Source organism: Ruminococcus sp. HUN007 (assembly GCF_000712055.1).
GTDB lineage: Bacteria > Bacillota > Clostridia > Oscillospirales > Ruminococcaceae > HUN007.
Genome location: NZ_JOOA01000002.1, coordinates 1 through 57,671 on the forward strand (window position 1 = coordinate 1; position 57,671 = coordinate 57,671).

Genomic DNA, 57,671 nt, shown 5'->3' on the forward strand with positions numbered 1-57,671 from the left:
TTTGTCGATAGCAAGATGTATTCTGAAAGATTCACCTATAGTAATCCTTGATGAAGCAACTGCAAGTGTGGATGCCGACAATGAAAGCTACATCCAGCAGGCTATATCTGAACTTTGCAAGGGCAAGACGCTGTTAGTCATTGCTCATCGTCTGAATACTATAGCCGGTGCAGATAACATCATGGTCATTAAGGACGGTCAGATCGCTGAGTCAGGCAATCATGACAGCCTTATGAAAACCGACGGTATTTATCATTCTATGGTAACTAAACGTGCAGTAAGTACGGGATGGAAAAATTAAAATACTATATAATTCATACAGAAACTTTTAAAGTAAGCCGTTCATAATTGGACGGCTTTTTTTCTTTGTCATGTCTTTAAATTACAGTTAGCTTGTGCTATAATATAATTGTTGGTTTGCCTAAGCTAACCAAACAAATTTTTAAAAATATATCGATACCAGGAGGTAACCAGATGACTTCTAAAGAATATAAAGACCTTTCAGTGAAAGAGTTTACAAAAGCTGCCGAGGTCTATGAATCTGACAATGCCGGTGTCTATAAAATGTGCAAAGAAGATTATCCTGATGTGCTGGCAGAGCTTGAAAAAGAACCATTTACAGATCTTCTTGACTGTGGCTGCGGAACAGGGCCTATGCTTACGCTGCTTCATAAGAAATATCCTGATAAGCATTATACAGGAATTGACCTGACACCGAAAATGATCGAGGTCGCAAAAAGAAAGAATATGAGCGGTGTAAAACTGATCGTTGGTGACTGTGAGAATCTGCCGTTTGATGATAATTCTTTTGATGTGGTGATCTGCTGTGAGAGCTTTCACCACTATCCGAATCCGCAGAACTTCTTCAACAGCGTTTACCGCGTTCTTCGACCAAACGGAAGACTTATCCTCCGTGATATGACAATGAACTCTGCTGCTGTGCGATGGTTCTGTAATACTTTCGAAATGCCGATCGCACATATGATCGGTAAAGGAGATGTCCGTATTTATGGAAGTAAAGATATCAGAAAACTTTCTGAAAATGCTGGGCTTCATATGGAAGCCTTTGAAAAGAGAGGATTCTGTCGCCTCCACTGTGTTGTGAGAAAAGTAAAATAAAAAGGAAATAAGATGTTTGATAAAAGACTGACAGATCTGTGTCATGAAAGTATATCATAAAACAGAAAAGAGCGTTAATATGAAATTTGATAAGCAGGATAAAGTTGTTATAGCACCTGATGCGATGAACAATCCGCTTTATAAACTTACAAAGGCTATAGTGAAGGCTGCAAAGATAAAGGACAACCTTGTTGGCTCAAAAGAAGAAGTACTGGCAAAAGCTGCGAAAATGAATGCGAAGAACCGCAGCTTTTTCATGCCTGAAGACAGCAAAGCTCATTACACCGACCATTTGATTCAGGGAAGGTTTCATTGCCTTGAAGTTGATATTGATAAAGCGCGTAGAAAGAATGCTGTGCTTTTTGTATTCGGCGGAGGAATGATACTTGGTTCCGACAATGGTGATGTGGGACTTTCAAGGAAAATCGCAGAAACTGTTAATGCTGATGTGTGGTTTCCGTATTATCCTCTTTGTCATGAACACGATATGCTTGAGAATGTGCAGATGTTATATGAGTGCTATACTAAAATGCTGTCTTTCTACAAGCCTGAAAATATCGTATTTCTTGGATTTTCATCCGGCGGAGCACTTATGCTTGACCTTATCACATACATAAATGAACTGAACGACAACGGCAGCAGTGTTCCAATGCCGGGAATGCTGATACCGTTATCTCCGGGCAGCGTACCTGTTACTGATGCGGAAAAAGCAGCGATAAAGAAACTCGACAAAATAGATATCATGATCCCGGCCAGCTATATGTATACCGCACGTGAAATCATGTGTCATGGCAGAGATATTCCTGATAAATATCTTGCAACAGCTCATGGAGATTTTAGAAATGCTCCGTTTACGCATTTTTATTACGGCAGTTCCGAAACACTGTTTGCTTTTGCGCCGAGTTATGCGGAGAGCTACAGAAAAGCCGGTGCCAGGTGCATGATCCATGTAGGAAAAGGAATGCATCACTGCTATGCACTTCAGTATTTTATTCCTGGGTGTAAACCTGCGTTTAATGAGATTATGATGATCATAAAAAAATATTTCAGAAAAAGAGGAAAAGATAATGGATAATAAATGGAACAAAAAGAACGCTTTATGGATGGTGCTTTATGTTATCCTGTATGTTGTAATGACGGTTATAGTATGCGTACTTGGATCGGTCCATCCGTTTTTCTTTGTTTGCTATCAGATCACTGCGGGATTGCTTGTAACCGGTGTAGCAGCAAAAGCGTTTGATAAAGTCAGATCACCCGGAGCTGCATGCTGTCTGTCACTTGGAATGATCCTGACGTTCCTTGCAATGCAGGATGCGAATATGTGGCATTGTCTTCCTGTAGTTATCATTGCAGTACTTGCAGAAGTTGTACGTCTTCTGTTTCAGTATAATTCGATAAGTAATATGATCGCTGCGGTCATCATGTCTTTCTCTTCTTTCGGATACTACGGACAGATATGGTTTAACCGTGATTATACATATGAATGTGCAGTAGAGGAGATGCCGGCGGGATATGCAGAATCTCTTATGAATCTCAGCCCTGCATGGGCGTTTCCGGTAGTAATTATAATTGGAACAGTATTGGCATTTGTAAATTACAACATAACAAAAAAGCTTTTTAAATTTGATTTATACAGATAGTTGTTGGTTGGCTTGTTAGTATGATAAGGTGACAAGAAGACTGAAAGAGGAAAATTAAGATGGCTGTTACTCTATTATTGACATTATGTAATATTATTCTATTGTGCCTTATGATACTGGCAGCAACTGTATTTATGCCGTATCGTGGACTTGCGAAGAACTTTCCGGAAACCAAAGGGTGTGCCGGGTGGCAGCAATTCGGATATAACCGAAAGCAGCATCTTAAGCAAAGTATTATTATGCTTATATGCTGTGTAGTAATGGCATTTGTATTCGTAAAGATATAGGAGATTCTTATGGTATTTCTTCAATTATGCTTATACTGTCTGCTGTTCACGGCAATGGTCAGATATTCTGTTAAAGGCGGTGCGATAAATGGACTTTACTTCTATCCTAAAGCCGTACAGGAAAGGGCATTTGAGATTGGTCTGACTGACAGAGATACGGTAAAGAAGAAGCGTAAACGCTTTATGACTGCTTTCTATATAGTTATGCTGACAGCGCTGGTACTTATCATTGCAATATGGAATCGTGTCAGCAACTTTAAAGATGCTTATTTGCAGGCGCTACTCTTTCTCTAAGTCATGAACATCTATGACGGTATTATCATAGACAAGCTATGGGTAGGTCACAGTAAATTCTGGATTTTGAAAGGCACAGAGGATATTCCTTTCGTGCAGACATGGCTGCAGGTCCTGAAAAAGCGTTCATTTCTTGCTCTTATATGGGTGATTGGATCGCTGATCGTTGCGGGAATTGTGGTGTTGCTTGCGATGATTTGTGCGATTTCAGATACAGTTTGAAATGAGGAAAAATGAATGAAAACATTTAATGACATCGGAATCGAAAATAATCTTGACTGGAAGCGTATCCGCAAACTGTTTATTATTGGACTGATTGGCGGCTGTATGACCTTTGTTGGTGACTGGATTCTTGGCTATGGCATGTACGATGAAAGTCTGACTGGACTGGAAATGAAACTGTCACAGTATCTTGTTTTATCGGATACTCAGCTGTTCTGGTCGGCTTTTCTTGGACTGATTGGTATTTCGCTGGAGGGGCTCTGTTATTTCGGTATCTACAGGCTGATTGCTTCAGGCAGCGAAAAACATGCTCATGTATTCAGAAGCGGTGTATTCGGCTATATGCTGTTTGCAGCATGTGGTGTTCATGTTCCGTGCCTTTCGACAGTTTATTTCTATAACCACATGATGCAGGAAAGTCCGGATGCAGCATATGCTCTTACCGTAAAATTCGCATCGTTCTTTCTGCTGCCTGCTATGATATTGTTCCTGATATTCTTCTTTATCATGAGCGCTGCTCAGATCAGTGCATTTGCAAAAGGATTTACACCATATCCAAAATGGTGCTGGATATTCTCAATGGCAGTTGGTATGGCTGTGACAATGTTGTTGAAATTGGCGGGTAATCACGCCGTTGTAAACGGTCTGACCGCTGCGTGGATCAGTATCGGTAACATCTGGATGTTCGGTGGCTTGCTGCTGACTATGAAGTTTGCTCAGAGGGAAAAAGCTGAATTGTAAAACTGGAAAATACGCATATAAATTCACAAAAATGATGAACAAATCGGCAAAAGTGATCCTGCAGATAATCATATATTTCAGAAAAGGAGAAAGATAATGAGCTTTACAGATAATTTCGGAAATCCAAAAGGACTTCTCGGTCGAATGATGCTGGTCAGCATGGACAGGGAGCACTTGCCGATGGCACAGTGGGCGCTTGAACAGATAAAAATACCTGAAAACGGCAAGGTTGCAGATTTAGGCTGCGGCGGAGGCTACAACATCAAGCGAATGCTTGAAATGAGTCCCAAAGCAAAGTTTATCGGGCTTGATATCTCCGATGAAAGCGTAAAAAAAGCGCAGAAGGTCAATAATGGTTATCTTGGTAAGCGTGTGAAAATTGTCAAGGGCAGTGCAGAAAAACTGCCTTTCAAACATAACACTATAGACCTTATCACAGCTTTTGAGACGGTTTTCTTCTGGAAAAAGCCAGAAAAAGCATTTAAGGAGGTATACCGTTCGCTTGTTACAGACGGTTGCTTTGCAGTTATTAATAATTACGGTGATCCAAATGTTGACTGGGAAAAGAAAGTTCCATGCATGACCAGATACACCGCAGAGCAGATAGTAACTATGCTGAAAACAGCTGGATTTGCTGATATATCAGTAAATAAGAAAGATAATCTGTTTTTAGTTATGGGATATAAGAAATAATCATATCGCCATTTAAGGTTGCATAAAGCGGTAATATTGAGTAAGCATCAATGCTGCTTATCATAATGAGAGGTGATGAATTTATGATTAGAACCACTGTTAAGAATGAAGGCTTTGAAGGAATATTGTTCGACGGGAACGGTCAGAAGAATAAGATTGTTATTGTTATGTCAGGTTCAAACGGCGGAATGAGGCTGACAAGAACTGAAGCAGAGTTTTATCACAGGAACGGAATTCCTGCACTTGCACTTGCTCTTTTTAAGACTAAACAAACTCAGAAAAATCTTGACAGGGTACCTGTTGAGTATGTAGAAAGAGCAGTAAAGTGGCTGAAAAATCAGGGGTATCAGAAAATAGCCATTGACGGTACATCAAAAGGCAGTGAAATGGCTTTGATTGCAGCTTCTATGTTTTCAGATATTTCGTGTGTTATTGCCCGCGTACCATCCTATTTTGTCAGTGAAGGACTGATAGTCAATGGTGCTTCAAAGTCTCCGTCAGGAACATCGTGCTGGAGCTATCACGGCAAGGAACTGCCGTATGCACCGTACAGATCAAGAACATTTGATTTCAAAACTATGCTGAAAAAGGAAAAGGAGTTTCATATACTGACTTTTAACAAAAATAAAGTCGTTACTCCTGAAACAATCATTCCGATTGGAAAAATCAAGGGACCGGTTCTTTTTATTTCGTCCAGACATGATGTTGTCTGGGAGTCATATAAAAGCAGCGTAATAATGGATCATCACTTAACGGATATCTCATTTCCTTACAAACATAAGCATATCGCGTTTCCGTATTTGAGTCACGCAGTGATAACAAAAGGTTCGCTTTTCTTCAGGCTCGGTTTCAAAAGTGAAAAGGAGCATCCGAAACAGTGTGCGGAAGAGCGTGAAAAATTAAAGAAACTGCTGATTAACTGGGTACAAAATGAATGGTAAGCAGTATAAGATATTCGGAATACTTGATTACAAACTGATAAAAGGAGCATAAAACATGAGTGCAAATTATAAGAACTGGGTGCCAAACGGAATGATAAAGGGATTGACTGCAGGAACTGTAGTTTTAGGTGCAGGAACAGCTGCTTTGCTTTGTACCAAGATGAATCCTGCACTTAAAACTGTACTTGCTGGTACAGCCGGAGCAGGTACACTTGTATTTGGAGCTATGACGGCCTGGAGTGTTTATGCTCACGATAAATTCTCCTATGACGGCAAGCGTCAGCTTTCCAGAGAAATAGTCGAGGGAACTGCTAAATATTTTACACTTCCTGAAGGCGGTATCGGACTTGATGTTGGCTGCGGAAGCGGTGCTCTGACTATTGCCTGCGCTAAGAGAAATCCTCATGGCAGAATGATCGGAATCGATCGGTGGGGCAAGGAGTATGCTTCATTCAGCCAAAAACTTTGTGAGGAAAATTCCGATTCCGAGGGAGTTGCGAATACGGAATTTCATCAGGGAGATGCCTGCAAGCTTGATTTTCCTGATGAATATTTTGATGCAGTTACAAGCAATTATGTATATCATAACATTACAGGTGTAAACAAACAGTCGCTATTGCGTGAAACTCTGCGTGTTCTTAAAAAAGGCGGAACCTTTGCCATCCATGATATTATGTCAGAGTCCCGTTATGGAAATATGAGACAGTTTGTAGATGAACTGTATGACGAAGGATATGAAGCTGTCGAGCTGATAGATACAACAAACGGTATGTTTATGACAAAGGGAGAAGCTAAAATACTCGGATTAAGCGGTTCATCACTGCTTGTCGGAAAGAAGTGAGAATAAATGAAAAAGTTATGACCGCTATGTTCATCTTGGTATGAAGCTTGTACAGACACGTACTGCTGCAGACTGTAAGATATATGATCTTATGTATTACAGGGAAGAGGCGAAGTGAAGTTTAACGTAAGAAATTATATAAAAGTTTATTTGGCAATAAAAAGAAAATGGGAGGAAACAAAATGGCAGCAACAGTTGAATTTAAGGATGTAGTGAAAATCTACGGAAAGGGCGAAGGAAAGCAGGTCGCAGTAGACCATGTCAGCTTTACCATTGAAGAAGGTGAGTTCGTGGTCATACTCGGACAGTCAGGTGCAGGAAAGTCCACTGTTCTGAATATGCTTGGTGGTATGGACGTTCCTACAGAAGGAAAAGTCTTTGTTGACGGTAAGGAAATATCCTCATACAACGACAAAAAGCTTTCTGAGTACCGTGCAGATACTATCGGCTTTATTTTTCAGTTCTACAATCTGCTTCCTGGGCTTACGGCATATGAAAATGTCGCTCTTGTAAAGGATATAAAGAAATCTGCTCTTAGTCCGGATGATATGCTTGAACGCGTAGGCCTTGCAGACCAGAAGAATAAATTCCCGACTCAGATGTCAGGTGGTCAGCAGCAGAGAGTATCAATTGCACGAGCTCTTGCAAAGAACCCTAAGATAATCCTCGGTGATGAACCTACTGGTGCGCTTGATTCCGAAACAGGTAAACTGGTTATTGATTTGCTGCAAAAGCTGTCAACAGAGCACGGGAACACCGTTATTCTTGTTACGCATAATGCAGATATTGCGAAGTGTGCGAACCGTATCATTCACATGAGAAACGGAAAGATAAAGTCAATAAAGACAAATGAGAATCCGCTGTCCGTAAATGATATAGAATGGTGAGGTGACAGCAATGCTAAGAAGAAAAATGCTTCGTGACATAAAGGCGAACTTTGCACAGTTCTTTTCGATCATGCTGCTTTCACTGATAGCTATGTGGTGCTATACCGGATTTCAGGCAAATGTAATTGGCGGCAACAAAGCAAGAAGTGATTTCGAAAGCAGTTCGAATTTTGCTGACGGCTGGATATACGGATCTGATTTCAGCGAAGAACAGGAAGAGAAAATCGAAGAAATAAGCGGTATTAAGGACGTACAGCGACGCACTGAAGTGCTTGGAAAAGCAGATGAAAAGTACAACACTGCGGAAATGTACTGTTATTTTCAGAATGATAAAGTTGTGACGATCCCTCGCACTACAGAAGGTGCAGATTTCGATGCAAATGACGAAGACGGTTTATGGCTGTTCAGCAGATTTGCAGAAACATGGGGAATTAAAGTCGGCGATAAATTCACAGTTCATGTAATGGGCCTTGATATTGAAAAGAAAGTAAAGGGCCTTGTTGTTACACCTGAATATGAATTTGCGTGTGCTTCGACTGATACAGATTCGGACTTTCATAACATCGGTTTCGCCTATTTGTCTCAGAAAGTTTTGCCTGAAGAAATGCGCATAAACAACGAGATAATATTTACCTGTGACGAAAAAGCACTGAGCTATGAAGACGCAATTGCCAAAGCCCTTGATGATAATTACGCTTTTCTTGCTGACCGAAACAGTATCAGAGGCTGGTATCAGCTTTCAGATGAACTTGCACAGCACGACAGCTTTTCGTATATATTCTCATTTGTATTCGTTGCTATCGCACTTCTTGTTATCATTACGGCCATGAAACGAATGATAACACAGCAGAGAACGCAGATAGGTACACTTAACGCGCTCGGAATGAAAAAGCGTAAGATAATGTTCCATTATCTCAGTTACAGTTTTGTGCTTTCAGTAACAGGATGCGCACTTGGCATTATCCTTGGTATTTATACACTCGGCAGGCTTATGGTTAATATGTTCAGTCAGTTCTATACTCTTCCTGACTGGCAGTCGGGATTCAGCTACAAGAGCATAATTGTCGCAGCTGTTCTCGTTCTGATATGCACAGGAACATCATATTTCAGCTGCAGTCAGATACTTAAGATCCATCCGTCGGAAGCACTCAGACCTGCAGCGGCAAAATCTGCAAAACCATGTGTTTTTGAGAAACTTCCTTTCTGGGACAAACTGAATTTCAATGCAAGATACAATCTCAGAGATATTTCCCGTTCAAAAATGCGTGCTTTCATGGGTGTTTTCGGTACCTGCATGGGTATGATGATAATGGAACTCGGACTTGGTGCCTATGATACAGTTGATTATGTACGTGAATGGTATTTCCATGATATACAGAATTATGAGTATCAGGTGATCCTCAATGACAGCTGCACTATCGAACAGGCGGAAAAATTAAAAGAAGAAAATGACGGCGAACTTGTCGCTATGGAAGCTGTATCAATTGCAGCGAAAGACCATCCGACTTCCGATGGTATTATAAGCTGTAAACTAGCAGTCACTGAGGGAGAACAGCTGTACTGCGTGTCCGATACAGAACTTAATACAAAGCCTGTTCCAAGAGGTACTGTTGCGCTTACTATGAAACAGGCAAGAAAACTTGGGCTTTCTGAGGGAGATAACGTGTACTGGAAAACAGCGACTGGTGATAAGTGGAATGAAAGTAAGATTGGACTTATCTCTCGTCATCCGAATATAACAGGTATCACTATGATGCGTGAGGACTATGAAAAGGCAGGAATGACATTCAGACCGGTTATGATGGTATCTGAAGATAACTGCGAAAAAGCAGCTGATAATAAGTGCGTTTCCGCTGTACACAGTATGACAGACCTGATAGAAGCTTTTGACAAGATGATGGAGATAATGAATCTTCTTGTGTACTTCATGGTGTTATTCTCAGTTCTTCTGATAGTTATAGTTCTCTATAATTCTGGAAATCTTTCATTCAATGAACGCGAAAAGGAATTCGCAACTCTTAAAGTGCTTGGCTTCAAGAGCGGTGCGATCCGTAAACTGCTCTCTACACAGAACCTGTGGTTATCGATTATAGGCTGTATCTGCGGACTTCCTCTCGGACATGTACCGCTGCAGGCTATGATGGACTCTAACGGTGATGCAGTTGACTGGCCGTGTTATTTAGCCCCGTCTACATATATTATCTCAGCAGCGTTTGTTATGACTGTATCTGTTCTTGTAAGCTTCCTGTTCTCACGCAGAATTAAGAAGATAGATATGGTTGAAGTTCTTAAAGGTATGGAATAAGAGGTGAATGAATATGCTTCTTACGGTATTTCTTTCAATTGTATTCTGCGCAGCGATATCACTGATGCTGTTGTCAGCTGTAGCGTTTATACAGAATGAAAAATTCTTTTCATCTGCTCCTAAAGAGGCGCAGGCACTCCTGAAACCACGAACAAAAGAACTGTTTTACGGTGCCAGGAGGGTAGGATGGACACTTATGCTTTTCAGTTTCCTGATGATAGCAGGTGTAGGTGTTATTTCGATTTGGGACGGCTTCAGAAGCGATTTTACTTTCAGGCAGTTTTTTCTGAGGTTCGTTACCATATTTACTGTTTACAAGCTTTACGACATGATTTGTTTTGACTGGTTTCTGCTTTGCAGATTCAGGTTTTTCCAGTTCTATTTTCCTGAGGTCGAAAGTGTATACACCGGCAGAAAATACGGGTATAACATTAAAAGTCAGTTATTAAAGCTGTTTGTAATTTTTCCGGCTGCCTCTGCACTTGCTGCATGGATATGCAGTTTGTTTTGATCCGGAGTTTAATGATTTAATCATAAATACTGCGTTGCCTGGGGAGAAGCACCGAAATCATCATTCCGGAAATCCGACAAAGCCGGATTTCCGGTTTAATCTGTGTTTACCCAAATAATTATTTATATATGGAGGCTTGTTAATGAAAACCGAAAACAATCCGAAAATCATGAAAATACTGAACGAGTATGCAGGCGGACACCGGCATCTTATTACGATCGGACGTGTGCTTGCGGCGGTCAGTGCTTTTATGGGGCTTGTTCCTTTTTATGATTTGTGGAAGATAATCCGTGTTGCTGTAAAAGGTGAAGATCTTTCCGAGATATCAAAGATAGCCTGGCAGGCAGTTCTTATAACAGTCGGTGCTCTGCTTGTCTATATTGCCGCACTGTTCTGTACGCATATAGCTGCATTCCGTGTTCAGGCTAATATGAGAAGCAGACTTATGCGCCGCATAATTACACTGCCTCTTGGTGTGTTTGATGAGGACGGAACAGGAAAAATACGCAGAACGGTTAATGAATCAACTGCCGCTACGGAAACTTTTATAGCACACAATCTTCCGGATAAAGCTGTTGCTGCTGCAACTCCAGTAGGATTGCTTATTCTTCTTGCTGCATTCAACTGGAAACTCGGACTTATCTGTCTAATACCAGCTGTTATCGGATTTGCATTCATGATGAGCATGATGGGCAATGATATGAAGGAGAAGATGGCAGAATATCAGAATGCTCTTGATACTATGAGCAGCGAGGCCACCGAATATGTCCGCGGAATCCCTGTTGTAAAGGTGTTCAGTCAGTCGGTATTTTCGTTCCGCCGTTTCAAGGAAGCTATAGACGGTTTCGGTAAATGGGCGACTGATTATACACTTATGCTCCGTTTTCCAATGACGATGTTCATGACTTCGATTAATGCGGTTTTTGCGTTTCTCGTTGCCGGAGCGTATGCTCTTTCAAAGGGCAGTGTCACTCCGGAGCTTATTCTTGACGTGATGTACTACATAATTGTTACACCTTTGCTTACCGTAACTCTTACCAAGATTGCCTATTCCGGTGAGCAGGAAATGATCGTTGCTGATGCACTTAAGCGTATAGACAGTATTCTTGAGATCACACCACTGGAAGATACGTCATCATCAGAGCATCCGAAGGACAATTCCGTTGAACTTGTAAATGTAGGCTATAAGTACAAGGATGCGGCTGAGTACGCTGTCAAGGATCTTAACTTAAAGATAGGCAGCGGAGAGCATATCGCCCTTGTCGGACCTTCGGGCGGAGGTAAAACTACTACCGCTGAACTTATTGCAAGATTCTTTGACGTAACTGAAGGAAAAATAACGGTCGGAGGAGCCGATATACGAAACATTCCGCAGGATGAGCTTATGAGAAATGTATCATTTGTATTTCAGGACAGTCGTCTTTTAAAGACTTCTATTCTGGAAAATGTACGTTTGTCGAATCCTGATACAAGCGAGGAAGAGGTAATGAAGGCTCTTGAAACTGCTCAGTGCATGGATATTATTGAAAAAATGCCTGACGGAATACATACTGTCATCGGCGAAAAGGGAACATATCTTTCCGGCGGTGAGGGACAGCGTATCGCAATTGCCAGAGCGGTTCTTAAAAATGCTCCGATAATAATTCTCGATGAAGCGACAGCGTTTGCTGATCCTGACAATGAAACAAAGGTGCAGGCAGCATTTTCCGAACTTGCAAAGGGCAAGACAGTAATAATGATAGCTCACAGACTGAGCACAGTCGTAAATTCTGACTGCATTTACGTACTGAAAGAAGGCAGTATCTGCGAACATGGTACACATTCCGAACTTATGGAACAGAATGGCCTGTACAGACAGATGTTTGATGAATATAACCGCTCAGTAAACTGGAAGGTAGGTGCTTAAGATGAAGATTACAGAGAAACTGCAGCATACTTTTGCACTTTCCCGTGAGGGTGCAGCTGATATGGTAAAAGCGTGTGTCAGCGTTACTATAACCAATATTTCACTTATGATGCCTGCCGGAATACTTTACACACTCATAAAGGATCTGCTTGCAGGAGAACTTACAAAATCGAGGATCCCGTTTTATGTAATCGCATCACTTGTGATCATTGTGTTTATAGCGATTACGAATTTTATTCAGTACAACGCAACTTTTCTTTCCACTTACAGAGAGAGCGGAGTAAGAAGAACAGCTCTTGCAGAAAAGTTAAGAAAGTTACCGCTTTCATATTTCGGAAAGAAAAACATTGCTGATCTTACTACAACCATAATGTCAGACTGTGCCGTTATCGAAACTGCATCAAGTCACTGGATACCGGAATTTATCGGTGCCCTTATTTCAACGGCGCTTGTGGGTCTCAGCCTTTTCATATTCTTTGACTGGAGAATGGTTCTCGCAAGTTTTTGGGTAATACCTGTTGCTTTCTTTCTCGTATGGTTCTCAGCAGAGTACCAGAAGACCGCTGTCAGAAAGAATAACCGTGTGAAAATGGTAATGACAGAGGGAATACAGGAATGCCTCGAAACAGTCCGCGATCTTCGTGCAGCTAATGCACAGGAAAACTACATGGACGGTCTTGATGTAAAAATAAAGAACGTAGAAAAACAGGCTCTGTTTACTGAACTCAAGCTTGCCATATGCGTAAATTCAGCTGCAATAATCCTGAAACTTGGCATTGCAACGACTGCACTTACCGGAGGTGCATTGCTTGTAAAAGGCGAAACAGATCTTCTGACATTCTTCATGTTCCTTATGCTCGTGTCAAGGCTCTATGATCCTATGCAGATAACACTTACGAATTTTGCTGCGATTATTGCTACTGCAATACAGTGCGAGCGCCTGGATGAAGTGCTTTCACACGATATTCAGACCGGATCTGAAAAGATGACAAATGACGGCTACGACATAGCTTTTGATCACGTTTCTTTTGCCTATAATGATGATACATCAGTTCTTAAAGATGTTACATTTACCGCAAAACAGGGTGAGGTAACAGCTCTTATCGGGCCTTCCGGCGGTGGTAAGACTACAGTTTCAAGACTTGCAGCAAGATTCTGGGATGTTACCGGAGGAAAGATCACTCTTGGAGGAATGGATGTTTCAAAAGCTGATCCGGAAACACTGTTCTCAGCATTCTCCATCGTATTTCAGGATGTTACGCTGTTCAATCAGAGCGTTATGGATAATATACGTATAGGAAGAAAAGATGCTTCCGATGAAGAAGTCATTGAAGCAGCAAAACTTGCAAAACTGTGATGAGTTCGTAAGTCGTCTTCCTGAAGGCTACAATACGCTGATAGGTGAGAACGGCAGCGAACTTTCAGGCGGTGAACGTCAGAGAATTTCAATCGCAAGAGCTTTCTTAAAGAATGCTCCGGTAATTCTTCTCGATGAAGCTTCAGCCAGTCTTGACGTTGAAAATGAAACTGCGATCCAGACAGCTCTTTCACGTCTTATAAAAGATAAAACAGTTCTTATCATTGCTCACAGAATGAGAACCGTATCAGGAGCGGATAAGATCGTTGTTCTGTCGGACGGAGTTGTTAAGGAATCAGGAAGACCTGATGAACTTATGAAGAAAAACGGTATTTTCGCCGGAATGGTAAAAGCTCAGGCAGAAGGACAGGAATGGGCTTTAAACTGAGATTACAGATGAGTGAGAATGTTCTCACTTCTTTGGAAAGGCGGCGTTATTATGAGGAATATTGAAGCGAAAGCGGTCATCGGCACCAATTCATGGGGCTGAGTATTCGGCACAATTGAAATAAGCCAGCTGTCAGTGCAGCTGGCTTAAATCTTTATGCAAAGATATTAGTAATGTGGCTTGACTTTAGAATAGAACCGTGTTACACTTTAGAATAGAACTATATTTCACTTTGGATTAGTACTGTGTCACACTTTTGATTAGAACCAAATTTCACTTTAGATTATTCCCAGGGAGGATTAATATGATTCATAGAACTGCTCAGGATGCATTGCTGAGACTTGCTGGACAATTTCCGGTAATAGGAGTTACCGGACCGAGACAAAGCGGAAAATCAACATTAGCTAAAGCTGCATTTCCGAATAAAAGATATGTTACTTTCGATGATAAGAATATGCGCGAACTTGCTAAAGCAAATCCGTCTGATTTTATATCTGCTTTTCCTGATGGCGCCATCATAGATGAAGCACAAAAAGTGCCTGAGATATTTGATGCCCTGAAGATGCACGTTGATAATACAGAATACACACCCGGAAAGTTTATCCTGACCGGTTCCAGTCAATTTAGATTAAGACAGAACATGACTGACAGTATGGCTGGACGAGCAGCCTTCTTAAAGTTGCTTCCTTTTTCTGCAAAAGAGCTTGTTGATGCTGGCGTATGTCCGCAAAATCCATATGATGTTATCTTCGGAGGTCAGTATCCGCCGTTATATGATCCTGAAAAGCATTTCAATCCAGATGACTGGTATGAAAACTATATCGACACTTATCTTGATCTTGATGTTAAGGATCAGATCAATCCTGATAACCTTTCAACATTCAAAAAATTCATTCAAATATGTGCTGTATACAGCGGTCAGCTTCTTTCAATGGACAGTATAGCAAGAGATGTAGGAGTTTCCGCGCCTACAATAAAAACATGGCTTTCGATACTTGAAACTTCGTTTATCATTCATTTTCTTGAACCTGATACAAACAATCTTGGCAAAAGTATTGTTAAAACGCCAAAGCTGTATTTTGTAGACTCTGGCCTTCTCTGTCATCTTCTTCGACTTGAATCAAAAGAAGAATTGCTTCTCAGTCGTCATAAAGGGGGAGCTGTTGAAACATTTGCTGTTTCGGAATTGTTGAAGTACCGAATGAATCAGGGAAAAAAGCCTAATATGACATTTTTTCGTGACAAAAAGGGCTTTGAAGTGGATACTATTGCTGACTGGAAGCATACCTTTGCAATCGAGATCAAAAGTTCCAATGCTCCTGAAGCCAAGCTTTCAGCCAATACAAAGAAATATCTTGAGATGAGAAATGACGAAAATGCTCGAAATGCCGTGTTTTATCTCGGAGATATTAGTATGACTATCAATGGAACTAATTATGTTTCATGGAAAGAATGGAGTAGTTTTCTTGAATAATCATCAAGAAATGGATAATGTAAAGACAAGACTGGTTATTTCGTATGCATATAAGGGAGGCGTATTTTAATTGAAACTTGAAATAGAAAACGGCGTGCTAAAAAAATTAGATATTGTATACTTCAGTGACTTCGACCTTGATATCGTTATTCCATATGGTGTGACAAAAATCGGGTATCAAGCATTTGAGTATGGGTGTCGGGTTAAAAGCATAACGATACCTGACACAGTGACTGAGATCGATGACGATGCATATCGGTAAGGGCTTGAAGGTGTTCGGAGACTATGCATTTGGTGATTGTGAAAACCTAAAAAATATTACGCTGCCAAGCAGAGAGTTCAAGCTCGATCCAAATGCATTTGAAGAGAGAGATGTCAGTAAATTTATTATCAACTACAAAGAAGACTAAACGGATTTACTCTATAATTGTCAAGCAGAATTTGCAATTACTCATCACTAACCCGAGAAGATATATATATCCTTGACAATCAGTAATCTATGTGTTATAATTTGGAATAGATATATATGATACTGGAATTATCACGATCTTTTCCGGGAACGCTTTATAATAGTTAATCCAGTTTATTTTTAAATCAATAGTTAGTGCTAACTAACGAAAGCTGAAACAAGAAGAGGACGTATATGGAAAATATAATTATTATTGCTGTACTGGCCGTTGTTCTGTTTTTTGCATTGAAAGGTACAGTTAAACATTTAAAAGGGGAAGGCGCTTGCTGCGGTGGCGCAAAAGCCATAAAAGAACCGGATAAAAAGCTGTCAGGGCCGGTTATATATAAAAAAGTGTTCAGGATCGATGGTATGCACTGTCAGAGCTGTGCCAACCGTGTGAAGCGTGCTATCAACGGGATCGACGGAGTATCAGCAAAGCTCGATCTCATCAAGAGAGAGGCTGTTGTAAAGTACGAAAAAGAAGTAGTCGATGAAGTTCTGGTGAAGGCAATTGAAAATATCGGATACAAAGTCGTTGGTATTCAGTAAGTAATTTATATGGCAAGCGAACAGGCAGATACTTCATGACAGAGGTATCTGCCTGTATATTTAAAATTGATACAGCAGGCTCTCCGGAGATATTCGGAGGGCTTGTTTTTTTCTGCAACATGCATATCATGATTCTTTTGCGTTCATCGAAAATTAGATACTTTTCCTAATCACGTTTTACTGCTATTTTAGATGCAACAACAAGCTGTGAAGCAATACGCTTTGCAGCTTGTTTTTATTTTTATAGATGGTTAAGCTATATAAAAATTAACATATCATAATTATATATTTTGGAGTTATTTATGTTTCTCGGATTAAATTTTAAATAAGCACTTGACAAAAACAATTTCATCTGATATAATCGTTTTCTAGTTAGTATCAGCTAACTTAAAGTGAGTCACTTTTACAATTGAGGATAAAATAATAACGGTTAATATGACAAGCATAAGAAATAATAGTTATTATATACACAACGGTTAGCTATCACTAATGAAAATTGACTAGTATGAAAGGATATTTGCATGAACAAGAAAAAATTATCAACGATAATATCATTCCTTATGATTTCAGCAATGTTTGCGGGTTGCGGAAAAAACTGATGTCACATCAGATACTAATGATATGATCTCATCAACTTCATCAGCAGCAAATGAAACCTCTGACGAAGAAATAACAGCAGGTGAAGAAATTTCTGAAAACGAAACTGAAGGCGAGTTTCCAATTACGGTAAAGCATGCGCTCGGTACCGTAGTGATCAAAGAAAAGCCGGAACGTGTAGCGACGATTGCATGGTGCAATCACGATGTCGCACTTGCGCTCGGAGTAGCTCCTGTAGGTGTATCGAGAATGAATTTTGCTGTTGACGAGACAGGTGTATTTCCTTGGGCATGGGACAAATTTCATGAACTAGGTGTTGACAATCCTGTTGTATTCGATGATGTTGACGGCTGGGATTATGAAGCCATAGCAGATGTTCAGCCTGACGTTATACTCGCGGGCTATTCGGGCATAACAGAGGAAGAATATGAACGACTCTCCGAGATAGCTCCGGTAATTGCATATCCGAATGGACCATGGGTATCTACATGGCGTGAACAGACTCTTATAAATGCCGAGGGATTAGGTAAAAAATCCGAAGCAGAACAGCTTATCAAGGATACAGAAAAATTGATATCCGATAAGCTTACTCAGTATCCTGATGTTGTTGATAAGACAGTGGCTTTCTGCTGGTTCAGTGCTGACGATCTTGGAACGTTCTACATTTATACAAACAACGACCCTCGAGCATCTTATCTTGGAGATCTCGGTATGGTCATGCCAGAAAGCGTTAAGGAAGCTATTGATGATCCAACCGCTTTCTCAATTACTGTAAGCGCAGAAAACGCAGACAAATTTAACGATGTCGATATGATAATAACCTACGGCGATGATGAGCTTCTTAAGGCTATGCAGTCTGATCCGAGAATAAGTGCTATACCTGCGATAGCAAATGGTGCAGTTGTTCTTCTCGACAGCAACGATTGCGTAGCAGCAAGCAGTACACCATCTATTCTTTCCATCCCATATATAATCGATGACTATCTGAATATGCTCGATGCGGCTGCTAAAAAGGTGAAATGATATGAAAAAAGGCAGGATAACTGTCGGTTTTATTATCGTCCTTGCTGGACTGTTTTTCTGTGCCGCGTTATCTCTTGCGGCAGGTGCAAGATTTGTACCATTAGGCGATGTTGTATCGGCTTTAACTGACAAAAGCATGGAAAGTTTCGATGCAGTAGTCGTCCGTGAAAGGATTCCTCGTACTATATTTGGTATACTGATAGGCTGTTCTCTTGGAATATCCGGAACACTGATGCAGTCGATAACCCGAAATCCCATAGCAGACCCGAGTGTGCTGGGAGTCAATTCCGGAGCGGCATTTTTCGTTGTATGCGGTATTGCTTTTTTCGGTGTCTCGTCTGCTTACGAATTCATATTCTTCGCTATGGCAGGGGCTGCTGTAAGCGCACTTTTGGTATATGGTATAGGATCAATAGGGTATGGTGGAGCAACTCCGCTGAAACTCGTACTTGCGGGTTCGGCGAGCGCTACTGCACTTTCCTCACTCACAAGCATAGTTATGATGCCGCGTGACAGAGTCATGGATACTTTCAGGTTCTGGCAAATAGGAAGTGTGAGCGGTGCGACTTACGAAAAAATTTGGGCGTTCGCTCCTTTCTTTGGTATAGGAGCCGTAGTATCAATAATACTTTCTCCGCAGCTTAACATCCTGGCACTTGGTGATGAAGCGGCTGCAGGACTTGGAGCAAAGCATGCTAAGATAAGGCTTATCGGTGCTATATCGGGAGTGCTTCTATGCGGTGCTTCTACGGCAGTTGCCGGACCGATAGGATTTGTAGGACTCATGGTTCCGCATGTTCTGAGGCTCATCTTCGGAAACGATATGCGGGTACTGATACCAATGAGCGCTTTGGGCGGTGCAGTACTGCTTACTCTTTCAGACGTTGCCGGTCGCATTATAGGCAGTCCCGGCGAGACGGAGGTTGGGATAGTCACTGCCGTGATAGGAGGACCAGCGTTTGTTATCATAGCAATGAAAGCAAAGGTGAAAGCAATATGAGTAATACATCTCTTTTGGTGAGAAACGGAATCAGAAACAGACATAGACGATGCGCTGTGTCTATGCTTATCCTTGCGTTGATTGCAGTTGTGCTTGCTGCACTGTGTCTATATTTTGGAAACACGATATATCCTCCGGATGTGATAATTAAAGTGATTTTGGGCGAAGAGATAAAGGGAGCTTCCTATGCTGTAAACAGTGTGAGACTTCCGAGAATGCTTGCGGGAGTATTTGCCGGTATTGCTTTCGGTACTGGCGGGTATGTGTTTCAGACAATGCTCAGGAATCATCTTGCGAGCCCTGACATGATAGGCATATCCTCAGGATCGGGAGCGGCTGCTGTCATCTGCATACTTGTTTTCAAGATAGGTGGTACTACTGCTTCGGTGATCTCGGTAGCGGGAGGCCTTGCAGCGACTATGCTGATATTTCTTCTCGCATCGGCAGGCGGTTTCTCAAACGGAAGAATGATACTGATAGGAATAGGCATACAAGCTGTCCTTCGTGCTGTAATTTCCTATGTTATTCAAAAAGCCTCAACTTATGATGTTCCGGCTGCAATGCGATGGCTTACAGGAAGTCTGAACGGATCTCAGATGAAGAATATACCTGTTATGGGTTCAGTCATAATTACAGCCTTTATAGTGATAGCACTTAGCGAAAAACATCTGAAAATGTTAGAGCTTGGTGACAGCTGCGCTATTGCTCTAGGAGTGAGGATAAACCTTATACGAGGGATGATGTCCGTGTGCGGTGTATTAATGATCGCATTCGCGATAGCAGTTACGGGTCCCATTGCAAGCGTAGCTTTCCTTTCCGGCCCGATATCCTCGAAGATAACAGGGAAGAATAACTCGAATGCAGGAGCAGCTGCACTTTTTGGAGTAGTGCTGATACTCGCAAGTGATCTTGCCGGACAATTTGCACTTGGTACACGATTTCCTGTTGGTATCGTGACGGGGCTTCTTGGTGCTCCATATCTTCTTTATCTTCTGATCACAATGAATCGCAGCAATTCCGTATGAAAGGGTGATGATAATGAAAAGCAACTTTGGCTCTAAAGAACTTTACACAGGATATGATAAGAAGACTATTCTTGAAGATGTATCGATTGCTGTGCCTGACGGAAAAATAAGCGTCATCCTGGGAAGTAACGGCTGCGGAAAATCTACTCTGCTTAAAACCATGGCTCGTCTGCTTGTCCCGGAAAGGGGAGCTGTATTGCTGAATGGAACGGATATCACCAGGATACCGACGAAAAGACTTGCTCAGATGATAGGCCTTCTTCCGCAGTCACCTCTCGTTCCAGACGGAATAACAGTTGCAGACCTTGTTTCACGCGGGAGATTTCCATACCAGTCTATGCTGAAAGGTCTCAGCAGCGAGGATCATGAAAAAGTCGCTGAGGCTCTTGATTTACTTGGAATATCCGCTCTTGCGGACAGAAACGTTGATGAGCTTTCAGGTGGTCAGCGTCAGCGTGTATGGATAGCTATGGCGCTTGCACAGGACACGGATATACTACTCCTTGATGAGCCTACTACATATCTTGATGTCGCTTATCAGGTTGAAATACTCGATACGCTGGCGGAACTAAACAGGAAAAAGAATATCACTATCGTAATGGTACTGCATGACATTAATCTTTCCGCAAGATATGCTGACTATATCTTTGCTATGAAAAACGGGAGACTAATTTGTCAGGGAAAGCCAGATGAAGTGATTACCGCTGAAAACATAAAGGCTATATACGACCTTGAAAGTATAATTATCCGCGATCCTTTTTCAGGAACTCCTATGTCAGTACCGAAAGGTCGTCATTGCGCGATAGTGAGCTGACTTTATGGTGGTGGCCTTCGGCACAATTATTGACACAAAAAAGAAAGCCCTCTGAGTAATTCAGAGGGCTTTTTTTATAGAATGCCACAGGTATTTGTGTTTTTATACCATTGGATCTACAGCGCAAGAAGATCATTCGTTCTGCTTATGATCTCGTCGTAAAGTTCCTTGTAGTCACCCGGCTGCTTGTTTCGAAGCAGATCGGTGAGTTCGCATAACGGAACGGCTATCGGCTTAAGTTCCAGATTGTTCACGCCGCCTTTCAGTTTGTGTGCGATGTAGTACGCTTTTTCAAGATCATTCCGATAAACTGTGGGTAGGCCACAGCAAATTCTGGATTTTGAAAGGCACAGAGGATATTCCTTTCGTGCAAACATGGCTGCAGGTTCTGAAAAAGCGTTCGTTTCTTGCTATGATATGGGTAGTGGGAGCGCTGATTGTTGCAGGAATTGTGGTGCTGCTAGCAATGGTGATACAGTAAAGGAATGTGAGTAATATATGAGATATTCTTTCAAAGCACGGGTGATGAGTAATAGAAAGGCTTTTTTGCTTTTGTACGGTTGCTAATAAACGTTGATTATGATATACTTAGTAGAGAAAACTGAAAGGAGAATCCCGTATGCTGAGAGTGTATTTTGGTGACAGAGAAAACTCTGTTTATAATACATCCGTATTTTTCAGACATAGCTATAAAGACAGCTGGATAACAGAAGATTTTACCAGAGAGATAGTAGCTGATATTGATAAATCGCAGGTTATAAGCAGCAGCAGTATCGTAAGTCCGGTGCTGGGAAATATTTCTCCGCTGCAGTTGTCCGGTGGGGTAAAGGCTCTTGTTCTTATGAAACATTATCCCGGAAAAATATTTAATGCATCAAACTGCGGTGATAACTGTGCCAGGTGGATACTGAAATTAGCTGAAGAACAGAATTTCACTGTATGCCTCTATCATATTATGGATTTTGGTTCAGGTGAATTTGATATAAGAATAATGAATGACAGAAAACTCATCGTACACAATATGGATGAATTCATTGATGCAGGTGTTAAGTATTTGCGGGAGGTTCAGTCTTGAAAGGTATAATTTCTGTTACGGTAAAGGATAGCCGTAATTCATACAAGTTTGAACTGAAACGAAATATTACTGTACTTACCGGTGAAAGCGGCAGAGGAAAAACCACACTGTATGAAATGATTTCTGACTATAACCGTTTTGGCAAATCAAGCGGAATAAAAATAGCCTGCAATGTCGATGTGATCGCAGTGGACGGCATAGACTGGAAAGAAAAAATATCAGAGATCAGCAATTCTGTGATCATTATTGATGAAGACAATTCCTTTGTCAGAACGGCTGAATTCGCAGAAACAGTAAAACATAACAGCAATTATTTTCTTCTTATTACCCGTGCATATCTGGAACAGCTTCCTGTTAGTGTAGATGAGATCTATGAAGTAACAGGAAACAAAAATAAAAAGTTTGATCGTGTATATACGGACATTAATAAGATGTATAATGCGCCAAACGCTAAGAAACTGCCATTTAAACCAGAGGTAATAATAACCGAAGACAGTAAATCCGGCAATCAGTTTTTCTCTGCGGTTGCTGCGGGTCATAATATTCAATGTATATCTGCTAACGGTAAATCTAATATCGTTAAGATTTTAAAAGAATATAAAAGCAGGAAAGTACTGATTATAGCTGATGGAGCTGCTTTTGGTTCTGAAATAAGAGATGTTATTAATAAACAAAAATTATCGTCCGGAAATATTGCTGTATTTCTTCCTGAATCTTTTGAATGGCTTATTCTTAAATCCGGTCTTGTAAATGATACAGAATGGGAAAAGATAGTTTTTCCTGAAAATTATGCTGACAGTGAATTGTATTTTAGCTGGGAAAGATATTTTACTGATCTGCTTGTTTCTGTAACAAGTGATGAAGAGTACAAAAAATATCCAAGAAACAAAAGCAAACTGCCTGCCTTTTATATTCACGAAAAGTCGATAGAACAAATCAGAAAAAACATGACAGGAGTAGACCTTTAATAAATGGTGGCACCTTCGGTGTAATTTAAATAAAGTTCCAGATGAAACTTCACTTGCACGGTTTATGAAAATGTACGCCTTCGGCGTGCTATTATAAAGCGGAGCCCCGGCTCCGCTTTTTTGTGCTAGCACCTAAGAAAAAATTTGTCAATAAAATTTCACCGGATAATCACATAATCATCATATTTAAAATATAAAATCCTTTTGGATTATTGTGGGTTAATATAAGAATAACATCAACAATGATTCAAACAGGAGGTAATTTTGAAGAAAAGTAAACTATTTGCGGTAATGTGCTCATCTGTGCTGACAGCTGCTATATTTACGGACTGTATTGTTCCTTTGAATGATCGTAGCTCAGTTCGAGCAGAAGAAACATCATCTGTAGCAATTGCCTATGAAGATGATTACTGTTCAGGTGATATCAACGGAGACGGCGTAATAAACATATTCGACTTCAGCCGTCTTAATCGTTATCTTGAAGGTAATCTCGAATTTGATGCTGACCAGCTTAAAGCAGCTGATTTCAATTATGACAGATCAGTTGATGAGGGCGATCTTGCGGACATGTCCGGCTACATTACCATGTACTCAGAAATGCCTGTCAATTACCACCGCAGAAGACTTATCTTAAATGCAAAGAACTTCTTCCTCAAATACGGTGAAACAACGGACATAGAATTAAGTATCAAAATTCCTGATGACTGGGAGAAAAATGATATTACCGTAACAGGTGACGGCGAGAAGATTGCAGTTATTCCATTCAGTTCACTTACTGAAGGCGAAAAAAGTGAGCGTGATGGTTACAGCTACACTGAATACACAGTATCAGTCCCGGTACCTGATCTTGGTGATAACGATACAAGAGGATTTTCAGTAGATCTTACTGTTCAGATGAACGGGCATGAAAGCTATCCGGTTATGCTCAACCGTGCTGTTAAAGATGCGAAAGAAAGAATCGAAAAATCCGGCGAACTGATTGGAAATGTCTCCGAGTATGCCAATAGTTTACCTGAAGGCAGTTCAAAAGAAGAAATTCTTTCCGATATGAAAAAATGGATCGAAGCAAATCCAGATCTTGAAATCACAAGTACTTCTTCTGATATAATTCATTTTAAAACTTCTTATGGAATAAACAGTTTCTTTGAGATAGAGGAAGAATCTGAATCAAATGAAAATGGTGTAGAATCATTGAATACAAATGAAACGGTAATTCCTGAAAGTCCGGTTGAAAATATTGCCACTGTCAGTGCTTTCAATGCAAATAATCTATATAAAACTACTGATTATGATGATGATTATGATGAATTGCTTAATATATATCATAATACTCCAAAAGAGATTAATTCATCGTGTAATAACCTTACTCTTCTCGATCCTGATGTACTTTTGCATGCTCCTTGCGATAACAATTATGTAATAAGTGGTTCATTGGAGGATATGAGAGAAATAGGGGCCGATCTGGCTAATAACATCCTTAAATGGGGTCAGTTAGATTCTCACTTTGACGAATTCGTAGGTAATCAGCACAGCAACTTTTCAGATATAGAGAAATGGAATCAGTACGGAACAGTTTTTCTGGTTTACACATGCAAATAATATGAAGGTTAATGGCTGGGATAGAACATATTACGAAATGTATGAGTGCGATGCAAAGTATGATATCATAAACAAAGCGCTCAGTCTTCGTGATTCACTAAATGGTATATCACAATTTGATATAGACAACAACTCATATATGCCGGATTTGTCTATAGGTGTTACATATGTGTTTGAGAAACATTCAGGTTGTTATAAACTTGCGGTTGGATCAGGTGCTGTGATGCAGGTTCTTTCTCAGACTGTCTTTCCGAATACTATTTTCTATTTTATTGCGTGTAAAGGCGCTTCTGACCATATCTTTAATAAGTTTTTACTTGATCATGGTGCTGCCGGTGTCATTGGTTTTGACAAGACATCAAGAAGTGCTATGTCAATTCCTATTGCAAAGAAAACTTTTGAGCATGCTTTTGATGAATTACCAGGTTCTAACTGGAAAACTTTACAGGATGCACATTTAGAAGCAAACATTAAGGCCAATCTTAATCCTGTAAACGCAATTGAGACCGTATTTGCAAATGTAAGGTGTGCGCTTGATTATTCATCAACTGCAGATTACTACGCTGAAAAATATTTCTATTATCGTGGATACGGTACTATTTCCGCAAATATATGTGTACATGATGAAGACGATAATTTAATTGTCAGAGATCCGGATGATACACGATATAGAGTTGAATTTTATCGTTACAGTAATAATGGTTTATTACATGGATACGGGGGTGTTTTTAATGGCTGTAATAACGGAATTACAGATTTTTCATATACTGTTGATTATGGCTCTTATTTAATTCAGTTTGTTGATGCATATAATGACGCAGAAACGTTTATTCGAACAGATTTAACAGATAGACGACTGGATCTTGGACAAATTATAATTATAGAAAAGACTGATCTTTTTAAGTTCGTTTATAACAGTTACTTGAATTTATACGGAAAGGCTCCTTCGGATTCAGAAGTGAATAAGTGGAAACAAGCACTTAAGGATAAAAGCATTAATGCTGCATCGATGGTAAAGACTTTTTATACTGATAATTTAAATGCTATAGTCGATATGGATAATCAATCATGGGCACTCAAGGCATATAACGCTTTTGTAGGAAAAGCACCAGATGATACGAAACGTAAAGAACTTGAGATAATTGCTTTATCAGGTCAGTCTCATGAGAACATTGCAAAGTATATTATAGAAAGCGACGATTTTAAAAACAGATGTAATGAACTGAATATTTTACCAGGAGAGTGGTAAATATAAAAGCCTTTCGGGAAAGAAAAACCGAAAGGCTTTTTTACTACAGAGTATCGTTTAAGGAAGTACAAATTTGTAATTTCAGAAGCTAAAAAAATATATATGGAATAATATATATAAACAAAAAATAAGCGAAAAAGAGAGAATATTAGGTGGAAAATTAGTCTTGAAACAGATTGATTGATGTGGTAAAATAATGTTGTTTATAAATAAAGAACAAACGGAGGAATTAACAATGTCAAAAAACAAAATCGCTATTCTGGTTTCTGCACTTATTGCATCACTTGCTCTTGCATCATGCGGACCGGTAAATGAGAACACAAACATCAGTTCGGGTGATGTTACTGAAAAGGTAACAGAGGAAACAACTGATGCCGAAGTAACTGAGGCGGAAACTGTACAGTCAGAAACAAGTGCTGTTACTGAAGCTTCTACAGAAGCAGTGACAACAGCCGAAGAAACAACTACGGCAGAAACTACAGCTGAAGCTGCGAAAACTGAAACTGAATCATCATCAGATGACGGCTATAAGGCAGCTTACCTTGAAACATGCAAATCTCTTGCAGAATCAGACGGAGACGGTGTGAAGTTTTCACTTGTTGATATAGACGGAGATGATATTCCGGAACTCGCTGCAGGAAATGACGGATACTGGGCATCACTCTTTACATACGCTGACGGAAAAGTATATACTCTGATGGATCACTGGCCATACGGTGCTATGGGTAATGCCGGCTATGATTTTATACCGGGACAGAACTGCGTTCATAATTCAAATGCAGACCATGCAGGCATGATCCGTTACGAAACATACATGAAGATAGATGAAAACCACGAACTTAAAACGTTCAGAACTATTGAAGCTGATTATTTCAATGACAAGAACGGAAATCATGAAGTGGATGAAGACGAAGCAGATACATATACAGGCGACGGACGTTTCTTTATGGGTGATAAAGAAATAACCGCTGAAGAATTTGCTGAATTCCAGAAGGGTGATTACACATTCATAAACGGAACAAAAACACTTGACGAAATTTCAGCAGAGCTGAAGTAAAGCCGGGATGATTTTTAAACTACATATTATCATTTAAGGAAACACTGATTAAATCGGAAATCCGGCTTCGCCGGATTTCCAAAGGTGGGATTTGCGGGGCTTCGCCCCGGAGCCCCACGCTGATTTATGAATAAATCAGCGTTTCCCTAAAAATCGCCTCACGGATCAGATTCCGTGAGGCGATTTTCTTAATTATACAGCTTTTGAGTTTAACAATGCTTCCACTTCATTTTTCTTTTCAAACAGGACACATCCGCCGTTATGATCGCCTGAAAGAAGGTCTCCGCTCTGAAGTGCAGTAAACAGTGGTGAGTGAAGGGCTTCATTCAGAGAAGTGTTTCGTACATTGATGTCTGAATAAGGGGAGAACGGGCATGGTTCAGCTCCTCCGTGTGAGTTGATGTGGAAGAACCCTCTGCCGGCTGCGACACATCCGCCGGATGATTTTTCGTCACCCGGGAATGAGATGTAGACCATTTCAGGATGATCTTTCCGCAGATGAAGGATCCTTTCTGCCAGGTATTCGCGTTCTTCGTCTGTCGGTGCAAGATCTGAGCTTTCATCAGACACAGGAACGTATTCGACGAAAATAACTGCCTTGCATCCGCGGTCTGCCAGACTGTCAAGGAAGTATTGAGATGTGACTTCCTTAAAGTTGTTTTTGGTTACAGTTACAGAAGCTCCGAAAATAAGACCGCGTTTTTTGAATTCCTCCATGTTCTTTACAAGCAGGTCGTAGATGCCTTTGCCGCGCCGTTTATCAGTGATTTCACGGTTTCCTTCGATACTCATTACCGGCATAAGATTACGGCAGGTGTCAAAGAGTGTGAAATAATTTCGAGCTGTGCGGTTGAATTTTTTTTGATTCATCAGTAGCATCTACCAAGTGTCACGGAAATATGGTATGATATAAATATCATAATTTCAAAAGATAAGGTAGGAATCAACCATGAGTGAATCATCTTCAAATAAAAGTAAAGTAGAATTTATCGCACGTATAGTTAATCCTGACGGTCAGGTTATCGAAAAAACAGTTACATCATACAACGAGCTGCCGTCACTTGAGGATTTTGACCTTGAAACCAAAGCCGGATTTCTCAAGGATTTTGATAAACTTGAAAAAGCGCTCCTTTCAGCGCGAAATGAAATCGGCGAAGCTATAGCAGAAGAATATCTTGATAAAGCCTATAAAAAAAATCGCCAAAAATAAGTTAACTAAGGTTGATACTGAATTAGGTCAAGTTTCAGCACAAATAATAAATTCCGTTTTGTTTCCGTTGCAGCCAAAGGAACGAATACAATCCATTGGCTGGACGATAATAGAAACTAAAATGTGCACTCAGCTCAGTTATCGCAGAGCAGCAGAAATGCTAAATCTCGTATATCATAAAAGTGAAAATGAAACTGTAAAACTTCGTACATTATCAGATAACGCAATTCGTATTGGCAAAGAAATCACAAACGAAGTAATGCGAAAATCAGAATCAGTTCTGAAAATGTATGGTTTTAATGCCGAAACGGGGTTAGTCGAAAAAGGTGTTACCCTTTCTGAAAGCGTTACTCAGGTATACAACTCAAATGAAGATGCAGAAAATCGACTTGGCGAAATACAAAATACTATAAATGCAATCAATGATATCAGGGATGAAAAAATACCGTTCAAAAGTGAAGAGATTTACCTGGAATCAAAAGATAACTGTGTCTATATATCTGTTGATGATGTAGGAGTGAAACATCAGAAAGATGTACGCAAGTCGGATGTAAACTATGAAAAAGACGGCAAATACGTCGAAAATACAGTAGCTCATATCCAAACCGGTGATGAAACATATATACTCACAGCCGTAGGAATGCGTAATCTTTTCAAGATCCTTTTAGCGTTTCTGCTAACACATGATTTTCTTAGCAAAGAAATCATATTTTTCACAGACGGTGCTAAAAACATAAAAAGCAACATAAATGAAATGTTTGCGTTTCATAGTTATAGCATCGTTCTCGATTGGTTCCATTTGAAGAAACGGTGTCAGGAATACCTTAGCATGTCGATAAAAGGAAAGGATAAAAGAAATTCCTGCCTTGAAAAAAACGCTTCGCTATTTATGGGTTGGAGATGTTACATCTGCAATTTCATATCTCTCAAATATTCCTGAGGGCGATGTTAAAAAACAAAAATGGCTGGATGAACTCATTGCTTATCTTGAAAGAAAAAGAGAATGTATTGTATGCTATGCAGTGAGAGATAAACTTGATTTCAGAAATTCAAGCAATCCAGTAGAAAAAGCAAATGATATTATTGTCGCCAAGCGTCAGAAGCATAACGGAATGGCTTGGACTCCAAAAGGTAGTTCTTCGCTTGCTGCGATAGAATTTTTATATCATAACGATCAGGCATATGAATGGTTTTTTAATCATTCTATTCCTATGTTAACTCCAAATTTAATAGCGTGCGCTTGACAGAATAGCTATGTCTTTTGACACTGGAATATTATACCTCAGCCAATTCAACCGCACAGCTCGAATAATTTTCATCTATGTACGTACCGTTTGTAAAGACAGGGAAGAGAATGTTCTTCTTTGTTCCGGCCGCTTCAATGACATCACGCCGCAGCATCGGCTCGCCGCCTGCGAGAAGTATGAAACTGATCCCCATTTTATCTGCTTCATTAAATATTTTCAGCCATTCTTCAGAGGTGAGCTGCTTTACCGGTTCGGAATCGACAGTAGCATGATTGCAGCGGGAATAACATCCGGCACAGTGCAGGTTGCATTTGCTTGTTATACTTGCTATGAGAAACGGAGGAATATGCTCACCGTTTTCCTCTGCTTTTTTTCGCTTTGAAGATGCATTACGGCTTGCTTTTGCAAACTTCATCATGAATGCACTTTCCTTCGGATTTTTAAGTGTTGCTTTTACAGCTTCTGTGACAATACGCTCTACGCCTCTGGTAAGATAGTCCTGTAGATCAAAATCTTTCTGCATTTTATCACCTCATATATATCAGGAAACACTGATTAAACGGAAATATCTTTTACAACTATATTGTATCAAATATAAATGTGCTTGTCAAGCGTTTCTTTCAATGCATAACGAAGATGCCGGTATATGAAAAAATCAGCTTATCTGTTCACGAAAAACCGTGATCCGGATAAGCTGATTTGTATTAGGAGGACGCTTGTTTGATTATCTGATAACTTCCCACATTTCACCCATGTTCTGAGCGGCGTTCTGAGGCATGCAGCCTTTGCATTCGGCTGCACTGCATTTTGATCCGCCTCCGCAGTTACATGTGTGTGCGGAAAGAGAGACTTTTCTGATCATGCCGATGTTTTCAAGGTAGGAAAGCATTCTGCTGATATCGGCTGTATCTGTACCGAGTTCATCTGCAAGCATTTCCAGTGTGCGTGAACGGCCGTCTTTTAAAAGTTCAAGAAGTTTTTCCATGGCTGTCACCAGATGAGTAAACCGACATGATATGCTATAAATCCGATAAGCAGAGCACTTAACGTGTAGTACGCAGCGATCTTAGCGGTCCATTTGACTGAATGGATCTCCTGATAGGTAGCGGCAAGAGCAACGATACACGGCATGTTGAATGTAATGGCGAAAATAAATGCAAGAGCTTCAGGACGTGATACATTAGCGAGAAGGAGCTCATTAAGGTTTGCAGCAACTGCACCTCCGCTCATCGCTTCATTAAAGCCCTGTGCATAGGAAGTTCCGGAATAGAGAGCGCTGATTACACCAATTGCGCCTTCCTTGCCGACAGAAGAAGCAACAAATGCAATGAAGAGCTGCCACGGCATACCCAGAAGCTTAGTGAACGGTTCAATAGCGATACCTAATTTATACAGCAGAGTTGAGTCGTATGAATCGCTTCCGCTGTAGCTTAACAGCCAGAATATACCGCACACAAGAAGAACAACCTTTGTTACACGGAAGAACGTATCTTTTGTACGTCCGAAAACATATCTGAAAAGAGCTCCCCATTTTGGTTTGTGGTACGGTGGAAGCTCCATTATCATACCGAATTTGTCTTCAGACTTTACAAGATTTCTTCCGAATACTTTAGCTGTTATCCACATGTGAAGTATCATTACAAGAAGTATAGCAATGATAACGACAGGAGCTGCTGAACCGAAGAATATGCTTGAGAGCATCGGAATAATAGCCCAGGTCGCACCGCACGGAACTGCCCAGGTAAGAGCAACTGTAAGAACTTTCTGTCCCCAGTTGTCAATTACTCTTGAACCGGCAGCACCGCCCATTGTACAGCCGAAACTTACAAGGAACGGCATTACGGACTTTCCCTGAAGGCCAAGTTTGCTCATTGTATTGTCAAATACGTATGAAATACGTGCCATAACGCCGACTTCTTCAAGAAGTCCGAAAACAAGTGTAACGCCGAAAACGAATCCAAGCATTTTAATAACGAATGACATGGACTGAAGAATTACGTTGCAGAGTATCTGATTTATAAAATCCGGGTAGCCGGCTCCGGCAAGCATTTCTGAAACTGCAACTTTAAGCGCGTCAACGAGTGAGCCGAGCCCCATTACCGGAAGTGCCGGAATGAAAGAGCCGACAAGGCCAAGAATAACGGTGAGTACAACGGCAGGTTTTCCCCAGAAGCGGTGAGTGTATATTCGGTCGAGCTTTCCGAGAGTCGCTCTGGTTTTCGTTACATTCACAGCATCCTTCAGAATGTCGTCGATCCATCTGAATTTGCTTTCACCGGCTGCTATGGCACCTTTGGTGTCGCTGTATCGGGATATTCTGTTAAAATCCTCGTTTGAAAGCTTTTCCCGGAGTTTTGCCGTTATTACCTTATCATTTTCAAGAGTCTTGACAGTGAGCCACATCGGAGAATACCCCTCGATAGTGTTATCTTCAAGACTGCTTTTTATTTCGTCGTATCCGTTGAGTGACTCATATTCCTTTTCGAGAGCGGATACATTGAGTTTTGTTTTTTCTTTTACAGCACGTTCAAAAACATCATAGAATTTTTCATATGAGTTTTTGTCGTTAGCTGAAATAAGTGCAACAGGAATGCCGAGTTTCTTTTCAATGGCAGAAACATTGATGTATTTTCCCTGATCCTTTGCGACGTCAGCCATGTTGAGGATAAGAAAACACGGAACATCCATGCCGGCAAAATCCGCGAGCATGAAAAGACTTCTTTCAAGCTGGGAACTGTCTGCCAGAATACATACTACATCAGCTTTTCCGGAGGCAATGAAATCGCGGGTGATAACTTCTTCGTCTGAGTTTGCTGACATACTGTAGGAGCCCGGCAGATCAGCTATGCTGTATGATTTTCCGTTGTGTGTGAAAGTACCTTCTTTCTTTTCAACGGTTTTACCCGGCCAGTTTCCTACGTGCTGATGAAGTCCTGTAAGAGCGTTGAACAGTGTTGATTTACCTGAATTAGGCTGACCGAGAAGAGCTATTGTTGCTGCACTCATGCTCTCACCTCCGATACTTCGATACCTTCACATTCTTTTCTGTTAAGAGCGATCATTGTATCGCGTGCATAGATAAGCACGGGTCTGTTCCTGTCATTTTTTATAACACTCAGACTGGAGCCGGGCGTAAGACCTATTGATGTTATTCTTCCGATAAATCTCGGGTCTCCGTCGAGGCCTGTTACGACAGCCTCGGAATTTTCTTTGAGTTCTTTGAGTTTCATTGCGTTACCTCCGGGAAATGAGATTCTTGTTTATTCGAAGTATGCGTAGAGTAACTGCGGTTATCCTAAACTAACCGTATAGCATTATACCACTTAAATGTATTTATGTCAATACGCTATCTGTTGACAATATGAAGATAAAGTGCTATTATTAATAAAGGTTAACAAAGGCTAATCAGATTATAGACATTTGCGCTCAGATCGCCTGTTAATCGAATTAGTCCCTGCATACCTGACTATAAAATATATAAGGAGAGAATAATTATGAACAAATTATTCAAGAACGAAAAATTTATGTACATGCTTGCAGGCGCTGCTGCAGTTGTAGTAGGCGGAAAGATCATAAAGGCTGACTGTACAAGAAAGGCTGCAGTAAACAGCATCGCAAAGGGCATGAAGATCCGTGACGATGCAAAGTGTGCTTTACAGAACATGAAGGATGAAGCCGAAGACATCTGCTACGATGCAAAGCTTAAAGCTGAAAGTGAAGCAGAAGAAGCGTAAGAGTCATGAAGTTTAAGATCGTATATGACAAACCCGGCAGAATACGCTTCAGGTGCGGCGAATACGCTTTTGAACGCGAAAAAGAAACCGCTGTTTTTCTGATTCTGAAAAACTGTGATTTTGTAAATGACGCAGAAGTACACAGTGCGAACGGAAGCATCCTTGTTTACTATGCTGAAGGTCACAGAGACGATGTTGTTTCAGTAGTCAGAAACATAAAAAAAGAAGATCTTACCGAAGAAACATCCGGTGAATTCCAGATAAAGCAGATAGACAGCGATTTTTCTGACAGGATCATACTAACAGTCCTCAGGCGCTTTGTTACCCGTGCCATTCTCCCTGATCCTGTACGCAGGATCATGACTTTTATCAAAGGCATAGGATATGTCTGTAAAGGGATCGCAGCCCTGTTTAACAGCGGCATGACAGTTGAAGTTCTTGACGGTGCGTCCATCGGAACATGCCTTATCCAGAAAAACTATTCAACTGCCGGAACAATAATGTTCTTGCTGAATCTTTCCTCAATTATGGAGGAATATACTCACGCCAGGACAAAAGCGGTATTAAGGGAAAGCCTTATTGTAAATACTGATGAAGTATGGCTGGTTCAGGGCGATACCGACGTAAAGATAACAATGGCTGAACTTAAAACCGATGACGTAGTAAGAATACGTGCCGGAAGCATGATCTATGCTGACGGTGATGTCGTTGACGGTGAGGCATATATAAACGAAGCAACAATGACAGGTGAAAGTCTGCCGGTGCACAAGAAAAAGGGAAGTTCAGTATTTGCCGGAACTCTTGTGGAGGAAGGATCTGTTGCTGTCAGAGTAAGAAATCTTTCTTCAGACAGCCGCATAAACAGGATCGTTGCACTTATAGACGAATCAGAGAATCTGAAAGCCGGAGTACAGAGCCGTGCCGAAAGGCTTGCTGACAGTGTGGTTCCGTTCAGTTTTATAGCTTTCGGACTTGTTTATCTGTTTACAGGCAATGTTACCAAGGCGGTTTCAGTACTGATGGTCGATTATTCATGTGCTATAAAACTTTCAGCACCAATTGCGGTCATTTCTGCAATAAAGGAAGCTGCGGACCGCGGTATAACAGTAAAGGGCGGTAAATATCTTGAAGAATTTGCTGCAGCGGATACTATAGTTTTCGATAAAACAGGCACGCTTACCAATGCAAAGCCCGAACTTGCTGAAGTTATCGCATTCAGGCCGTACAATAAAACAGAAGTCCTTCGTATTGCCGCCTGCCTTGAGGAGCACTATCCGCACAGTGTTGCAAGAGCTATTGTCAACGGGGCTGCGGAAAGAAATCTTATTCACGAGGAAGAGCATGCTGAAGTTGAGTATATTGTTGCTCATGGAGTGGCAACGCAGTACCGCGGAAAGCGTGCGATAATCGGAAGCAGGCATTTTGTCGAGGAAGATGAGCATGTGGAATTTTCTGCTGCTCAGTCTAAAGCAATTGAAAAAGCATCTGACAATGGTTCACTTATTTATCTTGCGATAGGCGGTAAGCTTGCCGGAATTCTCGTGATAAATGATCCTCCGCGTGAAAATGCGGCTGAGGTAGTAAAAAATCTGAAGAATGCCGGAATTGAAAGAATAGTAATGCTTACCGGTGACAGCCGCAGAATAGCTGAAAACATAGCTGAGACACTTGAGATCACTGATGTTATAGCAGAGGTTCTTCCTGAAGAAAAGTTTGCAGAGATCGAAAAACTTAAGGCTGAGGGCCGCCGTGTAATAATGGTCGGCGACGGCATCAATGATGCACCTGCGCTTGCTGCTGCAAATGTTTCCGTAGCGATGAACGACGCATCAGAAATAGCTCAGGAAACTGCGGATATTACCATAAGGCATTCTGACCTGAATGAACTTGTAACTGTACGAAGACTCAGTGAAAAACTGATGAAGCGTATAAGTGACAGTTATCACTTTATAATAACGTTCAACACGGCACTGTTAGCCGGAGGTATCTTTGGGTTCCTTGCGCCGGCGACATCAGCATTCCTGCACAATTCATCGACACTTCTGATATGTATGAAGTCCATGACTGCGTTGGAGGAGAAAAAGCAAAAAAAATTTAAAAAAATTATAAAAATCCTCTTGACAACGTATTTAATTTATGATATCATACTCTATGGTTACTTTGGGGTAACTGAGAGTCATTCATTTTTGTGATGACAGATCATATTTATATCTGCCATCACTTTTTATTTGCGGTATTGGTTAGTTAGTGCTAACATATCGCAGTAATTAAACGACTATGTTGTTTAATCAGAAGGCTTATGCAGACATCAAACATAGATTGCCGATCTGCATAGTAATACTTTTTATTTTCCAAAGGAGTGCTTTATTATGAATAAAAGAAAGTCACTTATCTGTGCTGCGTGTGCAGCGATCTGCTTAAGTTCTGTTCCGTTCTCAGCATCTGCTGCAGAAGCAGGAGATTATGTATACGGAACAATGAATATTCCTTATGCAGATTTTTATAAGGGCGAATTCAAAAACAGTCCGAACGCATATGACGTAGACGCTGTTTCATCTGCAACTTCAGGCAAGTGGAAGATGAATGAAGAAGGCAAGCTTGTTGAAGGTACTTTCAACGAAGCAAATGCTGAAGGCGAAGGCGGTAAGATCCTTGGTGTTACTTATCCTGTAGCCGTCAAGAAGGATGATCTTTCTGCTGTGTCAGGAAAAATGAACTTTACAGAAACAAGTGATGTTCCGGCTGCCTACAAGGTAGTTTCTGTAGATAACGGTGCGATTTCTTTCTCAGAAGTAAAGGACAGTACTCCTGAAAAACTTTCAGGTGAAGCTACTATTACAGCTAACACATCCTGGGGCGATTATCTTGTAAAAGTTGCAGACATGCCACAGGATATGGGCGCGATCAGAGGTGCTTTAATTAAGACAACCGACGGAAAAACTTATGGTATGCGTCATCTTGAAAACATCTGGCGCGGCGAACTTGCATGGTCATCAGGCGTAAAAAAGACTGAACCTCACGGCAATGCATTAAGCTATGAAAACTTTAAGGATCTTATGGGAGCTACTATCAGCGAGGTAACATACATCACAAAGAACGGTTACTATACTGCTGAAACTTCACTTTACGTCCCTGTAAGATTTGAGGCTCAGGTAACAGTGGAAAATACAGCTGCCGATTCAGGCAAAACAACTTTTAAAACAGAAGGTATTCCGGCTGACTTTTCTCCTGTTTATTCAGCGGGCGATCTTAATGTTTCAGTGGAAGGCGATACTCTTAATTTCAGAAACGGCAAGCCGGGTAACTACACTCTTACAATAGAAGACAAAAACGGCAAGTACGCATCAGTTTCCGGTACATTCACACTTACAACTGACAAAATGCCGGCTGCTTATGAAAACGGCGCTATAGTAAAGGCTGCTGATGCCTCTGTAGCAGATTATGCTGATTTTATGAGCAAGGTCTCAAAAATTACAGTAAACGAGAAAGCTTACAATGCTTCAGGACGCGGTGCTGTAAAGATCATTAAGGAAGACGGCACAATTGATATGGATGCTGCTTCAAAAGATGCGAAAGTTTTCGAAGGCAGCGACAAGTACAGTGTAAAAGTCGAAGCAGCCGGATATGAGAAAGCACTTGAATTTATTATTGATACAAAGGCTGCCGAAGTAACAACAGCTGCTGCAGTAACTGATGCTGCATCTGTTACAACCACTTCGAAATCCGGCAGCACAACAACAGCAAAGCAGACTGCACAGAATGTAAGTTCAACTCCTAAGACAGGCGATACTAGAGGCAGCTTTGCAGCAATTGCTTCACTTGGTTTAGCAGGTGCTGCAGCTGTGATCACTTCAAGGAGAAAGAATAAGTAATGCTGTTTATTATATCTGTTTTAACAGCTGTAATTTTTCTTTTTCTGTTTCGTAAACCATTAAAAAACCATCCTCTTATTTTCTACATTATTGCTGCGGCACTTACTGCCGCAGCATCAATGGTGAATGCCAGGTCACTGCCTCCGTTTGTAAATCAGTACATTATCGGAGCAATATCACGCGGTACACTTGCTACGGCTTTCTGGTGCGCAGTAATGTGGGCTGGTGCACTTCCGGACGGATCAAAGCTTTTGAAAGTGCTTATGCCGATACGCGGTGAATTATCAATATTTGCGGCTTTTCTGACTTTCGGGCATGTTATTGCACTTGGAGGAAGGTATATTATAAAATTTTTTACCGAAGCCGGAAAACTCCCTGATGATTTATTCACATCAACCTTAATTTCCCTAATACTGGTTGCGATCATGGTTCCTCTTACTGTCATGTCTTTTAAGAAAGTAAGAAAGAAAATGAAAGCTTCCACCTGGAAAAAGATACAGAGAACAGCATATATTTTTTATGCGCTGATCTATGTGCATGTACTGACATTTTTCATTCCTAAAGCCCGGATGGGCAGGGAAGGCTATTTTCTCAGTATTGTTGCTTACAGCGTTGTATTCATTTCATATGCTGTTTTCCGTATCAGAAAAGCATATCTCAGATCATGTAAAAGGAAAAACAGTATGTATAATAAAAAACTTGTTGACGGAATCTGTGGCTTAAGCTTTGCAGTTCTTATGTGTATTCCATGTTTAAGTGCATGTTCCAAACCCGAAAAAAATGATGATGCTCCTTCTCAGAACGCTGCGGTAACAACTGCAGTATCTGAAACGACAGTTTCTGAAACTACAGAGTCAGTTACAGAAGCGACTTCATCAGAGCCTGTTACATCAGTTTCAGAAACAACTGTTTCAGAAGTTACTGATGTTTCAAATACAGAGACCGAGGCTGTTTCTGACGCTGTTACTGCTTCAGAAGAAAAGAAAGATCCTTCCGGAGAAGAAAAGAAAGAAGAACAGCCTTCGGAAGAGCCTAAGCAGGAAGAACCACAGCCTGAACCTGAACCTGAACCGCAGAATCAGTACGTTTACAATAACGGAACATTTACCGGCACAGCATACGGATATGACGGCGACATTACAGTTACTATAACTATCGAAAATGATGCAATCACATCAATTTCAGGCAGTACTGCCGAAAGCGATCCTGCATACTTCAACGATGCTAAAGATCATGTTTTCGGACAGATCATGGGAACTACAAATTCTCAGGTAAGTGCCTACAGCGGATGCACTTACAGTTCAAACGGAATCATGGGCGCTGTTGCAGCAGCACTTGATTCAGCACGCAGATAACTGAAAAACCAGCCATTTTTCAGTATCTATAAAGAAAGCATTAGCAAATCACTGACAGCTTTGCGTTCAGTGGCCCGTATTATTTACTAAATGCTTTCCTATTGTTAAAAGGGTAAATTGTTCATTCTTTTAACTCTACTCTCCTTTTATAATATTTCCGATGTGGCTGCTGCCTTCTTTGACAGCAGCCACAAAATCGTATAATGAGGTTTTTATGAAAAAAATAATTATTTTAGCATTCTGCCTGCTTATATCTTTTCTGACGGTCTCATGTTCATCCGAAGGTGATCTTTCGGCATCTGATAAGCAGATAACGGATACAGTTTCGTCTGATGAAGCTTCAGTGCGTGATCTGTTCGCAATGGATACTTTAATGACACTGAAGGCATACGGGGAAGACCGTGAAGGTGCACTCAGTGAAGCTGTATTAAAAATAACTGAACTTGAAAAGCTTTTTTCTGCAACTGACGAAGAAAGTGAGATATGGAAAGCTTCCCATTCCGGCGGAAAGACAGTTTCACTAAGTGAAGAAACAGCAGAAGTTCTTTCATTTATGCTTGATATTTCATTTAAGACAAACGGTGCGCTTGATCCTACTGTCTGTCCTGTAGTCAGAGAATGGGGATTTACAACCGGAAAATACAAAATTCCTGAACAGGACGTAATCGCCTCTCTTCTGCAGCTGACTGGTTATGAAAAAGTAAAGCTTAACGGTAATGAACTTACTTTACCTGAAGGTATGATGCTCGATCTCGGAGCGTCAGCAAAAGGCTATACCGGCGATGTTGTTTCAGATATTTTCCGCAGGCACGGAGTATCTTCAGCTGTAATAAGTCTTGGCGGAAATGTACAGACGGTAGGATCAAGACCGGACGGTACTGACTGGAAGGTAGCGGTAAGAGATCCGCTTGACGAATATGAACAGTTATGTATTGTTTCAGTTTCAGACAAGGCGGTGGTCACTTCCGGAAACTATGAACGTTATTTCACAGGCGAAGACGGGAAACGCTACTGCCATATTATCGATCCGTCAGACGGATATCCGGCCGACAACGGTATAGCATCAGTTACAGTAATAAGCGACAGCGGAATTCTCTGTGACTGTCTTTCTACTGCACTGTTTGTCATGGGTAAGGATAAAGCACTGGAGTACCAGAAAAAGCACGGCGGATTTGAAATGATAATCGTATCGTCAGAAAATGAAGTTACTTATACCGAGGGGCTTGAAGGAAAGATAGAACTGGTGAAGTGACAATTGAATTCTACCTTCAAATATGGATTTAAATGTATCAACGGTTTTCGGTGTAATCATGTTCTTCGTCGCATTCTTCCACGGTGATCTGCTTGCCGGCATATTCTCGAACAAACCTGATACAATCGCAGCAGCCTGGGATTACCTTAAGGCATATGCAATAGACTGCCTGTTCACATGTTTCCTTTTCTGCTTCATCGGATTTTATAACGGTATCGAGAAAACAAAGTTCGTCATGTTCCAGGGAATATTCGGAGCTTTTATTATCAGAATACCGGTTGCTTTCCTCATGTCACACATCGGAAACGGCTCACTTTTCAAAATAGGTCTTGCAACTCCGTGTTCTACAATTGTACAGATAACTATGTGTTTTATAGTTTATTTCGACTTTGCAAAAAGTCTGAAAAAGGAAGCAAAGTAAAGATCTATAGCACGCCGCAGGCGTACCGCTGAAAAGGTGGTGCCTGCGGCACAATTTTTACAGAGCGCATCTGAATTCGGAAATACTTCAAGCCCTGCGCTTTACGATAGTAGGCATAATTGACATTCTCAATAGCGTTTTGTATAATGTTTATATAGGGTAAGCACTCGGTTTGCTCGTGAATTTGGTGTTTAGGAGTGATTGGATGATAAATGGGAAACGACCTGATCCTGACAAAGTTCACCCTATCAATGGGTACGATAAAGAGATCTATATCAAGCCTACGATCAACAACCCCAACATTATTGTGGGCGATTTTTCATATATAGCTGATTTAGACTTTGAGAGTCATGTAACACACCATTATCAGTGGAATGGCGATAAACTGATTATCGGCAAGTTCTGCCAGATAGCGGTGGGCGTTGAGTTTGTTATGAATGGTGCAAATCATCAGATGAACGCTGTGTCTACTTTTCCGTTCTATACGCTGGAAGGCTGGGATATGGAGCCGCCTGCAATGGCTGACCTGCCCTTAAAGGGAGATACGATCATTGGAAATGATGTGTGGATAGGTCAAAATGCCGTCATTCTCCCCGGCGTTCACATTGGAGACGGTGCGATCATTGGTGCAAACAGCGTTGTAGGCAGAAATGTTGAACCTTACACAATCGTTGTCGGCAATCCTGCAAAGGTACTTCGTAAGCGTTTTGATGATGAACTTATCGGTTTGCTTCAGTCCTTTAAGTGGTGGGAAAAAAAGCATTGATGAAATAAATGCGTTGATACCCATTCTGACTTGTAGTGATCTGAATAGGGTCAGAGAGGAGCTGAAAGCAAGGCTATGATCATACTGATAACCGGAGCATCACACACAGGCAAAACGCTCCTTGCGCAAAAGATGCTCGAAAAGTATCATTATCCGTATCTGTCAATAGACCACCTGAAACAAGGGAACGGTTTATTTGAGTTTGGAGATTTCTCAATTCATATCTGAGCTTAAAATCACGCCCCCGTGATGTTCTTCGACTTCCATTCCCCATAGAGCTGCCCGAACCTCGTCCAATCGGTGGGGATAGGCTTAGTACCAGCACTGAAGTTTTCAAAAAATTAAGTCTTGCTGCGGAATACATGAAAAAATTACAAAATTGAATTTTGATATAAAATATGGTATAATCATAGTAATTACTATTGCATGAAACGGTGATGATTATATATGCGAAGAGATTTATCGGAAGTAAATTCATTAAATGATACATCAAGAGAAAAAACGATCATAAAAACGAGTATTATCGGGATAGCGGCCAATGTATTTCTTGCAGCTTTCAAGGCAGTGATCGGGCTTATGACACATTCGATAGCTATAGTTCTCGATGCAGTCAACAATATTTCAGATGCCGGAAGTTCGCTTATTACTATCATCGGTACAAAACTCGCGGGCAGGGAACCGGATAAAAAACATCCTTTCGGATATGGCAGGATCGAATATCTTAGTGCAATGATCATTTCCGTTATCGTATTATATGCAGGCATTACGTCGTTTACAGAATCGGTTAAGAAGATCGTTTCACCGCAGACACCGGAATATACAGGAGTTTCTCTTGTAATTGTAGGCGCTGCTGTTGTCGTTAAGATCGTACTCGGAAAATACGTCAAAAGCGTAGGCGTAAAGGTCAATTCAGATTCGCTTGTCAATTCCGGAGAAGATGCGACCCTGGATTCAGTTATATCAGCTTCAACGCTAGCAGCTGCAGCAATATTTCTTCTGTGGGGACTCTCACTTGAAGCATGGCTTGGCGCTGTAATATCGCTGGTCATAATCAAATCCGGTTTTGAGATGCTGAAAGGTACGGTTTCGCAGATACTCGGTGAACGCAGTGATCCGGAACTTGCAAAAAGCATAAAGCAGACGGTAACAGAATTTGACGGCGTTGAGGGAGCTTACGATCTCGTTCTCAACAACTACGGACCGGATGCATGGAACGGATCCGTTCATATTGAAGTACCGGATACATATTCAGCAGACAGGCTCGACCGCCTTATCCGTGAGATACAGACGGCAGTATTCAGCAAACATAAGGTCATTCTTACAGCGATCGGTGTTTATTCGATTAACACGCGGGACGATGAGGCGAAAGCGATTGAACGGAAGGTAAGGGAGATTGTATTCTCACACGAATATATTCTGCAGATGCACGGATTCTATCTGACAAAAGAAACAAATACCATTCGTTTCGATGTCGTTGTAAGTTTTGACGCTCCGGACCGCAGGGAAGTGTATAAAGCTATAGTTTCCGACGTTCAGAAAGCATTTCCGGATCATAAGCTGCAGATAGCTCTCGATACTGATTTTTCGGAGGTGTAAAGCATTACTGGTTTTATACAGAGATATAAAATGATCAGAATGATCATGGACTCCATACTTATTATTGTCGGAGCACCGCCTGCGAGTTTTTTAGGCAGCCTGCTCCGGTTTTTTTATGCTGATAAAAAAGTACAAATTATAAAAAAAGGAAGCAAGTGACAGAGAGGTATATTAAATAGATGAAATATGACAACATAACAAAAGCAATATTCATTAACCGTCCAAACCGTTTCATCGCCGAGGTGGATATCGATGGACACACGGAAACCGTTCATGTAAAAAATACAGGAAGATGCCGGGAGCTTTTAGTTAAAGGCTGCGAGGTCTGGCTTACTGCTCCAGATTCACCGGGACGAAAAACAAAGTATGATCTGGTGGCAGTAAGGAAAGAAAAACGGAATTCTTTTCAATATTGACAGCCAGGCTCCGAATAAAGTGGTAAAAGAGTGGCTCACCGGTCAGAATTACGACGTAATAATTCCAGAATATACATACGGTGATTCAAGGATCGACTTCTTCATGGAACGCGGAAGAGAGAAATATCTGATGGAAGTTAAGGGCTGCACCCTTGAGATCGATGGCATCGGATATTTTCCGGACGCACCGACAGAAAGAGGTGTTAAACATCTTCGTGAACTTGCCGGATCAGTAAAAGCCGGATATAAAGCGATTCTGGCATTCGTAATCCAAATGGACGGTGTATCGGAGGTCAGAGCCAATATAAATACACACCCTGAGTTCGGCACTGCTCTGGAAGAGGCAAAGAAAGCAGGCGTGGAAGTTCTGTTTCTGAAATGCCACGTGGAGCCGGATGGTCTGGTTATTGTAGAATGAATTTTTGTTATTTAAGTATAAATCTGAAAGACACCCTCGTAATCATATTTAACGCGGGTGTCTTTTGATAAGTATGCGGTCTGGTTTCGTTTTACTTAATATAATTTTTCTTTTTCATATGCTGATATCTGTTACGACCCATTCGTTTTCCTCAAACGGATAATCGTTGCCACAGTACGGACAATTTCTTACGTTTGCTGCATCGAAACTTCCTCCGCATGACGGGCAGTTTACTGCCTTGAAAGAAAAGCCAAGATCAGTTGGCTTTTTGATAATCTTTCGCATACTCATGCGAATCTTGTCAGAGCTGCGGATGATCCTGCCATTTCGGTAATGCAGACTGTCGGTATAAAAAGTGAGTGAAACATTGCAGACACCATTTTTGATACTGTATTTGGTCACACCTGAATTACGATATGTAATATCAATGATCTCACGAATTTTTTTCGGAATCGGCTTTTTGCACTGGCAGATATTAAGTTCCTGCGGATCAGAGCTGTAAAGCATGAATTTCAGAAGAGACGTTGATTTGTCACGGAAGTATTCTATCGAAAAAGTCGGATCAAGAGTATGCATCTTATTACAGAATATAAGTGTTTTTGGCATTGTACTTCCGCCACGGCCAACGTTGGCAAGCTGCCTTACTGACTCGATAATATTTGCAATGAACCATGCTGGAATACCAAAAAACACACCCATGAAAGCTGAAGCTGGAACAGCATATAAATAGGTCACTATTGAGTCTTTGTCTACGGTGAAGTCTTTCGTTTCCATAAACTGTCTGAAGGCCTCTGTATTTATGATGAAGCTTTTCAGTATGTGTAAACCAATGTATAACACAAAAAAGCCAATGGAACAGAATAAGATATATTTTTTGATCTGTTTTTTATTATAGAGTAATTTGCCATATTTCTCAATGAAGATATGCATTACTTTCGGATACAGTTCGTCCATAAGAAATTTCGTGTCACAGAATTCACAACCGTCTTCGAGTCCGCCGAGAGTAGAAGGAGCACCGCAGTTCGGACAGCATAATGGAGTGTCCGCAGGCGGAACGCAGCCTGTTTTTGGATTCTGCAATACGACAGACAGATTGCCTTCTTCACTGCTGCAGTAGATCTCATTCCCGGAATTACGTATTGTAGTGGTAACTTTTTTACTTGTACCAAGGATAGTATTTACAAAAACGCTGTCCTCGAAGGAAAGTGCCCCGACATTGCCTTCGTTTTGTTCTGTTTTTCCAAATTTTATCTGCATATCAATTCCAAGTTTTTTTAGTTTTTGCTTTTGCAGTTCCAGCATAAAGCGAGTATCCTGACTTGCGAGTTCAGGTACTTTCCCGCTGTTGTACCATTCAGAAAGCTGTTTTTCAAAACGATTATATTTTTTCTTCAAATCATGATTTTTCGGCAGATTTGGGCTCACTTCAAAATTGTGCATAATATTCTCCATATCAATAATTTTTTATACGTTTTACAGTTGCCTTTCGGCTATTTCTGTAAAGCGGGTTTGCATGTGCGATGATTATTATAACACAAAACAGGGGATATATCAAGGTAAGCGAAAAAATATCCATTCTCCTTATTATTGGAATGCAAGTGTTCCTTTGATAAGGGGGATTTTTGTCATTCAGGCTTTTTCATAGAATCATTTGTTAAAAGAGTATCAGATACAACAAATACCGTTCCGACTACCACGATGACGAAAGCTGCAGTTGCTTTCTCCTTCATATCTTGTGGTATAACCTCCTTGACAAACAGCTTGCAATATGATATTATGACATGAACTAAGATAATAACGGAGGATAAATGATATGGGTAAATCACTTTATGAAGTAATTTCTTCGAGCGTAACAGACGACGGTATTCTTCCGAAAGAATTTAAACTTCCGGAACGCACAAAAGAAGACGGCATCACTTTTGCCGACGGTGCGATGGATGGAATTTTTATTTACCACACAGCTCATACACCGCTTAAGGAAAACGAAAAAGAAGAACTTGGCGAACTTTTAAAACTGGCGGGAACAGGTGACATTCAGAAAGCGTCGGCCGGTTTTGAAATATTCTGTGAAAAGCATCGCGCTATAACTGTCATTGACGATATACAGCGGTTTATCATGGATCATACTGATATCCTTGAAGCGCAGAAAATGTTTGATTTTGCTTTGAATATGTTATCAGAATCAGCAGATAAGGAATGCGTTAAAGTCGGATTAAGTATTCTTGAACTTTTCGATATTGATGAAGATGAGAAATTATGTAACATGATCCGTACTGTCGGTCTTTCTGATGAGTTCACGATTTTTTCTGTGTTCTGCATGAGGAAATGGTCAGATGCAGAAAATGAAATACTGAAACTTGCAAAGTCTGTCCGCGGATGGGGAAGGATCCACTGCATTGATTTTATAGAAGCTGAAAATGCCGAAACTAAAGAATGGCTTTTCTTTAACGGAGTAGACAACGACGTTGTTCCGGCGTACTCAGCGTGGCCGGTCTATGAAAAATCTGATTTTAATGAAAGAATGCAGAAAGATAAGCTTTCATACGACGAGATCCATGCAGTTCTGAATATAGCAGATGCACTTATGGATGAAGGCCCTGTAAGTGGTATATCAAATATGGATGATCCTAAGGGCTTTTTAGCTGAAATCCTGAAAAAGTCAGAAGGGGATTATCCGTTTTCAGAACGTGACCTCAGGATTTTAAAAGATATTTCCGAATGGGGAGATCCGGAGGTTTTATAAAGAAAGGATGAGGCAGTGACTATGATCGAGATTTCCTATCTACAGATGTTTATTTTTATAACTCTCATTTGGATACTTGTACGATTCATAATTGCGATCAGATTCAAAAAGTTCTCGGTAAAACGTGAACTACAAATGCTTCTTGTATACATATGTCTTGTAGTTATTGCTAGATTTGTATACTTTCCGTTACATTTGGTTGATGGAAAAATAGGTACACTAACGATTGGCCCTGCAAAGACACCGTCAGACATGATAAGCCTCATCCCGTTCTATTTTCTCTTTGACAGATATGATGGATGGCTTGTCAATATTATCGGGAACATAGCAATGTTTATACCAGTCGGAATAGTATGGCCTATCTGTTTCCGAAAGCTTGATAATATCAAAAAAACTATGTTAGCAGGAATTTGTTTTATTATCTTCATTGAGCTTTCCCAACTGGTATCTCCCGAAAGGCATACAGATATTGATGACTTAATATTAAATACAAGTGGTGTTTTGATTGGTGCGTGTATCATATTTGCTATACGAAAAGCCGCAAAATCTGAATATCATCAAAAGGATAGTCGAAGTGGTGCTGACAGTCCTTATTCCGATTAAATGTGCCGGAGGCATCACCTTTTATTCTGAAAAGTTTTTGTTACAGGAGATTTTTATGAAAACATTGAAAAAGGTTCTGATCGGCATCCTTGCCGTCCTACTGTTTCTGATATTGTTTGAAATCTTCGGTATGATCATCAATCACGCCTCGACCGGTATCCAGACAAAACGTCTGCGCCATGATATTGTTGATACGCTCCGGAATACCGAGATCATCTCTGTTGAATCCGAGACCGGCAACACTTCAGGTACAGGAAATCATGTGGACTGCCTTACACAGATCACGTTCACATCAGATCTTTCGCTGTCTGATGTACAGGATAAATTCGATGACACATACAAATGGGATGATTTTAACTGCTATATAGAAGAAACTGATAAAGCAGGCGAATACCTGTTCTACCTGCGTAAGCGTGCGCCATTCGCTGATAATATCGAAGGGCATTAAGAAATCGGAGAGGAAGTATGGGGCTTCCTTCGTCAAATCGGAATTTCGAGGAGATTTGAAAATATATGAACAGCATTGTTTTAGGACATATTAATGACTTGTTTGATTCATATGATTTATTCAGCGGCACAGGCAAAAAGAGGATACGCAGTTCAATTATAACAAGCTTTCCCGATATATCAGATAAAGAGATCAAAGAAGCAGAGGAGTATTTACATTCCTTTTATGAGTGTTGTTTGAAATATGCAGATATAATAGCCGCTAAATATAAAACACCATTCTTACCTAAAGGAGAAGATGCACAAAAGGAAATCTCAGAATATGAGAGTGAATGCAGGAAACAATATCCAGAAATTGATGCAGAGAAAATTAAAAGTGTTTTTTCTATCGTTTGTTGGTTAGCTAACAGATAACCGAGTTGTAAATTCTGATTTGGTTCATTAACTGAATATACACTAAGCACTTGCTACGGCAGGTGCTTTTTTCATTCCCTCACGGAGGAGGTGAAACCGCATGATATGCTTCCGGCTGTGGCTCACCCCAAGTGAGCCGTTATTTTTTTGCCCGTTTTGACTTGATGAACTGGAAGGATTATGGTATAATGGTATGGTACATATCGAGTTGCCGGTGAATTTTACATCTGTTTATTTGATCAATAAAAATATTTAAGGAGTGCTGCATATGTTACAAGGATTTGAAGATGCATTTACCGATGCACAGGCAAGTATCGTATCACTTGCATTAGAACTGTTAGAGAACGACGAAAAAGAAGCCGATATGGTGTATATTTATATCTATCGAAGCGATTCAATGGGTTTCTTTAACGCATTCTTTGCTAAAGATAAAAAGATATGCCTTTTAAACGACTGGTTTGATGACGATCAGATAGATGAGTTTTTTGATTGTGGGTTTGAAGACATGGACAATATCGTTGATATTTGCGATAAATATGATGGAAAACGTCCTATTGAATTCAGATTAAGCTACAATGTTCATACAAAAGCATTTGACGCTAAATACAACTATGATGATTTCGCCGGAGATGGTGATGTCGACTTAGTGGATATTTTTGAGGACTGGCAGAAGGAATGTGAAGCTGAACTAAGCAAGGAGAAATGAACATGAAAGTGAAATCAAAGAAGAAAATCATATTATGCTGTTGTATTTCTTTGATACTGCTGGTGTTGCTGGCTGCTGTATGTTTTTTTCAATTTACGGATTTAGGCTATCGAATGTCAGTTCCGTACCGCATTTCCTTTGAAAAAGCAGCAGATAATATTTATGTCAACAAGAACTATTCCGGTAATATCAAAGAAGCAATCAGGCTCACGGAAGATGCATTGGAACGGGACAGAGCGTTTTTCGGAGAATTACAGTGTACCGATACAACTAAAACGATTGTGATTTTCTGTGATGATGATAATCTCCTTTCAAGGCTCGGCGGAGATCATGATACGAATACTTCAATATTTGACCCGAAGCAAAACTACATTTCTATTTCAGATGAATACCTTAATATTGACATAATAGCACATGAATTCACTCACGCGGAGTTGCATACCCGCCTGAATACAAATGCTCTGAAAGGGATTCCTACATGGTTTGATGAGGGACTTGCCACGCAAAATGATTATCGTGAGCAATATGGGCTGGAGGCATGGATTGAACAGACTGATAACGGAAAAAATGCACTTCCTCTCGAAGATATGGATACAGGTTCTGAATTTTATGCTGGAACGGTAGAAGACAGGCGTTTCCGTTACCTGAATGCGAAACATGAGGTCGGTGTTTGGATGGAGGCTCATCAGCAGAAAGGGTTGTTAGAATTATTTGATAAGCTAAACAACGGCGAGTCGTTTGATACTGCTTATTTCAAATAAAATCTGATTAGCGCATTAACTGAATATACACAAAGCACTTGCTACGGCAGGTGCTTTTTTCATACCCTCACGGAGGAGGCGAAACCGAATGGCAAACAGAATCAAGAGCATCACGGTCGAGATCGGCGGTGATACCACAAAGCTGTCGATGGAGCTTGACGAAAAATACGCCTCCGTCATTCTCCGGCAATACGTTGAGGACACCGGGAATGCCGAAGGCGTGTATGTAATTCGTAACGGACAGCAGATTCCTTATTCTGATCTGGTCAAAGAGGTTGAGACGAAGGAAGGCTGAGCATTATTGCAGTTATTTCACGTTTCTTTTTTGTCATATTTTACTGTTTTCGGATTCCGTTGTCTTGATAGCATTATAGTATTCGAGCTGCATCGGAAGTACAGCCCAAAGCTGCGCTCTGGAATTGTTTGATGTCAGCACATCTATTATCTCTTTGTCCGGCACAGGATAGACGGTGAAATCGTCTTGTTCGCCTTTATCTGTGCGTATTGGGAAGGCAAGCTGCTCGGTGTCGATGCTAAACTGTGCATTCATGCCCTCTTTGTTTCCTCTTGCATCAAGCCTTATCCATTTATCATGCTCTCTGAGATATACTCCGTTAAGTCCGTGATAGACAAGCTCCGGCACATCGGCATTGTCGTTGAGTACGATCTTCTGATAGCAAAAGCCTGCGGGGATGCCCCTGCTGCGGAGTATCGCAGCCAGAAGATGAGATTTTGCAAAGCATACTCCGTGACCTGCTTTGAGTACCTGTGATGCCGTGCAGGGCACCTCGTCTGCTCCGATGTCAGCCGAATGTGAGATGTGGTCACGCACATACTCAAAAGCCTTTCTGATAAAATCGGTCTCGCCGTTTGACGCGCTATAAAGCTTGTCAGCCAGTTGTGCAACAGACTCGTTGTCAAAGTCAATGATATCACTGCATTGCAGATATTGGTGGATGTTATTCGTGTATAGTTTCGTTTTCATTTTTTCTCCGCCTTTCTGGTTTTTCAGTTTCCGTTCTGGCAGTTCGCTGAACATTTCCGATACCATTTTTCATATTATAGCACATATCGACAGAAAAAACAACAGGTTCTACCTGAAAGATTGTCACTACTCACACTTGCTATATCTGCGATTCAGAGTTAATATCTAAACAGTCCACTGGACTGTTTACTACACTCAAACCGCAGCAAGCGGTGAAAAACAGGAGGTCACATCATGAATATCAGATTCAATATTGAAAAGAACCAGCGCAAGGCACTGGCGCAGAAGATCGGTGAGCTGGCTGAGATGGATGTCCGCTACTGCGGCGTTCCGAGCTGCGCCTACGAGATCGGGGCATACACCCTCGACAAGGAAGCGGTGCATGGCGATGCCTACGCAAAATTCATCACTATGTTTTGCGAGTTTGCAAAGAACCTGCAGCGTGTGGCGCGGGACGGATATCCTCCAAACGGTGGTAACCCACCCCACACATCGCACGTGTGCGGCTCTTGTGCGATGTACAATTCACGTACAATTCATCTACATTTCTGTTTTGGTTTACTTGCATTTCCATTTTATCTGTGGTATACTATTTCCATCTGAAAGGAGAAAGTGCAATGGAAAACAGAATTGATATGCTGGAACTACGGCTTTACAGGAATCCACCGCCTGATGATGAACCAGAAAGAAAAATGCCGCTGGTAGTGGAATATTACATCAATGACTCCTGTCTGCTGGATTTGATCCGCGAGATAGAATCGCCATTTGCTGCGCATGAAACACCTTCAATGAAACCCGGTGATTACGGACACAACACACGCGGCTACATGGCGTTACAATTCAGTACTGCACGCACACCGGGTGATTACTATTATGATTACGGCGTGGAACTCTATTGCTGTTCTGGCTGCGGAGATTCCGGTTGCTGGTCTGTCCTCTGCCGATTCCGTGAAGAAGGTGATTGTGTCCTCATGACTGATTTTCACCATAATCACCGTGAAAAACTGGCAATATCCCATTAGCTATCGTTTTACGAAAGAAAACTTTGATGCAGAAATGCAGAAACTTGGACTATAATTTAAAAACGTGAGTTCTTTTCATGATAGAACTCACGTTTTTTCATGACTATTTCTTTTGGTAAACCACTCCACACAGGGTTGCGGGTGTCCGGTGGACACCTCTGCGGAAGGCAGCCGCTTTTCAATCTTATTCATTATTCTTTTCGCTCCACATGAATGTTCTTTTACGATTTACATTTAGAATTGCATAGGATATGAGACGTAACCCTTTGAGATGCTCAAATAATTCATAAAACCGGTTTTCAAATGATTCATAATCATCAAAAGTCAGATCATCTAATTGGATGTTTAATGTTGGATAGATCATACCTCGACAATCACACCATTCCGGCTTTTCATCATACCAGTCAGCATAAAGATGGCCTTTCCATTTTTCGCCATGCGAAGAAATGAGTAATCTCTTGTTGACATCTGGCTCTGGTTCTCCCTCTAAACAAGGAGTGAATCTTATCAACTGCGATATGTTTTCCGGATTCTCTATGAACACTCTCCCGCATGACGGGCATTGATATAAATTCAAGTGAAACAGATCATCAATACGCTCATAAATCGCATGATTATTTTCATGTGACTTTTCAATTTTATCTATACAGTCCCAGAACTCATTCCAATCCTGATCGGCAATGATTCTTCCTTTATATGAAATACAATCTGTGCTATCATGAAACCGATATCCACATTTACACAAAAAGTGCATGAAAACGCCCCCCGTAGTCTTTTTATAATAATAACTGAAATCTCGCAAAATGTCAAGGAGGTAAGGCACTTGCGAAAGCTGAAAGATTATACACCGACCAAGTTCTTGGCGGAGGATTCCCATTATGACAAAGCCGCCGCCAACTATGTGGTGCGGTTCATCGAGTGCCTTGCCCATACCAAAGGCACATGGACGGGAAAGCCCTTCGAGCTGATCGACTGGCAGGAGCGCATCATCCGTGAACTGTTTGGCGTTCTGAAGCCCAACGGCTACCGGCAGTTCAACACGGCATACATCGAGATCCCGAAGAAAAACGGAAAGTCCGAGCTTGCCGCTGCGGTTGCCTGTGATGAGTACGGCTCTTCATTCTTCGCAAACGGAGCTGCACCTTCGGCGCGGATAACCTGATGTATCACAGCTTCAAGCAGCTTGATGCATAGGGCGTTCTGGTGAAGCGCAACGATGCGGAAACATCGCAGTTCGCACTCATGTTCGAGTTTGAAGGCGACAAGAACCGTGCTGTACTGCTGCTCTGCGTCCCGTCCTGCAACTGAGGGTGAAACTACGGTGGAGAGCAAGTCCGTCAAGACGGAAAAGCTGACCCTCTCGGAGCTTGATCCGCTCACGATCGGAGTCATGAATGATATGTTCACCGAAAAGGAAAATGACGAATATGACGGCTGGCATGAGGTCGCTGGACAGGCAGACTTTGATGCGTTCTGATTGACTTTTTATTCCTGCTGTGTTATAATTCTGGTGTGAAGGAAACATGAAGCTTCCTTCGCTAAATCGGAATTTGAAAGGTGGTTAGGGTTCAGATGATAATTGATTCTTATGATATTGAAAGTGAACCGATCGTAAATTTCGAGGCTTTCTATGGTGAAAAAAAGCATCTCGTTGAAATATGACTTGTAATATTCTCCAAGGAGATATACGAACATTTATTGTCACAGTATGAATGCAAACAAATTTCAGAAGTAAGTGTCTGTAACGGAAATATACCGATATGGTCATTTCAAAGGAATCATAGAGAGATCGCTTTTTATTTGACACATATTGGTTCTGCCTGTGCAGGAGAACTGACAGCAGAAGTCAATCACCTGACAGGGGCAAATAAATTTATTATGTTTGGCTCTTGCGGGAGTCTGGATAATAGCATTACCAACGGAAAATTTATCATTCCGTCACAAGCATATCGTGGTGAAGGAATGTCCTATTATTTTACTGAACCGTAGGACTACATAAACATAAAGAATGCAGACAGGCTTGCACGTATTTTTACTGAATTGCACATTCCTTTTATAAAGGGAAAAGTCTGGACAACAGACTGCCCTTTGCGTGAAACAGTCAATCTTGTAAATGAGAGAAAAGAAGAAGGGTGTATCGCCGTTGAAATGGAAGTTGCAGGAGTACAGGCAGTTTCTGATTTTTACGGTTTTGAATTGTATGACTTTTTGTCTGCGGGAGATGTTCTTGCAGAAGGAGATTATCAGATTGATAAACTGTCAGATGCCAATCATAATCTTGATAAACTTCAAATTGCAATGCAAATTTCAGATAGAATATAAATCATCCTAAGAAAGCTAACTTTTCATGAACAGATTTATGGCGGGGATACTTTCACAAATTCTGATTTAGCGCATTAACTGAATATACACTGAGCAGTCCTGCGGGGCTGCTTTTTTCATGCCTTCACGGAGGAGGTGAAACCCGCATGGCAAACAGAATCAAGGTAAGCGTCAAATAGACCGTGTCTTTTATTGAAAAACCAAAAGCTGTATCATAGAAATACCGAGAGAATTGTATAACCTCAAGTATGAACTACGCAGTAGTGAAAATCGCACAAGTTATGCAACAGATCGGAAAAACTATGAAAAGACGTGATATGGATGACAGACAAACGAGGTACCATTACGAACGCTGGAAGCTTCTCATTTCTGACCGTATGCAAAGTGGTATGAGTACGATCGAGTGGTGTGCAAACCGAGGCGTTACGAAAGGCGCTTACTACTACTGGACGAACAAGTTCAGAAAAGAAAATGTAGATGCGGCAATACAGAATCTTCCCGCGCAGATATGTCTGTAAAGCCTAAAACGCCAAGAAAAAAAGACAGGGTAACTGTTGCCTGATTAGGCTGACGTTAGCCAGCCAGTGAATTCGAAAAATGCATACCTCATTTTATCAACGGACATCTTTGATGTCCGTTTTCTAATAGCACGCCGTAGGCGTTCCATTCTCGGAATCGGAAACAGGTGGCGCCTGCGGCGCTAATCTAAAAAAACAGAGACTGCAAAAACAGCCTCTGTTTTTTTTTACCATATCAAATTCAGCTATTAAGGACACGGTCTATTTGACGCTTACGATTTTGATGCATTCTAAATGATATTAATTTCCTCTAGAGTCTCCAATTGTTTATATGCAACAAGCTCCTTATTCATATAATGTGATTAATTATACAATATCCGGCATTGTGCCGATTTAGCGCTGATTATATTGAATTCATATCGATTATAATATACAATTTAATTGGGGCATAGATAATCATTCGCAAAGTGCTATAGTTGTAACAATATGGAGGGATATTATGAGTGCAATAAAAGGGATTAATACTAATACTGCTACACCAGATAGAATGATTGAATTTAAGTATGATAAAAATGAACTAAAGGAAAAGTTCATAGATTGGACAGCGTCATTGGAAGATACTCCGCTTGATATGGCGCTATCTGTGATTACTTATATCGAAAAGAAATACTATCCTGTTTATATATTTCATTTCAATTACACTGCAAGTTGGTCAGCGACAAGTATTTATCTTCACACTGAGGAATATACTGTGTATGAGTCTAAAACTGTTTTTGTTGATCGCTATGGCGGTGAACACTCTCAATGTGGAACAGATAGAATTTATATGAATGGAGCAGATAGAGATGTTCCTTATCAAGCAGTTTCTAAGCAAGTACCTGTTACTAAGACTAGAACAATACAAAATAAGCAACCATCGAATGGAAGAATTTTTGACCAACGTTTAGATATTATTTATAACTCATCTGCTAATTCTGATTTTGATAGATGGCTTGGTTCTTTTTCGCTAGAAAATGCTGTTTCATATTCAAGTAATAAACTTCAAAACACGAATATTGAAGATTCCGGCGCATCATATAATAATGCTATGGATTATGCAGAAAAAGCACTTGCAATCGAAGCGAAAAAAATGTGTGTATCTCAAATTCCCGGAAATAGCTATGAAAATTTCTCGATAGATTGTCTACAAAAAAACTTGCACATCAGAAGTAGTTATTCTTCCGGTTTATAAACTCAAATATACTTATTCAGAAAAAGAATATACTGTTTGGTTTGATGGTGAAAACGCAAAGGCCTTTCGTCGTTTATAGTGGGTAGACCATGAAAGCCACTTGCTAAAATTCATATAATGGAGTATCATTTAAAGTACCAGTAAATAAAGGAAGGTACATACAATTGTTTGATAATACAGCTTTATTCACAGCAGCACTTCAGCTCGAATATCCATGGAAAGTCACCAAGGTAGAACTTAAACCAGAAAAAGAAGGTTCATCGAAAATGGAACTTCATATAGACGTAGACTTTGAACGAGGAGCAAGGTTCATATTCTATTTTGATGATGGAAAGCAGTGGGTAGATGCAGATGGAAAACCAATTGAGAAGAGCGCCCACGACACCGTAAAAAGAACATGGCAACATCTGAATTTCTTTCAGTACAAAACATATATACACGCCAGAGTGCCTAAAGTAAGTGACGGAGAAGGCCATTGTCCAACAGCTCGTGTACCGTGGGCAAGAAAGAATTCAGGATTCACGCTGCTGTTTGAAGCTATGGTGATGGAATATGCAAAACATATGTCCGTATCATCAATTGCTAAGCTTCTGGAAGTGAACGATAAAAGACTTTGGCGAGTAATCAAGCATTACGTTGATGACGCACGTAAGCTTGAAGAATATTCATCAGTCAGAAACTTAGGAATTGATGAAACAAGCCGTAAAGGACATAACTACATAAGTGTCATGGTTGATCTGGACGAACGCAAAGTAATCTATACAACAGAAGGAAAAGATCATACAACAGTAGATAAGTTTGTAACTGACTTCAAGGAACACAAAGGAGTTCCTGACAATATAGATATTGTTACATGTGATATGTCCCTTGGATTCAAGAAAGGAATAACTGAAAACTTTAAAAACAGCAAAACAGTAGCTGACAAATTTCATGTAATTAAACACGCTAATGAAGCAGTTGATAAAGTACGGAAAAAAGAGAGTAAGTATGAGTCAGAGCTTAAAGGAAGCAAATATCTTTGGCTGAAAAACGAAGGCAATCTGACAGACAAACAACTCGAATGGAAACAGAAAATCCTTAAGTCTGCAAAGCATTTAAAGACTGCAAGAGCATATGCTATCAGAGTGGAACTACAGGATATTTATGAGCAGTGCATAGATAGACAAAGTGCAGAACCAAGACTAAAAAAAGCTATGTTCCTGGATGATGCATTCACGCCTTGATGACATTAAAGGGTTCTGCAAACTCGTTAAAAGTCACTGGACTGAAATACTTAACTACTTTGATTACAGATATACAAATGCTATTCTTGAAGGCGTAAACTGCATAATACAAAATGTTAAGTGCAGAGCACGTGGTTTTAGAAATATGGAGTATTTCAAAACAATGATATATCTGAACTGCGGAAAGCTTGATATTGACACTGCTGTTAATAATGCTATTAAAACATTCGCTTTGGTATAACTGAGCTTTTATGCCGCGAAAGCCACTTGATAATGAGAAGGCAGTGTGATAGGCTGTTTGCCAGGCAGCACAGCCTTTAGGCGGCGCCTGCCTCGGCGGACAGAATATCATGCTGACAGAGGCTCATTGTCAAGTGGATCGTGGAATAAATGCGTACCTGAAGATAGGCCTTACCCACTACAAATGACGAATCACCAACGCAAATAATACTTTGTTTGATTCACACCCTGTTAATGAAGAACAAAAAAGCGTTATAGAGAAGATCAATAATGAAATAATAACCCAAAAAAACAGAAAGATAATATGCATTGTTTTATTAGTTGGTGTTTTATTCTTGGGCGCTCCTGTTATCATTAATTTGATAATGTCAATTTTGCATAGTTTTACAGTATCGCTTTTTGTTACTGCGGTAGGCTATATTTGCTTTGCTATATTACAAATAAAAAAAATATCAGCGATTGATGCTGATGTAAATGGGAAAAAACTCTATATAAAGAACTATAATGAAAACTTACGCAAAAAAAGAATGGCTGTTGCTGATATAGTCAAGAATCATTCATTATCTTGTGATGAAAGAATAGCAGCTATTCAAAGAACCATTGAAAGTTAATGTTATAATTGAATTCACTCAAAGCACTTGCTCATCACGGCACATGCTTTTTTCATTCCCTCACGGAGGTGAAACCGTATGGCAAACAGAATAAAGGGCATTACCGTTGAGATTGGCGGCGATACGGCCAAGCTGTCAAAAGCGCTGGAAGGCGTCAATAAAAACATCAAGAACACGCAGACGCAGCTCAAGGATGTACAGAAGTTGCTGAAGCTCGATCCTTCCAACACGGAACTGCTCTCGCAGAAGCATAAGCTCCTCGCCGATGCGGTGAAGGCTACCAAAGAAAAGCTGGGAACCCTGAAAACGGTGACAGAGCAAGCAAATCAGGTGCTTGCCAACGGCGACATTTCGCAGGAGTAGTACGATGCCCTCCAGCGTGAGATCATCGAAACGGAACAGGAGCTACAGAACCTCCAGCGTGAGGCGGAGGCTTCCGGCACGGCTCTTGCAAAGCTCGGTCAGGCGGGTGAAATGCTCGAAAAGGCTGGCGACAAAATCGCCGATGTCGGTACGACACTAACCATCCATGTGACCGTTCCCAT

The 57,671-nt window shown here is 40.8% G+C and carries 56 protein-coding genes and 9 pseudogenes (1 of these 65 running past the window's edge); 56 read left to right on the forward strand and 9 right to left on the reverse strand.

Annotated elements, in window-relative coordinates; genetic code table 11:
* The 21 genes and pseudogenes from CC97_RS03970 to CC97_RS04075 form a co-directional block, all read left to right on the forward strand.
* Positions 1 to 301: pseudogene (locus CC97_RS03970) on the forward strand (ABC transporter ATP-binding protein); the annotation flags it as partial.
* A gap of 173 nt (positions 302 to 474) precedes the next feature.
* Positions 475 to 1,119: a class I SAM-dependent methyltransferase gene (locus tag CC97_RS03975; protein ID WP_044973925.1), complete on the forward strand. Its 645-nt coding sequence runs from the start codon at positions 475 to 477 to the stop codon at positions 1,117 to 1,119.
* 79 nt (positions 1,120 to 1,198) lie between these two features.
* Positions 1,199 to 2,194, forward strand: coding sequence for an alpha/beta hydrolase (locus tag CC97_RS03980; protein ID WP_044973926.1), 996 nt, complete (start codon positions 1,199 to 1,201; stop codon positions 2,192 to 2,194).
* The gene (locus CC97_RS03985; protein WP_044973927.1) at positions 2,187 to 2,759 is read left to right on the forward strand and encodes an MptD family putative ECF transporter S component; all 573 of its coding nucleotides are present in this window, start codon (positions 2,187 to 2,189) and stop codon (positions 2,757 to 2,759) included. The genes CC97_RS03980 and CC97_RS03985 overlap by 8 nt, the downstream gene beginning before the upstream one ends.
* A gap of 296 nt (positions 2,760 to 3,055) precedes the next feature.
* On the forward strand, positions 3,056 to 3,340 hold the full coding sequence (locus CC97_RS20835; RefSeq protein WP_242848121.1) for a hypothetical protein: 285 nt from the start codon (positions 3,056 to 3,058) through the stop codon (positions 3,338 to 3,340).
* A gap of 237 nt (positions 3,341 to 3,577) precedes the next feature.
* Positions 3,578 to 4,303 carry a DUF6796 family protein gene (locus CC97_RS04000; protein WP_044973929.1) on the forward strand — a complete coding sequence of 242 codons (726 nt, stop codon included), beginning with the start codon at positions 3,578 to 3,580 and terminating at the stop codon, positions 4,301 to 4,303.
* Between the two features lie 96 nt (positions 4,304 to 4,399).
* A complete protein-coding gene (locus CC97_RS04005; RefSeq protein ID WP_044973930.1) occupies positions 4,400 to 4,996 on the forward strand; it encodes a class I SAM-dependent methyltransferase in 597 nt (198 codons plus the stop codon).
* 83 nt (positions 4,997 to 5,079) lie between these two features.
* Positions 5,080 to 5,937: an acyl-CoA thioester hydrolase/BAAT C-terminal domain-containing protein gene (locus CC97_RS04010; protein ID WP_044976777.1), complete on the forward strand. Its 858-nt coding sequence runs from the start codon at positions 5,080 to 5,082 to the stop codon at positions 5,935 to 5,937.
* Positions 5,938 to 5,992: 55 nt separating this feature from the next.
* On the forward strand, positions 5,993 to 6,778 hold the full coding sequence (locus CC97_RS04015; RefSeq protein ID WP_044973931.1) for a class I SAM-dependent methyltransferase: 786 nt from the start codon (positions 5,993 to 5,995) through the stop codon (positions 6,776 to 6,778).
* 182 nt (positions 6,779 to 6,960) lie between these two features.
* On the forward strand, positions 6,961 to 7,665 hold the full coding sequence (locus tag CC97_RS04020) for an ABC transporter ATP-binding protein (protein ID WP_044973932.1): 705 nt from the start codon (positions 6,961 to 6,963) through the stop codon (positions 7,663 to 7,665).
* Positions 7,666 to 7,675: 10 nt separating this feature from the next.
* A complete protein-coding gene (locus tag CC97_RS04025; RefSeq protein ID WP_044973933.1) occupies positions 7,676 to 9,970 on the forward strand; it encodes an ABC transporter permease in 2,295 nt (764 codons plus the stop codon).
* 13 nt (positions 9,971 to 9,983) lie between these two features.
* Complete coding sequence (locus tag CC97_RS04030) at positions 9,984 to 10,481, forward strand: hypothetical protein (protein WP_044973934.1); 498 nt, start codon at positions 9,984 to 9,986, stop codon at positions 10,479 to 10,481.
* 142 nt (positions 10,482 to 10,623) lie between these two features.
* Positions 10,624 to 12,387 carry an ABC transporter ATP-binding protein gene (locus CC97_RS04035; protein ID WP_044973935.1) on the forward strand — a complete coding sequence of 588 codons (1,764 nt, stop codon included), beginning with the start codon at positions 10,624 to 10,626 and terminating at the stop codon, positions 12,385 to 12,387.
* 7 nt (positions 12,388 to 12,394) lie between these two features.
* A pseudogene (locus tag CC97_RS04040) lies at positions 12,395 to 14,132 on the forward strand (ABC transporter ATP-binding protein).
* Between the two features lie 304 nt (positions 14,133 to 14,436).
* Entirely contained in the window at positions 14,437 to 15,606 is a 1,170-nt protein-coding gene (locus CC97_RS04045) for an ATP-binding protein (protein ID WP_044973936.1), read from the forward strand.
* Between the two features lie 70 nt (positions 15,607 to 15,676).
* Positions 15,677 to 15,868 (forward strand): leucine-rich repeat protein, encoded by a 192-nt coding sequence (locus CC97_RS04050; protein ID WP_044973937.1) that lies wholly within the window; start codon positions 15,677 to 15,679, stop codon positions 15,866 to 15,868.
* 381 nt (positions 15,869 to 16,249) lie between these two features.
* The gene (locus tag CC97_RS04055) at positions 16,250 to 16,606 is read left to right on the forward strand and encodes a heavy metal-associated domain-containing protein (RefSeq protein WP_044973938.1); all 357 of its coding nucleotides are present in this window, start codon (positions 16,250 to 16,252) and stop codon (positions 16,604 to 16,606) included.
* Between the two features lie 576 nt (positions 16,607 to 17,182).
* Entirely contained in the window at positions 17,183 to 18,226 is a 1,044-nt protein-coding gene (locus CC97_RS04060) for an iron-siderophore ABC transporter substrate-binding protein (protein ID WP_044973939.1), read from the forward strand.
* 1 nt (position 18,227) lies between these two features.
* Positions 18,228 to 19,226 carry an iron ABC transporter permease gene (locus CC97_RS04065; RefSeq protein ID WP_044973940.1) on the forward strand — a complete coding sequence of 333 codons (999 nt, stop codon included), beginning with the start codon at positions 18,228 to 18,230 and terminating at the stop codon, positions 19,224 to 19,226.
* On the forward strand, positions 19,223 to 20,251 hold the full coding sequence (locus CC97_RS04070; RefSeq protein WP_044973941.1) for an iron chelate uptake ABC transporter family permease subunit: 1,029 nt from the start codon (positions 19,223 to 19,225) through the stop codon (positions 20,249 to 20,251). Before CC97_RS04065 ends, CC97_RS04070 begins: the two co-directional genes overlap by 4 nt.
* Positions 20,252 to 20,264: 13 nt before the next feature.
* On the forward strand, positions 20,265 to 21,065 hold the full coding sequence (locus tag CC97_RS04075) for an ABC transporter ATP-binding protein (protein ID WP_081849978.1): 801 nt from the start codon (positions 20,265 to 20,267) through the stop codon (positions 21,063 to 21,065).
* 116 nt (positions 21,066 to 21,181) lie between these two features.
* Here the strand turns inward: CC97_RS04075 and CC97_RS19975 are convergent, their stop codons facing one another.
* Positions 21,182 to 21,442, reverse strand: coding sequence for a hypothetical protein (locus tag CC97_RS19975; RefSeq protein WP_044973943.1), 261 nt, complete (start codon positions 21,440 to 21,442; stop codon positions 21,182 to 21,184).
* Between the two features lie 242 nt (positions 21,443 to 21,684).
* Here CC97_RS19975 and CC97_RS04085 point away from each other — a divergent pair, with 242 nt between their 5' ends.
* From CC97_RS04085 to CC97_RS04105, 5 genes are all read left to right on the forward strand, one after another.
* Complete coding sequence (locus CC97_RS04085) at positions 21,685 to 22,140, forward strand: DUF4869 domain-containing protein (RefSeq protein WP_044973944.1); 456 nt, start codon at positions 21,685 to 21,687, stop codon at positions 22,138 to 22,140.
* Entirely contained in the window at positions 22,137 to 23,108 is a 972-nt protein-coding gene (locus CC97_RS04090) for a hypothetical protein (protein WP_044973945.1), read from the forward strand. Before CC97_RS04085 ends, CC97_RS04090 begins: the two co-directional genes overlap by 4 nt.
* A gap of 264 nt (positions 23,109 to 23,372) precedes the next feature.
* A complete protein-coding gene (locus CC97_RS04095) occupies positions 23,373 to 24,707 on the forward strand; it encodes a dockerin type I repeat-containing protein (protein ID WP_156036767.1) in 1,335 nt (444 codons plus the stop codon).
* 1 nt (position 24,708) lies between these two features.
* Positions 24,709 to 25,956: a hypothetical protein gene (locus CC97_RS04100; protein ID WP_044973947.1), complete on the forward strand. Its 1,248-nt coding sequence runs from the start codon at positions 24,709 to 24,711 to the stop codon at positions 25,954 to 25,956.
* 235 nt (positions 25,957 to 26,191) lie between these two features.
* Positions 26,192 to 27,013 (forward strand): hypothetical protein, encoded by an 822-nt coding sequence (locus CC97_RS04105; protein WP_044973948.1) that lies wholly within the window; start codon positions 26,192 to 26,194, stop codon positions 27,011 to 27,013.
* 192 nt (positions 27,014 to 27,205) lie between these two features.
* On the opposite strand, the gene CC97_RS04110 is transcribed toward CC97_RS04105, so the two are convergent.
* Entirely contained in the window at positions 27,206 to 27,883 is a 678-nt protein-coding gene (locus CC97_RS04110) for a radical SAM/SPASM domain-containing protein (protein WP_197021820.1), read from the reverse strand.
* A gap of 79 nt (positions 27,884 to 27,962) precedes the next feature.
* Between CC97_RS04110 and CC97_RS04115 the strand changes: the two genes are divergently transcribed.
* The 3 genes from CC97_RS04115 to CC97_RS19980 are packed head-to-tail and all read left to right on the forward strand — an operon-like array spanning position 27,963 to position 29,467.
* A complete protein-coding gene (locus CC97_RS04115; RefSeq protein WP_044973949.1) occupies positions 27,963 to 28,223 on the forward strand; it encodes a hypothetical protein in 261 nt (86 codons plus the stop codon).
* Complete coding sequence (locus tag CC97_RS04120; protein ID WP_044973950.1) at positions 28,189 to 29,163, forward strand: hypothetical protein; 975 nt, start codon at positions 28,189 to 28,191, stop codon at positions 29,161 to 29,163. Before CC97_RS04115 ends, CC97_RS04120 begins: the two co-directional genes overlap by 35 nt.
* Positions 29,090 to 29,467 (forward strand): hypothetical protein, encoded by a 378-nt coding sequence (locus tag CC97_RS19980; RefSeq protein WP_156036768.1) that lies wholly within the window; start codon positions 29,090 to 29,092, stop codon positions 29,465 to 29,467. Before CC97_RS04120 ends, CC97_RS19980 begins: the two co-directional genes overlap by 74 nt.
* 31 nt (positions 29,468 to 29,498) lie before the next feature.
* Here CC97_RS19980 and CC97_RS04125 read toward each other — a convergent pair whose 3' ends face one another.
* From CC97_RS04125 to CC97_RS04140, 4 genes are all read right to left on the reverse strand, one after another.
* Positions 29,499 to 29,993, reverse strand: coding sequence for a radical SAM protein (locus tag CC97_RS04125; RefSeq protein WP_081849980.1), 495 nt, complete (start codon positions 29,991 to 29,993; stop codon positions 29,499 to 29,501).
* Positions 29,994 to 30,194: 201 nt separating this feature from the next.
* Positions 30,195 to 30,455, reverse strand: coding sequence for a helix-turn-helix domain-containing protein (locus CC97_RS04130; RefSeq protein WP_044973951.1), 261 nt, complete (start codon positions 30,453 to 30,455; stop codon positions 30,195 to 30,197).
* Positions 30,456 to 30,460: 5 nt separating this feature from the next.
* Positions 30,461 to 32,476: a ferrous iron transport protein B gene (gene feoB, locus CC97_RS04135; protein ID WP_044973952.1), complete on the reverse strand. Its 2,016-nt coding sequence runs from the start codon at positions 32,474 to 32,476 to the stop codon at positions 30,461 to 30,463.
* Positions 32,473 to 32,700 carry a ferrous iron transport protein A gene (locus tag CC97_RS04140; RefSeq protein ID WP_044973953.1) on the reverse strand — a complete coding sequence of 76 codons (228 nt, stop codon included), beginning with the start codon at positions 32,698 to 32,700 and terminating at the stop codon, positions 32,473 to 32,475. Before CC97_RS04140 ends, feoB begins: the two co-directional genes overlap by 4 nt.
* A 264-nt stretch (positions 32,701 to 32,964) precedes the next feature.
* Between CC97_RS04140 and CC97_RS04145 the strand changes: the two genes are divergently transcribed.
* The 10 genes and pseudogenes from CC97_RS04145 (at position 32,965) to sfsA (ending at position 43,300) form a co-directional block, all read left to right on the forward strand.
* Positions 32,965 to 33,204: a hypothetical protein gene (locus tag CC97_RS04145; RefSeq protein ID WP_044973954.1), complete on the forward strand. Its 240-nt coding sequence runs from the start codon at positions 32,965 to 32,967 to the stop codon at positions 33,202 to 33,204.
* Positions 33,205 to 33,209: 5 nt separating this feature from the next.
* The gene (locus tag CC97_RS04150) at positions 33,210 to 35,396 is read left to right on the forward strand and encodes a heavy metal translocating P-type ATPase (RefSeq protein WP_081849981.1); all 2,187 of its coding nucleotides are present in this window, start codon (positions 33,210 to 33,212) and stop codon (positions 35,394 to 35,396) included.
* 177 nt (positions 35,397 to 35,573) lie between these two features.
* Positions 35,574 to 37,076 (forward strand): LPXTG cell wall anchor domain-containing protein, encoded by a 1,503-nt coding sequence (locus CC97_RS04155; RefSeq protein ID WP_044973955.1) that lies wholly within the window; start codon positions 35,574 to 35,576, stop codon positions 37,074 to 37,076.
* The gene (locus tag CC97_RS04160) at positions 37,076 to 38,431 is read left to right on the forward strand and encodes an FMN-binding protein (protein WP_044973956.1); all 1,356 of its coding nucleotides are present in this window, start codon (positions 37,076 to 37,078) and stop codon (positions 38,429 to 38,431) included. Before CC97_RS04155 ends, CC97_RS04160 begins: the two co-directional genes overlap by 1 nt.
* A 214-nt stretch (positions 38,432 to 38,645) precedes the next feature.
* Positions 38,646 to 39,683 (forward strand): FAD:protein FMN transferase, encoded by a 1,038-nt coding sequence (locus tag CC97_RS04165; protein ID WP_044973957.1) that lies wholly within the window; start codon positions 38,646 to 38,648, stop codon positions 39,681 to 39,683.
* A gap of 22 nt (positions 39,684 to 39,705) precedes the next feature.
* Positions 39,706 to 40,104, forward strand: a complete 399-nt coding sequence (locus tag CC97_RS04170) for an MATE family efflux transporter (RefSeq protein ID WP_044973958.1) — start codon at positions 39,706 to 39,708, stop codon at positions 40,102 to 40,104.
* Positions 40,105 to 40,309: 205 nt separating this feature from the next.
* On the forward strand, positions 40,310 to 40,870 hold the full coding sequence (locus CC97_RS21275; RefSeq protein ID WP_278245311.1) for a CatB-related O-acetyltransferase: 561 nt from the start codon (positions 40,310 to 40,312) through the stop codon (positions 40,868 to 40,870).
* Positions 40,871 to 40,945: 75 nt separating this feature from the next.
* Positions 40,946 to 41,050, forward strand: a pseudogene (locus CC97_RS19475) (adenylate kinase); the annotation flags it as partial.
* Positions 41,051 to 41,317: 267 nt separating this feature from the next.
* A complete protein-coding gene (locus tag CC97_RS04180) occupies positions 41,318 to 42,466 on the forward strand; it encodes a cation diffusion facilitator family transporter (RefSeq protein ID WP_044973959.1) in 1,149 nt (382 codons plus the stop codon).
* Positions 42,467 to 42,645: 179 nt separating this feature from the next.
* Positions 42,646 to 43,300, forward strand: a pseudogene (sfsA, locus tag CC97_RS04185) (DNA/RNA nuclease SfsA).
* Between the two features lie 114 nt (positions 43,301 to 43,414).
* On the opposite strand, the gene CC97_RS04190 reads toward sfsA, so the two are convergent.
* Entirely contained in the window at positions 43,415 to 44,740 is a 1,326-nt protein-coding gene (locus CC97_RS04190) for a hypothetical protein (protein WP_044973960.1), read from the reverse strand.
* A 373-nt stretch (positions 44,741 to 45,113) separates the two neighbouring features.
* Between CC97_RS04190 and CC97_RS04195 the strand changes: the two genes are divergently transcribed.
* The 7 genes and pseudogenes from CC97_RS04195 to CC97_RS04225 all read left to right on the forward strand — a co-directional run.
* A complete protein-coding gene (locus CC97_RS04195) occupies positions 45,114 to 46,043 on the forward strand; it encodes a hypothetical protein (protein ID WP_044973961.1) in 930 nt (309 codons plus the stop codon).
* 21 nt (positions 46,044 to 46,064) lie between these two features.
* A complete protein-coding gene (locus CC97_RS04200) occupies positions 46,065 to 46,646 on the forward strand; it encodes a VanZ family protein (RefSeq protein ID WP_044973962.1) in 582 nt (193 codons plus the stop codon).
* A gap of 55 nt (positions 46,647 to 46,701) precedes the next feature.
* Positions 46,702 to 47,094 carry a hypothetical protein gene (locus CC97_RS04205; RefSeq protein WP_044973963.1) on the forward strand — a complete coding sequence of 131 codons (393 nt, stop codon included), beginning with the start codon at positions 46,702 to 46,704 and terminating at the stop codon, positions 47,092 to 47,094.
* Positions 47,095 to 47,159: 65 nt separating this feature from the next.
* Positions 47,160 to 47,507 carry a hypothetical protein gene (locus CC97_RS04210; RefSeq protein WP_044973964.1) on the forward strand — a complete coding sequence of 116 codons (348 nt, stop codon included), beginning with the start codon at positions 47,160 to 47,162 and terminating at the stop codon, positions 47,505 to 47,507.
* A gap of 268 nt (positions 47,508 to 47,775) precedes the next feature.
* Positions 47,776 to 48,213: a hypothetical protein gene (locus CC97_RS04215; RefSeq protein WP_044973965.1), complete on the forward strand. Its 438-nt coding sequence runs from the start codon at positions 47,776 to 47,778 to the stop codon at positions 48,211 to 48,213.
* A gap of 2 nt (positions 48,214 to 48,215) precedes the next feature.
* Positions 48,216 to 48,974, forward strand: a complete 759-nt coding sequence (locus CC97_RS04220; RefSeq protein ID WP_044973966.1) for a hypothetical protein — start codon at positions 48,216 to 48,218, stop codon at positions 48,972 to 48,974.
* A 148-nt stretch (positions 48,975 to 49,122) separates the two neighbouring features.
* Positions 49,123 to 49,269: pseudogene (locus CC97_RS04225) on the forward strand (DNA modification methylase); the annotation flags it as partial.
* Positions 49,270 to 49,302: 33 nt separating this feature from the next.
* Here the strand turns inward: CC97_RS04225 and CC97_RS04230 are convergent.
* Positions 49,303 to 49,959, reverse strand: a complete 657-nt coding sequence (locus CC97_RS04230) for a transglutaminase-like domain-containing protein (protein WP_044973968.1) — start codon at positions 49,957 to 49,959, stop codon at positions 49,303 to 49,305.
* 234 nt (positions 49,960 to 50,193) lie between these two features.
* Here CC97_RS04230 and CC97_RS04235 point away from each other — a divergent pair, with 234 nt between their 5' ends.
* Positions 50,194 to 50,562 (forward strand): hypothetical protein, encoded by a 369-nt coding sequence (locus CC97_RS04235; RefSeq protein ID WP_044973969.1) that lies wholly within the window; start codon positions 50,194 to 50,196, stop codon positions 50,560 to 50,562.
* A 14-nt stretch (positions 50,563 to 50,576) separates the two neighbouring features.
* The gene (locus tag CC97_RS04240) at positions 50,577 to 50,981 is read left to right on the forward strand and encodes a hypothetical protein (protein WP_044973970.1); all 405 of its coding nucleotides are present in this window, start codon (positions 50,577 to 50,579) and stop codon (positions 50,979 to 50,981) included.
* 184 nt (positions 50,982 to 51,165) lie between these two features.
* Here CC97_RS04240 and CC97_RS04245 read toward each other — a convergent pair whose 3' ends face one another.
* On the reverse strand, positions 51,166 to 51,735 hold the full coding sequence (locus CC97_RS04245; RefSeq protein ID WP_044973971.1) for a hypothetical protein: 570 nt from the start codon (positions 51,733 to 51,735) through the stop codon (positions 51,166 to 51,168).
* A 69-nt stretch (positions 51,736 to 51,804) separates the two neighbouring features.
* Between CC97_RS04245 and CC97_RS04250 the strand changes: the two are divergent.
* From CC97_RS04250 to CC97_RS19480, 8 genes and pseudogenes are all read left to right on the forward strand, one after another.
* Positions 51,805 to 52,080 (forward strand): annotated as a pseudogene (locus CC97_RS04250) (terminase large subunit); the annotation flags it as partial.
* 222 nt (positions 52,081 to 52,302) lie between these two features.
* Positions 52,303 to 52,458, forward strand: coding sequence for a hypothetical protein (locus tag CC97_RS20465; protein ID WP_197021821.1), 156 nt, complete (start codon positions 52,303 to 52,305; stop codon positions 52,456 to 52,458).
* A gap of 221 nt (positions 52,459 to 52,679) precedes the next feature.
* Positions 52,680 to 53,303, forward strand: a pseudogene (locus CC97_RS04260) (nucleoside phosphorylase).
* A gap of 302 nt (positions 53,304 to 53,605) precedes the next feature.
* Complete coding sequence (locus CC97_RS04265; protein WP_156036769.1) at positions 53,606 to 53,821, forward strand: hypothetical protein; 216 nt, start codon at positions 53,606 to 53,608, stop codon at positions 53,819 to 53,821.
* A gap of 499 nt (positions 53,822 to 54,320) precedes the next feature.
* The gene (locus CC97_RS04270) at positions 54,321 to 55,052 is read left to right on the forward strand and encodes a hypothetical protein (RefSeq protein ID WP_044973975.1); all 732 of its coding nucleotides are present in this window, start codon (positions 54,321 to 54,323) and stop codon (positions 55,050 to 55,052) included.
* 164 nt (positions 55,053 to 55,216) lie between these two features.
* Positions 55,217 to 56,516: pseudogene (locus CC97_RS04275) on the forward strand (ISL3 family transposase).
* Between the two features lie 211 nt (positions 56,517 to 56,727).
* Positions 56,728 to 57,126 carry a hypothetical protein gene (locus CC97_RS04285; protein ID WP_044973976.1) on the forward strand — a complete coding sequence of 133 codons (399 nt, stop codon included), beginning with the start codon at positions 56,728 to 56,730 and terminating at the stop codon, positions 57,124 to 57,126.
* Positions 57,127 to 57,204: 78 nt separating this feature from the next.
* Positions 57,205 to 57,671: pseudogene (locus tag CC97_RS19480) on the forward strand (phage tail tape measure protein); it runs 409 nt beyond the window's last position.

Bases quoted from the DNA above. Each gene is read 5' to 3' on its own strand.
- CC97_RS03975 (WP_044973925.1), top strand. From the start codon at position 475: ATGACTTCTAAAGAATATAAAGACCTTTCAGTGAAAGAGTTTACAAAA.
- CC97_RS03980 (WP_044973926.1), top strand. From the start codon at position 1,199: ATGAAATTTGATAAGCAGGATAAAGTTGTTATAGCACCTGATGCGATG.
- CC97_RS03985 (WP_044973927.1), top strand. From the start codon at position 2,187: ATGGATAATAAATGGAACAAAAAGAACGCTTTATGGATGGTGCTTTAT.
- CC97_RS20835 (WP_242848121.1), top strand. From the start codon at position 3,056: ATGGTATTTCTTCAATTATGCTTATACTGTCTGCTGTTCACGGCAATG.
- CC97_RS04000 (WP_044973929.1), top strand. From the start codon at position 3,578: ATGAAAACATTTAATGACATCGGAATCGAAAATAATCTTGACTGGAAG.
- CC97_RS04005 (WP_044973930.1), top strand. From the start codon at position 4,400: ATGAGCTTTACAGATAATTTCGGAAATCCAAAAGGACTTCTCGGTCGA.
- CC97_RS04010 (WP_044976777.1), top strand. From the start codon at position 5,080: ATGATTAGAACCACTGTTAAGAATGAAGGCTTTGAAGGAATATTGTTC.
- CC97_RS04015 (WP_044973931.1), top strand. From the start codon at position 5,993: ATGAGTGCAAATTATAAGAACTGGGTGCCAAACGGAATGATAAAGGGA.
- CC97_RS04020 (WP_044973932.1), top strand. From the start codon at position 6,961: ATGGCAGCAACAGTTGAATTTAAGGATGTAGTGAAAATCTACGGAAAG.
- CC97_RS04025 (WP_044973933.1), top strand. From the start codon at position 7,676: ATGCTAAGAAGAAAAATGCTTCGTGACATAAAGGCGAACTTTGCACAG.
- CC97_RS04030 (WP_044973934.1), top strand. From the start codon at position 9,984: ATGCTTCTTACGGTATTTCTTTCAATTGTATTCTGCGCAGCGATATCA.
- CC97_RS04035 (WP_044973935.1), top strand. From the start codon at position 10,624: ATGAAAACCGAAAACAATCCGAAAATCATGAAAATACTGAACGAGTAT.
- CC97_RS04045 (WP_044973936.1), top strand. From the start codon at position 14,437: ATGATTCATAGAACTGCTCAGGATGCATTGCTGAGACTTGCTGGACAA.
- CC97_RS04055 (WP_044973938.1), top strand. From the start codon at position 16,250: ATGGAAAATATAATTATTATTGCTGTACTGGCCGTTGTTCTGTTTTTT.
- CC97_RS04065 (WP_044973940.1), top strand. From the start codon at position 18,228: ATGAAAAAAGGCAGGATAACTGTCGGTTTTATTATCGTCCTTGCTGGA.
- CC97_RS04070 (WP_044973941.1), top strand. From the start codon at position 19,223: ATGAGTAATACATCTCTTTTGGTGAGAAACGGAATCAGAAACAGACAT.
- CC97_RS04075 (WP_081849978.1), top strand. From the start codon at position 20,265: ATGAAAAGCAACTTTGGCTCTAAAGAACTTTACACAGGATATGATAAG.
- CC97_RS19975 (WP_044973943.1), bottom strand. From the start codon at position 21,442: ATGTTTGCACGAAAGGAATATCCTCTGTGCCTTTCAAAATCCAGAATT.
- CC97_RS04085 (WP_044973944.1), top strand. From the start codon at position 21,685: ATGCTGAGAGTGTATTTTGGTGACAGAGAAAACTCTGTTTATAATACA.
- CC97_RS04100 (WP_044973947.1), top strand. From the start codon at position 24,709: ATGAAGGTTAATGGCTGGGATAGAACATATTACGAAATGTATGAGTGC.
- CC97_RS04105 (WP_044973948.1), top strand. From the start codon at position 26,192: ATGTCAAAAAACAAAATCGCTATTCTGGTTTCTGCACTTATTGCATCA.
- CC97_RS04110 (WP_197021820.1), bottom strand. From the start codon at position 27,883: ATGAATCAAAAAAAATTCAACCGCACAGCTCGAAATTATTTCACACTC.
- CC97_RS04115 (WP_044973949.1), top strand. From the start codon at position 27,963: ATGAGTGAATCATCTTCAAATAAAAGTAAAGTAGAATTTATCGCACGT.
- CC97_RS04125 (WP_081849980.1), bottom strand. From the start codon at position 29,993: ATGCAGAAAGATTTTGATCTACAGGACTATCTTACCAGAGGCGTAGAG.
- CC97_RS04130 (WP_044973951.1), bottom strand. From the start codon at position 30,455: ATGGAAAAACTTCTTGAACTTTTAAAAGACGGCCGTTCACGCACACTG.
- feoB (WP_044973952.1), bottom strand. From the start codon at position 32,476: ATGAGTGCAGCAACAATAGCTCTTCTCGGTCAGCCTAATTCAGGTAAA.
- CC97_RS04140 (WP_044973953.1), bottom strand. From the start codon at position 32,700: ATGAAACTCAAAGAACTCAAAGAAAATTCCGAGGCTGTCGTAACAGGC.
- CC97_RS04145 (WP_044973954.1), top strand. From the start codon at position 32,965: ATGAACAAATTATTCAAGAACGAAAAATTTATGTACATGCTTGCAGGC.
- CC97_RS04150 (WP_081849981.1), top strand. From the start codon at position 33,210: ATGAAGTTTAAGATCGTATATGACAAACCCGGCAGAATACGCTTCAGG.
- CC97_RS04155 (WP_044973955.1), top strand. From the start codon at position 35,574: ATGAATAAAAGAAAGTCACTTATCTGTGCTGCGTGTGCAGCGATCTGC.
- CC97_RS04160 (WP_044973956.1), top strand. From the start codon at position 37,076: ATGCTGTTTATTATATCTGTTTTAACAGCTGTAATTTTTCTTTTTCTG.
- CC97_RS04165 (WP_044973957.1), top strand. From the start codon at position 38,646: ATGAAAAAAATAATTATTTTAGCATTCTGCCTGCTTATATCTTTTCTG.
- CC97_RS04170 (WP_044973958.1), top strand. From the start codon at position 39,706: ATGGATTTAAATGTATCAACGGTTTTCGGTGTAATCATGTTCTTCGTC.
- CC97_RS21275 (WP_278245311.1), top strand. From the start codon at position 40,310: ATGATAAATGGGAAACGACCTGATCCTGACAAAGTTCACCCTATCAAT.
- CC97_RS04180 (WP_044973959.1), top strand. From the start codon at position 41,318: ATGCGAAGAGATTTATCGGAAGTAAATTCATTAAATGATACATCAAGA.
- CC97_RS04190 (WP_044973960.1), bottom strand. From the start codon at position 44,740: ATGCACAATTTTGAAGTGAGCCCAAATCTGCCGAAAAATCATGATTTG.
- CC97_RS04195 (WP_044973961.1), top strand. From the start codon at position 45,114: ATGGGTAAATCACTTTATGAAGTAATTTCTTCGAGCGTAACAGACGAC.
- CC97_RS04200 (WP_044973962.1), top strand. From the start codon at position 46,065: ATGATCGAGATTTCCTATCTACAGATGTTTATTTTTATAACTCTCATT.
- CC97_RS04205 (WP_044973963.1), top strand. From the start codon at position 46,702: ATGAAAACATTGAAAAAGGTTCTGATCGGCATCCTTGCCGTCCTACTG.
- CC97_RS04210 (WP_044973964.1), top strand. From the start codon at position 47,160: ATGAACAGCATTGTTTTAGGACATATTAATGACTTGTTTGATTCATAT.
- CC97_RS04215 (WP_044973965.1), top strand. From the start codon at position 47,776: ATGTTACAAGGATTTGAAGATGCATTTACCGATGCACAGGCAAGTATC.
- CC97_RS04220 (WP_044973966.1), top strand. From the start codon at position 48,216: ATGAAAGTGAAATCAAAGAAGAAAATCATATTATGCTGTTGTATTTCT.
- CC97_RS04230 (WP_044973968.1), bottom strand. From the start codon at position 49,959: ATGAAAACGAAACTATACACGAATAACATCCACCAATATCTGCAATGC.
- CC97_RS04235 (WP_044973969.1), top strand. From the start codon at position 50,194: ATGAATATCAGATTCAATATTGAAAAGAACCAGCGCAAGGCACTGGCG.
- CC97_RS04240 (WP_044973970.1), top strand. From the start codon at position 50,577: ATGGAAAACAGAATTGATATGCTGGAACTACGGCTTTACAGGAATCCA.
- CC97_RS04245 (WP_044973971.1), bottom strand. From the start codon at position 51,735: ATGCACTTTTTGTGTAAATGTGGATATCGGTTTCATGATAGCACAGAT.
- CC97_RS04265 (WP_156036769.1), top strand. From the start codon at position 53,606: ATGAAAAGACGTGATATGGATGACAGACAAACGAGGTACCATTACGAA.
- CC97_RS04270 (WP_044973975.1), top strand. From the start codon at position 54,321: ATGAGTGCAATAAAAGGGATTAATACTAATACTGCTACACCAGATAGA.